Genomic DNA, 57671 nt, shown 5'->3' on the forward strand with positions numbered 1-57671 from the left:
TTTAATGAAAGTTAAGTAACATTACAATTAATTTGCACTTTTTTCAGTAAATTTGAAAACAGTTGATTTAATGCTGGTAATCCTTAGGTCCTTTGGGTAGGAATCAAAGGAATTTATAGATGAGGAAATATAATTGAAAGGGTTCATATCAAGCAAAGCTCAAGGCTAATACTTAAAAATTGTGGTGAGTAGATGAAATGTAAAGAACCGGCGAGCTGGATGGTGTGTGTTATGATAAAAGAAGTATAGGGGGGATGGCTTAGGATCCACATTAGGGGATAATTCCGGTGGATAAGCTTATGATATGTTTTTCAATAAGAAAAGAGGGTGGGACAAAACCCAGTCTCCTAAACGAAGAGTAGCCCGCCGAACAAAGTTTTTGTTCGGCGGGCTACTCTTTTATTTTAATCTAAATAAATTCTATTTTGAAAACAAAATAAGGACACACTCTGATAAAATTATAGTTACCACACAATAACCATCGGAGGTGTCCTTATGTTTAAACAGTATAACATGAATCAAGTGATTTTGCCCCTGGATTTAGAAATGAAACTCCAAGAAAATGATATCGCCTATGCCGTCCACGATCTAGTCGAACAGATTCCAAACGAAGCCTTCGCTGCTTTCTTACGGAAGACGGGCTGTCCGGCTTACCATCCCCGAATGATGATGAAAATCATTGTATGCGCCTACACGCAATCGGTTTTCTCCGGAAGGAAAATCGAAGCGCTTCTCCAAGATAGTGTCCGCATGATGTGGTTAGCTCAAGGTTATGAACCGAGCTATCGAACCATTAATCGATTCCGTGTCCACCCCGACGTGCAAGCCCTCCTCCGTGAGTGCTTTGTCCAGTTCCGTTGCCAACTTGTTCAGGAAGAGTTGATTGATGACGAAGCGATTTTCATCGATGGAACCAAGATTGAAGCCAATGCCAATAAGTTTACATTTGTCTGGCGTAAGGCTGTGGAAAATTACAACGCCAATCTGATCGAAAAGTCCAACCGCATGTATGATGAATTGGTTGAAAAGGAAATCATCCCAGAAATCGTACGGGAAAATCCGGAAGAATTATCGGTCAAAGAGCTTACAGATATAGCTGAAAGGTTGGAAGAAAAGGTCGAAGAATGGAGCCAGAAAATCGAAGAGAGCGAAGAAGTGAGCGAACGGAAACAACTTCGTTCCGAGCGCAAAGAGCCAAAGCAATCCCATAAACAGTTTCAGGATTTTGCGGCGCGCAAGCAGAAATACGAAAGCGACACGGAAATCTTTGGAGAACGAAACAGTTATTCCAAGACCGACCATGACGCCACGTTTATGCGAATGAAAGATGATTATATGAAGAACGGGCAACTGAAAGCCGGTTATAATATACAGGTGGCGACCGAAGGCCAATATGCGCTCGCTTATGATGTTTTTCCGAACCCAACGGATACGCGCACGTTCCTTCCTTTCCTGGATCACATCGAACAACACTTCTTTGAACTACCCGATCATCTTGTCGCCGATAGTGGGTATGGAAGCGAAGAAAATTATGAAGAAGTCCAGGAGAATCGCAAGCGCACGCCATTGATCACGTACAATACGTACCGCAAAGAGAAGAAGAAAAGTTTTAAAAAGAAGGCATTTCATTCAGCCAATTGGGAGTACAGCGAAGAAGATGATGCATTCATTTGTCCGAACGGAAAACAACTGACGTTCCGGTATTTTTCCCACAAGACTGATCGTTATGGCTTTGTCCGGAAGTTTAAGGTGTACGAGTGTGAAGACTGTTCCGGTTGCCCTCTCCGTAGTCAATGTACCAAGGCTAAAGAAGGCAACAATCGCAAGATCTATTACAATGAAAAATGGGAAGAACAAAAACATATGGTCAGAGAACTGCTTTCAGAAGAGAAAATGGGCGAACTTTATGGTAAACGTAAAGTCGATGTAGAACCATTTTTTGGATTTCTGAAGGCTAATTTGCGTTTCACTCGAATGTCCGTAAGGGGTCAGGAGAGTGTGAAGAATGAATTAGGATTTGCCTTCATGGCGGTGAACTTGAGAAAGTACACCGCTCAAAGGCAGCAGAGTAAGGCCAATAACTTTCCTCATTCAATAAAAAAAGGTTCCGATCATCAAAAACCGATGATCGGAACCTTTTTTATTATTTCAGGCTAGTTATGTCCCAGCCCCTGTGCGAATCCATCTTCGAGAATGAATGTTATGCATTGACAGCTTTATCTGTCTGGCTTGCATGTAATTTTTTCATGGCAAATCTGCAATAGGCTGGGCAATCAATGCTTCAACCCAGAATGCTAAAAAAATTACGCGGCCAATCATAGAAGAATGTTTGAAATGGCTCCAAACTAACTTCTCTCATTCCGATCCAGGGTCCAATAATGGTCAGTAAAATGGATAAGATCGATACACTGAACAGTATCGTGAATAATACTCGTGAATTAAATCCATCCGTCGGGTTAACAAACTTCGGCACCAATTTGTTAATGATCGGGGTTGCAACAAGAGTGACCAATAAAATTACACAAATCCATACAAACGGAATGACTTGTAATGTGTTCACATAAACCTCTTTATTGAATCCAAATTCAAGCGGCAGGCTTCGTCTCTTTATTATTTTTAATAAACATATAAAAGGACGCTCCGAAAATAATAAAGTAGCCGAGAAAGCTCATCCAGTCAGGCACCTGATTAAATAGAACAATACTAATCACGGCAGTGTAAACGACCGTCGAGTAGAAAAAGATTGAAATTTCTCGAGCTGGCGCATATTTATAGGCGATTGTTAAGCCAAACTGGCCGATTGTTGCAAATGCGCCTGCGCCTAGCAGGTAAATCCATTGCTTCGTTGGCATTGGCTCATAAAATGCAATCGTAAAAGGCAGCAGGGAGACCGTTGTAAAGAAAGCAAAGTAAAAGACAATCGTATAAAATTGTTCTTTACTTCCAAGTACGCGTAGCAGCGTGTACGCCCCAGCGGCAAATACTGCCGATAAAATACCAATGATATAAGGGACTACCTCCACAGAAAATTGCGGTTTAATTACAAATAATGTACCGACAAACGCGATTAGGATGGCGGCTATTTGATACGTTCTTGCTTTTTCTTTAAGAAATATCGCTGAAAAAATAATTAAAATAAACGGACTTAGTTTGTTCAGCATTTCTGCATCTGATAACACCATATGGTCAATGGCATAAAAGAACAGAACCATCCCCACGGTTCCAAGTGCGGACCGGGAAAGCAGCAGTCCCTGGTTTTCTTTTTTACCAAAAATCCTCTCTTTGTTATAGACGACTAAAATAAAGGCGATGACCGCAGACACGATGTTTCGCATAAATGTTTTTTGCACTGTAGGCACGTCTCCAGACAGCTTGACGAGTGCAGCCATCATGGAGAAACCAAAAGCTGATATTAAGAGTAGAATAATTCCTTTGTTACGATCGCTCATAAAAATTTTCCTCCATTACGTCCTATCATTGGCCAGATTTACCTTTCCTATCCTAATATAACTAGGTGAAGAAAGAAAGTATTGTGTTTGATCAGAATAAAGGAAGGGAACGTTAAGTGGATAATAAAGAGTATAGGACAGGGAAAGGAAGACGGCGATTGATTTGTTCTCAGCCTGTGTTTTTAACGAAAAGAGTTATTGATCACAATCAGCAGCATTTTATCGAGGAAGAAGCTTCTATCGAATTATACGAAAATGCAGTCATCACGCCAACGGCCCGGTTTAAGATAGAAGATGTTCATGATGTATCCTATCGTAATTTATCGGGTACGTATGGCTTTTTTTATTTGCATACGATTAAAGGGGTATATCCGTTCAGGGTAAAGGGATCTCCAGATGTGTGGATGGAAGAGTATAAGCGGGTTCAGGTTAAATAATATCGATTAACTACCAAAAACGGCCGCACAGGTTGAACTGTGCAGCCGTTTTGCATATAAGCTAAGATGCTTTTGCCTTATTTTGATAGGCAGTCAGTCGGTTGACGAGGTCTGAACTAGCTTCGTTAAGACCGATGATTTGGACAGATTTATCATTTTCTTTAAACTTCGTTATCAGTTTATCTATGGCTGCGACAGCTGAATCATCCCACACATGGGCCTTGGTGAAATCAATGTGGATTTCTTTCGCATCTGCTTGAAGATCAACTTGATTCATTAAACTTTCAATAGAAGCGAAGAAGACTTGGCCGCTAACGTAATAAGTCATGGTTTCAGCCTGTAGTTTCTCTTCCACATGCACTTTTGAAATTTTGGCCACGAAGAAGATGGCACTTAAGATAACACCAGCTAAGACACCGATGGATAAATTGTGGGTCAATACAACTGCGGTAACGGTCACGACCATAACCACAGAGTCAGAAATGGGGTTTCTATGAAATTTCGTTAAAGAACTCCAGTCAAATGTACCGATCGACACCATAAACATTACGCCGACTAGAACGGCCATTGGAATTTGGACAAGCAAGTCATTAAACGAAATAATCAAGAGCATCAGGAATACTCCGGCAACTAACGTTGATAAACGTCCGCGTCCGCCTGATGACACGTTAATCACGGATTGTCCAATCATAGCACAGCCTGCCATGCCTCCGAAAAAACCTGAAGTAATATTAGCAATTCCTTGACCGCGAGCCTCTTTGTTCTTGTCCCCCACAGTGTCCGTCATATCATCGACGATTTGCGATGTGAGTAGAGACTCAAGCAAGCCAACAAATGCTAAAGCGAGAGAGATCGGAAAAATAATTTGTAACGTTTCAAACGTCAGCGGAATATCGGGAATCAGAAAGATTGGCAGCGTACTCGAAAGCTCCCCCATGTCTCCTACCGTTTTCAAAGATAGCCCGCCGGCAACTGTGATGATCGTCATCAAGATAATCGCAATAAGTGGTGCAGGTACTGCTTTTGTAAACCTCGGGAGAATATAAATAATCGCAAGAGAACCAGCTACCATTGCATACATTACCCAGTTAGCCCCTTCAAAATGAGGAAGCTGAGCTGTGAAAATTAAAATCGCAAGGGCATTCACAAAACCAATCATAACGGACCTCGGGATAAACTTCATAAACTGCCCGATTCGCAATACCCCTAAGAGAAATTGAATGATCCCCGTTAAAATTGTTGCGGCCAGAAGATACTCCAGTCCATGATCTTTAACCAATGTGACCATCAGCAAAGCCATGGCCCCAGTAGCGGCAGAAATCATTCCAGGGCGGCCGCCCATAAAAGCAATAACGACAGCGATACAGAAGGAAGCGTACAAACCTACCATGGGGTCGACTCCAGCTATGATAGAGAAAGCAATTGCCTCAGGGATAAGTGCCATAGCGACAACCATGCCTGAGAGCACATCGTTTTTTACGTTTCCAAACCATTGTTGTTTAATTGTAGCAGTGTTCAATGCTACACCTCTTTCCATAAAAAATTGACACGATTGCATTCGTGCCTGAATCCGACAAGAACGAGACAGATTATATCATGTATGACAGCAGATGCCTAGCTGAATTTGAATAATTTTGTTAGAAATATGTCCCAAAAAACGAAACATTTGAGGTTTATGAAAGCTGTTCATGTGATATGAAGAAAAGTAAAGGAGGCTTCAAAAAATGAAAGCATTATTGTTAGGCGTTTTGACGTTATCCATTTTTCCTTTAGGCAGTTTCGACGATGCAGAAGGAAACTCAACAGAGGCAGAGCTAACGAAATCAGAAGCTATGCAAGTACTTGCAGGTTACGAAGAGGCGTTGAAGCATACCATTGAAGTCACATCCGATGAAACTCAAAACAATGATTACCATTCTATTGAGGAAATGGAAGAGTATCTTCACAACTATATGTCTGTTAGCATGGCTGAAGGGTTTACAGACAGATTTTTCAAAGAAACGAATGGAGAAGTAACCGTGATTCCCCAAGATGGACCTATGACATTTAATGATTCAGAACCTATCGACTTGATGCAAATGGAAGAAGGTAAGTACCAGGCGACTCAAGAGCAAAACAGCGAGCTCAGCGGACATGTGAATAAGACATTTACCCTGGAATTTGATGGAGAAGACTGGATCATCCAGGACATGAAAACGGAAAGGTTAGGAGAATAGCAGACAAAAGCTAGCCCCTCAAGACGAGGAGGCTAGCTTTTTTATGAAGAGAATAACGAATAGAAATGTTTCTCAATCATGGTCTTCAATATTCGATTGCTGATGAAGATAAGAAGAGATAAGGCGGCAAACAATATCATTGTCGTCATCCAGATTCCTCCAAATCCGTCTACCCTCCACAGAATCAAAATTAGAGGGGCGAAAATAATGACTTCTACAGCCAGGGCAAGAAGACCGATGAAACGCCCTTTGAAAACCTCCCGTTCGTCTGTCCAATGTAAATTTGGTGTATATAGGTCAAGAATTGTTCCGATTATGCTTGTAAGCCAACTGATCAAAAGCGAAAGTACGATCCAAATCACAGTAAGCATGATCGGGAGCTTAAGAAGACAGACCATAATAAACAGGACGAGAAGGCTTAGAAAGTTGATGAAAAAGGACGCCAGAATCTTGCTCAGCATGACCGACTCTGCACGGACCGGCATGTATAAGTGGTTAAACCAGCTCTTCCCATCTCGCGAAACAGAGGAAATAGCAGCAGGGTTAATTCCCAGCACCAACACTGTAAAGCCGACCATTGCTAATATAATGGTTTTTCCTTGCCACGAATTAACTACTGCACTGATGCCTTGAATGGAGCCGCTTGTATCCATCACAAGAATGATAACGAATAACACAGGAAGCAGCAGCGACTGCACGATAATCTGTGTGAAAAAGGTGGGGGTGCGAAGCATGATTTTCATTTCTCGTACCCAACTTGAATAAAGGAAGTTTTTCTTCTGTATTTTCTTGGACATCTTCGCTGGGCTGACCGTTTTCTTAGTTCCGCCGGAAAGGCCGAGAACTCCTTTAAAATATAACTTCTGTCCTGTTGTCATCATGAAGAGAATGGCGACAATAGCAAGAGCAAAAGTAAAGAGAAAATAACCCGCCCCTGCCATACTCATCGGATCGGTTAAACTGATGGAACTAAAATAAGCGGGTGGATAAAATTTCGTCGTCAGCTGCAGTAAACCGTTTTGTTCGGCTAACAGATGAGCCAGGTTGGAGCCTGGATTTGTCTCCGAAGAATTAAGGCGGATGACGATGTTAATTCCTATCGCAAAAACAAACGTTAACAAACCGGCGAACACTTTTATTCGGTCTTTATTTTTAGATAGGTTAAGAAAGCGCATGACAAACATAAGAAGGACCGCTGTTACCACAAATGGAATAACTGGAGTGAGCAGCCAGATTATGAAAGCGTACAGGTAATACACTATCCCGGCATGGCTATGCAACCCGCATATAACCAACGAAGGGGCTAAAATAACCAAGTTAGTCAAATATAATGTTAAAAAAGGCACCGCTGACTTGCCCAGTATAATTTGATAGGGCTGGAAGGGCAGTGCTACAAATGATTCTACATCTTCAGCAAAATAAAAAGAGCTTAAGATCGTCCCAACGCTAATGAATACGAAGAGAATCGATGTGATCACAAACAGCAGGCCCAGAATGACACTTTCGTTTCCGCTGGGCGCTAATACACCATACATTGAACTGATGAGGCCGTTTATTACATATAAGATAAATAATGAAGCAGGAATCGCGAAAATCCCCAGAAATACATATCCCAGTTTTTCATTAGTGCTTTTGCCAACTAGAGAAAGCTGCATTTTGACCATAATTCGAATCAGCTTCCACGTTTTAGCCATTTTGCGTCAACTCCAGGAACACCTTTTCTAAGTTGTCATCCTCTTTGAACTGCTGCTTCATGTCAGCCATGTTTCCTATGAAATCAAGCTGACCATTGTTGATAATAGCCACTTCATCACACAACTGCTCAACGACTTCTAGGACATGAGTTGAGAAAAACACTGTCTTTCCTTTGGTGGCATGTTCACGCATTATTTCTTTTAGGGTATAGGAAGATTTCGGATCAAGCCCTGTGAGCGGTTCATCGAGAATCCAAACATCGGGATCGTGAAGCAAAACGCCGCAGACTACAATTTTCTGCCTCATGCCATGGGAGTAAGTAAGGATATGATCGTTTAAAGCACCGTAGATACTGAACTGTTTTGTGTAATAGTCGATTTTTTCACGTCTGACATCAGTAGGAACTCCATAAACATCCGCCACAAAGTTTAAGTATTCGATTCCTTTTAACCGTAAAAAGATATCCGAACGGTCGGGCACATAGCCGATCGTTGTTTTGGCTTTCATAGGATCTTTGGTTATGTCAAAACCGTTAACGTTAATTCGGCCGGTCTCTACAGGGAGAATGCCTGTCATCATTTTAATGGTGGTGGACTTTCCTGCTCCATTAGGGCCAAGAAATCCGAAGATTTTCCCGTCTGGGACTGTAAGGGAAAGGTCGTTTACAGCCGTATGACCAGGGAATTGTTTCGTTACTCGTTCGATCTCAATCATAAAGAACGCTCCTTTTCATTTCCATCTATTAGAAATACGAGTGAAGGAGGGGGGATGTTTCAATCTTGAAGAAAATACTCCATTAGAATTTCATCTAAATAGCGGTCTTCGATTTTAATGGCTTTATGTTCTATCCCATATTCACGGAAACCAACCTTTTCGTAGAGCTTTTTCGCTGGCAAATTGTCTTTGACAACACTGAGCTGAAGTATTTCAAGTCCAATCCCTTTGGCAAATTGGATAGCTTTTTCAAGAAGCATTTCTCCGGCTCCCTGCCCTCTGCATTCTGGATGGACATACATCGCAAGAATGGACGCCTTATGAGAGAACTTTGGGTGAGGTTCCTTTTGCAGTGTGACATTCCCGACAAGCTTCTCCTCGATAAACACACCAAAAGTATGGGCTTCGTCCGAGTTAAGCCGTTGAACAGTCGTCTCAATCGCATCCGGCTTGTTTTTCTCTTGTTCGTAAGTAGTGATAAAGGCATCAGGATTCGTTTGAAGCGCTTCTAACCGTAAAGTTCGATATGTACTGGCGTCACTACCTGAAAGTGGTCGAATAATCATCTGCAGATTCCCCCTTTGATTTCAAATAAGAATAGCGAAGTTGTATGATAATGTAAAGAGGGAATAGAACTTTTATAAGAAAAAGGTGATCAAATGACAGAAAAGGAAAAGATGCTGAAAGGTGAACTTTATCAACCATGGGATGATGAGCTTGTTCTCGACCGAACACGAGCTAGACAAATTGTTTATTCCTTTAATCAATCAAAGCCAACAGAGAATCATCACAGGGAGCAAATGCTTGAGAGGTTGCTTGGACGTGCAGGGGAAGAAGTCTTTATCGAGCCATCATTCCATTGCGATTATGGCTATAATATTAACGTTGGAGATCAATTTTTCGCCAATTTCAACTGTGTCTTTCTGGATGTTTGTCCGATTACAATGGGTGACCGCGTGATGCTTGGGCCGAGTGTACAAATATACACAGCTACACACCCTATGGACCGGGAAACGAGAGCCGGCGGGCTTGAGTACGGCAAACCTGTTACGATTGGCAATGATGTATGGATTGGCGGCGGTGCCATCATTAACCCAGGTGTAACAATTGGTGATAATGTAGTGATTGGTTCAGGATCAGTCGTGACAAAAGATATCCCGTCAAATGTATTTGTCGGCGGGAACCCGGCTAAGATAATTCGCGAAGTAGAGTAAGAAGGAATACTGGTCGAAGCCAGGTTTTTTCGTTATCATATGATAGGATGAAAGCATATATTTATTGTGAAATATGAGGAAAGGGTTTGGAGCTATGATTAAACGAAAAAGTAAACGTGAAATAGAGCTGATGCATGAAGCAGGTAAGCTGCTTGCTAACGTACACAAGGATCTTCGTCAGTTTATTAAACCAGGTGTGACTACGATGGAAGTTGAAAACTTTGTAGAACGTTATTTAGCAAAGCATGGAGCAACTGGAGAGCAGAAGGGATATCAGGGTTATGAGTTTACAACCTGTGCCTCCATTAACGACGAGGTTTGTCATGGCTTTCCAAGAGAAGAAAAGCTTCAAGAGGGAGATATTGTAACCATCGATATGGTGGTCAATTTAAATGGTGCACTGGCAGATTCGGCCTGGACCCATCCGGTTGGTAAAATTAGTGAAGAAGCAGAACGGCTGCTGGAGGTTACGAAAACATCTCTTTATAAATCGATTGAGCAGGCGCAGGTCGGCAATCGGATCGGAGATTTAGGCCACGCGATTCAGTCGTATGCGGAAGGAGAAGGCTATTCAGTTGTCCGCGATTTTACGGGTCACGGCATAGGAGAGACGATTCATGAAGATCCATATATTCCACACTTCGGCCAGGCAGGCAAAGGGGCGCGACTTAAGGAAGGGATGGTCATTACGATCGAGCCGATGATTAACATTGGCGGCTATCAAAGCAAGATGGATCAAAATAATTGGACAGCACGCACGATTGATGGCTCTCTTTCGGCTCAATATGAACATACCATTGCGATAACGAAAGACGGACCGCTGATTTTAACCGATCAGGATCAATAAACTAATCAAAAAAAGCTCCCAGTTAAGGGAGCTTTTTTCATCGTCTGGAAAAATTATAAAATATTTGTCTGTGGATAAGCTTACATGAAGTTAGCCACATCCAGCTCTAGCGCCCAGACACTCGAGTCATAAGTCAATCGCCTCCGTGGAGGAAAACCACTCCACTGCGCCGCTTGTCTTATGCTTGTCGTGTCTACCGGGGCGCTTACGCTTTAGTTCCTATATTACTGCTTTTGCACGTTAGCAGCTTGTGGTCCGCGCTGACCTTCTTGGATTTCGAAGTTTACAACTTGACCTTCTTCAAGAGACTTGAAACCTTCTTCTTGAATAGCAGAGAAGTGAACGAATACATCGTCTTGACCTTCTACTTCGATGAAACCGAAACCTTTTTCTGCGTTAAACCATTTAACTGTACCTTCAACCATGAAAAATACCTCCTGAGTGGATCTTTAGCCACAATGTATTACTATTCTTGCTCTTCACAATCAAGACGAAAATTACTTTGAAGCAACTTCTGTTCTATGAATCGTTTCCGAACAACAATAACTGCTATTAGTATAACAAATGCACCAAATAAATGATACTCTTAACAACAATTAATTGAAAATATTTGTAAAAACAAAAAGACTCCCAAATAGGGAGTCTTTTAAAAGCTTACTTACGCTTTTTGAACGTTAGCAGCTTGTGGTCCGCGCTGACCTTCTTGGATTTCGAAGTTTACAACTTGACCTTCTTCAAGAGATTTGAAACCTTCTTCTTGAATAGCAGAGAAGTGAACGAATACGTCGTCTTGACCTTCTACCTCGATGAAACCGAAACCTTTTTCTGCATTAAACCATTTAACTGTACCTTCAACCATGAAGAATACCTCCTGCGTGGATTAGATCCACAATGTATTACTATTCTTGCTCTTCATATTCAATCAAGACGTATCGTTATGACGCATCTTCTCTGTTATGAATCATATCGAACAACAATAATTAATTTTTATTATATCAGATGGTTTTTAAAAAGGAAAGCCCTGCGAGTAATTTTTTTGAAGGGGTCTTTACGGCTGGACAAAATATGCGTTATCCAGCACATCGTAAAGGGTTTCTTCCATGAAACTTGTGACGCGCTCATCCGGAATAGCAGAAAGTTCACATAATGTGTTTCCTTGAGTTAGTAGATGCTTCACAGCTGTCCATCCTACAAATATAGCTTCATTGAAATATCCAGAGGCACCCCGCCCTTTCGTAAAGGAGTATAAAGCTTCATAATCATTTCGTTGAATATGAGGGAGCAGGTTAATCATAATTCGGTTTGGCTCTTGATTACATACTTCCAGCCAGGAATAAGACGGCGCTGGCAGAGCAAGGCTTGTGTGAACTTTTTCAGCCGTATGTAGAGCTATTCCCTCCTGAAGTGTAATATGCCCAATACTTGTTGCCAGCGGATAGGCCATCCCTGATTTCAGACAATGAATGACGCGTGCCAGTTCTTTTGCAAGATCCATTTGCTGCATCTCTTTCTCAATTGGATAATAAAGAGTTAATTGCTCATCCTCATCTGTTTCAAAAAAAGGATCCGATTCGAAATTCCCTACAAAGAAGACGATAGACATGTGAAGCGCAGAGTCGTAATCCAATTCTTCTTTAACGGCTTGTAAAAGAGAGAAGATTTCTTCATGACTCGGTTCGAAATGCTCAATATGGTCAACAGCTTGAGCATACTTGGGGAAGGCATAGTCTAACATATCACGCGCAAGCTGGTCATCTTGCACACCTGGCTGCGTTACCGAAAATCCGTAAAGCTCTTTCCATAGTTCAAACCTGGTATCAGGGGCTGCGTCTGATGTGACAGCTTGATGATAAAAAGCTAAGAATTCATCTCGTAAATGGGTAATCTTGATGATATCCAACGGTTCTCCTCCTTTGGTTTAGTGACTTAAAAAGTCTAATCGTTTTGCCCAGACATTTGGGGCTTTGGGGCCAATCCAAATCAAGTGGCTATCAGATGGTGCATCATAAATTTCACAGTTCTGTGTGTTTGACTTCAGTAGAATGGCTTGTGAATAAGGAACACTTTTGTCTTTGCGTGCGTACATGCCGAGTATGGGGGCCTTGATTTTACTCATATCAGCTAAGCCATGTTTGATATCAAGTGAAAAGCCATGACCTGATTGGGAATCAGCCAGCATGTTATAGATGAATCTGCGGTCGTTTAAAGAGAGACGTTTATAGAGATCATCTACTTCTTCTGTAGTTAGAGAAGCTAGTATATTCTTCATAACTATATCTGGACAAACCTTTAATAATAATTTAATGATTCCCCAGGTAGCTTTCTCACTTGGTCCAAACAATAGGTTAGCACGCATTTTTGTTCCCAATTCCCAGGGAGCTGTTACAGCGGCTTCCATAACCAATTTCTCCACCCGATCAGGGTAGTAAGCAGCTAACGCAATTCCCGTAGGTCCTGCTGAGGAGACGGCGATGACAGCAACCTTTTCTACGTTTAAATGATCTAAAACGCTTACAATTGTGTCGGCAAATTCGGCTGCAGTCCGTCCGGCAGAAACTTCGGTTGCATCATAGCCAGGCCGGGAAATGGTTAATAACGAAAACCCTTCATAAATTAAACTTCGATGGGATAAGTCAGTATCTCTAGAGCAGTGCCCACCTTTGAGGAGCAGGATGGTCGGGCCGGTTCCTTCAAATGAAAATTCTACGATCCCTTTTGCTGTATCGAATAATGTTGCGGCCACGTCATTCATCCTTTCTTAACTTTTTTCTTACCCTAAATATAAGCTATAATGGAATAAAATGAAACATCAGAGGATTCTGAAAAAGGAAGTGATTGTATTCGAATTGTGTCGATTTGCCCCAGTAACACTGAAATTGTCGCGTATTTAGAGCAAGAAGAGATGTTGGTTGGTGTCGACAATTATTCTGATTTTCCTGAACAGGTAAGGCAATTACCACGCCTTGGGCCAGACTTATCCATCGATATTGACGCAGTAGCTGAGTTAAAGCCAGACCTTGTGCTGAGTTCGCTTAGTGTGCCTGGAATGGAAAAAAATATTGAAGGATTACGGGAACGTAACATTCCACAATTGATTTTAAATCCGGGGTCTCTACAAGAAATTGCCATAGATATTAAAGAGGTAGGAAAGGCTATCGGATTGCCGGACCATGGGGAAAAGAAAGCGAATGAATTTTTACAGGAAATTGAAATGTATCGTGCTAAAAGCAATGCCAAAGAGAAAAAGCCGAGTCTTTACTGGGAATGGTGGCCTAAACCTATTTTTACGCCTGGACAAGGAAATTGGTTAACAGAAATCAGCGAATTAGCTGGCTGTGTTAATTTATTCGGTGAAGAAAAAGAAGCAAGTGTGCAGACTGATTGGGAGGATGTGAGAGAACGAGATCCAGATCACATTTGTATGGTGTGGGTTGGAGTGAAGGAAGAAAAAATGAATCCGGACCTTTTAAGAAAAAGGCCCGGATGGCTGGAGATGAAAGCAATCAAAGAGGACAATATCCATGTCCTCGAAGAGTCATTATATTGTCGTCCGAGTCCGCGATTGCTGGAAGGGTTAAGAAAATTACACACGATCCTTTATTCATAGTTAATGTGGTTTATTCTGGTGAGCAGGAATGGCATAATCTTTAAAGTTTTTCGCTAGTTGGGTAAGCTGTTCCTGCATCAGCTGTCCTTCCATAGGCAGGCCATGCCCGGAGAGAATTAATTTAGGGTTTAGGCTGGCTAATTTTTTAGCGGACTTCTCGGCATCAGGCCAGTCGTGAGTAAAGTAAGCTGGGGGACCGTGTATGTGCTGGCTTTGAATAAAAACGGCTAGACTCGACTCTTGTTTGACGGTAATAACAGCATCACCTGAAATCAACGTGCGGTCGCGATCCCTGAACAAAGAAACGTGACCGGGGGTATGACCTGGCGTGTGAACAATTCTCCAGTCGTCCATATGCGGAACCGTGCCATCCTCGGGAAGCGGATTAACCCATTTACCTAAATGGACTGGGTCCCTCGGAAAAAAAGGCGACAATAGAGAAAACAGTCCGCCCCCAATTGTTGAATTGGGGATAGGATAGGTTTTTTCGCCTGTAATATACGGCATTTCATCGGGATGGGCATAGATCGGAACATTCCATTGTTTAGCGATCTGTTTCGCGGAACCTGCATGATCAAAGTGACCATGTGTCAGGATGATCGCTTTAGGCGGGTGGGATCCGAATCGCTTTTCAGCCGCTTCGATAATGCGTTTGCCATAGTGAGCGACACCGCAATCGACTAACACCCAGTCTTTTGAATCTTTTTGACCTATAAAGACAACGTTTGAGATTAAGGTTCTGTAAAAAGCAAGGTCATCTAAAACTTGTTCGGCCTCTGCATGGGCCATATGCCAGCCGTCGTCCATGAGGGACTGTTGCTCTTTATCCATAACAAACCGCTCCTTTTTGATTAGTTTGCTGTTACAGGGGCGGTTCTATTCATAGAATGGGATGTCAGGTACGGGATTTAGCAGATTTGCTGACGCGTTTGAAGACAAACTAAAAGCAGACCGCTTTGTGGGCGGTCTGCTCTTTTAGTTGGCATTTTTAAATGATTTAGATGAAGTGAAGGCTGTATGAGTCAATGTTTTACCAGTTAGACCAAATAGCATCGTTAAAATAGGAGAGAGCAGGCAGAAAAATGCGAACGGAAGATAGTCTAATACCGGAACTCCCAGAACTCCGGATAGAAACACCCCGCATACGCTCCAAGGGACGAGCGGATTGATGACAGTTCCTGCATCCTCAAGAGTTCGTGATAAGTTTTTCTTAGCTAAATGAGCCTTTTCATAAATGGGCTGATAAGCTTCTCCTGTTAATAAGATCGATAAATATTGTTCCCCTACTGCTATATTTACACCGATTGCAGTAATTGCCGTTGAAATTGTAATGGATCGGGCGGATTTCAGGGCTCCCTTAATTTTTTCCAAAATGGCAGGAATTACACCTGTTGCAAAAAAGAGTCCGCCAAGGGCTAAGGCTAATAGGACGAGCGAAACAGTAAACAGCATGCTATTCATGCCGCCTCTCGTTAAAAGGTCGTTAACTGCTTGATGGTTCGTTTCGGCCGTGTACCCGTTGAACCAAGTTCCCCATAACTCACCCCATGGCAGCACGCCCCTGAGTCCGGCGATAATTGTGGCGGTAAGACTGGTAATCGTTAAGGAAATAAAGGCAGGCTGTTTGCTGATCGTTAACAGTATGAGTATGATTAGTGGAATCCATGAACTCCAATGCATCAAGTTAGAGTCGAGTAAGCCCTGTTGAAATGATGATAGTTCACTTCCTGTCGAGCTTCGTGCAGGGGAGAGCACCGCAAATAGAATAAAACTGATTACGAAAGCCGGAACTGTCGTCCAGGCCATATTTTTGATATGTTCAAACAAATCTACTTTTACAACGGTGGAAGCCAGGTTGGTTGTATCTGATAAAGGCGACATTTTGTCACCGAAAAACGCACCAGAAACGACTGCACCAGCTGTAATCGCCAGTGAAATATCTGTGGATTGTGCGACTCCCATCATGGCGACCCCCACTGTGGCAGCTGTCGTAAACGAACTCCCTAAGGCTATTCCTACCACAGCTGTAATGGAAAAAGTAATGGCATAAAACCATGGTCCGCCTGCGATAAGAAAGGATGCATTCATAAGGACAGGGATGGTCCCGCTGGCCATCCAGCTGGCGATTAGGACACCAATCAGGAAGAATAGCAGGACAGCAGCCATTCCCGATTGTGCGCCTTGAATCATGCCATTCTGGAGCTCACTGAAGGACATCTTCTTTAGAAATCCGTAAGCCAGCATCACGATAATTCCTAGCAGGATGGGAATGTGGGGCGCACTTTGTAATACAATAATAAAGAAACTGATAAGAGCAATAATCCCAAGGAGTACTAGCACGGATTCAAGAACTCCTGGCAACTTCTTTGGCTGTAGATGAAGCATCGATAAACCTCCTTTATAGTCAATGTAGGATTAGTATCTTTTTTACTTAAACGCTTTTAAGTGATGAAGCATATAGATACTATATGCTAGGAAACGTGTTTATGTCAACCATTTGAGCGGATCAGCTTACCTTTTTAGTATGGCGAGTGAATCCTGGATAATGTGGAAGGTCAGAATCTTTCTGTGTTTGGGTAGAGTCACTGAAGGTTTGGGCAGAATCCTGGAGCTCAAGGGTCGAATCATTCGATATTACGGCCGAATCAATGAGAGTGAGGGGAGAATCTAATGATAGTCGCTCGCCAAAAATTCCCTTCATAAGACGACTCACCGATAAATGAATGTGAATAACTTTATCGTGGTCTCAAAATTGTGTATAATAGTGGAAATTTTCAAGATAGGGGATAGAACAATGGGGACTCAAGTGATAGAAGCCGCCACAGGAACAACTCGTCTACATATGGCCAAACGCGGTACAATTGCAGGTCTTCCTATTATGTTAGGATATCTGCCGATTGCTTTAACATATGGTGTATTGGCTGGACAATCAGGTATGACAAATATGGAACTTACCCTCATGAGTGTGCTCGTTTTCGCAGGCGCCTCTCAGTTTCTTGCCGTGGGGATGGTAGCGGCGAGCACGGGGGCAATGGAAATTATTATAGCCACATTTGTTCTGAATTTCAGGCATTTTGTAATGAGTTTGTCATTTATGAATCGGTTGAGAGGAATTGCACTTAGAGCTAAGGTACCATTGTCACTAGGGATTACAGATGAAACGTTTGCGGTGTCGATGTTGTATCGAAAAGAAAGCAAAGAGGCTCATGCTTCGTGGTTTTACGCTGCCTTGATTTTGACAGCCTATGTATCTTGGGTGGGAGGTTCTTACCTTGGCGGTGTGCTGGGAGACATTATACCTAGCAGGCTGAGTCAAAGCATGGGAGTCGCTTTATATGCGATGTTCATAGGGCTGCTAGTCCCTTCAGTGCGCAAACAATATCGAATTGCACTTGTGGCCATTTTTGCGATGATGATTAACTTTCTTTGTCAGTGGTGGGGAATGGATCAAGGATGGGCAATCGTGCTTGGGACTCTAATTGGCGGTCTGAGTGGAATATGGATTTTACAAGATGGGGAGGAAGAAGAATCGTGATCATTTGGATGATTATCGGCATGGCGGTGGTTACCGCAATTCCAAGATTTATCCCGGCGTTCATCATTGATCAAGCTCATTTTCCCAAATGGGTGGACCGTTGGCTGAATGCGATTCCTTATGCTGCGTTAGGGGCCTTGATTTTTCCGGGAATTTTATCTGTCAAACCTGATGCCCCTCAAATAGGAGTCATCGCAGCTCTTGTTGCTATTTTATTAGCCTGGGTGAATGTTCATATCATTGGGGTCGTGCTCGGGGCGATTGCGGCCGTCTTTTTCATGACCTTGTAGCACGGTATGGGTGTTTGTGTCATAACGTATAGGGACACTTTTTTGAAAGGAATTGATGGCGTTATGTACAGACAACTAGGTTTCCCATGGGGACCTCCCGGAGGTGGGCAAGGTCAAGGTGGTCCAGGCGGTTTTCCAGGTTTTGGCCCCCCGCCAGGCCGTCCGCCACAGGGAGGAACGCAAGGTGCGCCGCAAAATTACCCCCCTGGGCCCCCGCCGGGTGATATAGAGTCATACCCTGATGCGCAAGGGTTTAGTGGTCCTGGGGTATTTGCTGTGGATCCAGGTTCCATGTATGGATGCTTGTTTCGTTTCACTAGAGTACGTTTAAACAACGGACGAAGATTTTGGTTTTATCCCATCTTTATTGGACGGACATCTGTAGCTGGTTATCGTTGGCGCCCGAACCGATATTCCTGGCAATACTTCGGGATTGATACGGATCGGATTTCAAGTTTCAGTTGTTAAAAAAAAGATGGTGCCACGAGCGTGGTGCCATTTTTTCTGCTACACTATGGATAAATAGATAGATGAAAAAGGGGAGAAAAGAAATGACCCATGTTAGAGTGGCTCGATTTGAGGATGCGAAAGATATTGCTAATATTCATATTCAAAGTTGGAAATCTACATATAGAGACTTGATCGATGAAAGGGATATGAGTAATATCACTCTTGAAAATCGAGTCGTTCTGTGGGAAACCATTTTACGGGCTCCAGTTAATGGACAGATTGCCTATGTGATTGAGAATGACCAACAAGAAGTCATAGGATTTGTGTCCGGTGGAAAAGAACGGACGAAGAATTATGGGTATGATGGAGAAATCTACGCCATTTATTTATTGGATGAGTATCAGCGTAAAGGCTATGGGAGGAAGATGATCGCAGCATTCGTTGCGGCTATGAAAGAAGAGGGATATCAATCTTTATTAGTCTGGGTGCTCACGCGTAACCCATCGAGCAATTTTTATCGTGTTTTAGGTGCTCAGCCCGTTGAAGCGGAAGAAGTGACAATTGGTCAAGGAACCTATGAAGAGACAGCCTATGGATGGGAGCATATTGACTCGTTGTTACAGCATTTTTCGTGAAAAAAGGATATTAAAAGCTAATCCTCTCTTAGTTCAAAACTAAGAGAGGATTTTTTTCTTATATTATAGGAGAAGATGTTATCCGCGATAAATTCAGTATTACCGCGATTATTAAGATATATCCGTTATTAGCCTTAGGAGGACAACTTCTAGGCCTACCAGACTGCAGAAGGCTTCTCACTGTTCTTCATAAGGTTCGATATGGATATGAGCATAATAAATCTTCATTTCCTGCTTAAGAAGGTCTTCCACCTCGTCCGTAATATCATGACCTTCCTGAATGGTCAGATTAGGATCAATGTTAATGGTAGCATCTACGAAAATCTGATTCCCTTGCAGACGAGCCTTCACATCATCAACGGTTAAAACGGATGGATGGCTGGCAATTACATGGCGAATATCATTAACTTCTACTTTGTTAAAGCCGTCACTGAGAGTGTGACTGGCCTCTCTGAAAATATCCCAAGCGGTTTTACAAATAATCAGCCCCACAATTAGGCCAGCTAATGGATCGAGCCAATACACTCCTAACTGGGCGCCAAATATACCTGCAGCAGCTCCGATGCTGACGAGTGCATCTGAGCGGTTATCCTGGGCAGCGGCATAAAGTGCTTGACTTTTCACCTGTGCAGAGAGATTCAAGTTGTAACGGTACACGCCAAACATAAACAGGGCTGCCAGAATAGCTGTCCACCCCGTTAACATAGAGGGTTCGCTGGTTTGACCCTGTATGATGCCCTCAATAGTGCCAATGATAACTTCGATTCCCACGGTCACCATAATGAAAGCAGCCACTAAGGAAGCAATGGTTTCGGCCCTGAAATGTCCATAATGATGATCCTCATCAGGAGGTTTGCGGGAAATTTTCAGTCCGATAAGCACGGCAATGGATGCAATAACATCTGTTGTATTATTAAGCCCGTCAGCTCTAAGAGCCTCAGAGTTCCCAATGGCTGCCACAATAAGCTTAACGGCAGCAAGGACCAAATAAGCAATAATACTTACCCATGCCCCTTTTTCACCACGTTTTATATTTTCGTATTCTCCCATAACATGATCCCCCGATTTGTGTCTTACAGCATGTTATAGCTTACCAAAGCTAGTTACATTGGGTCTAGAGAAAAAAATCTACCCGTCTACACATAGCTTGCGGACGGTAAGAATCTTTGTACAAGGTAAACTTTTGAACAGTTCCAGTGTAGCCATGACTACGCTGCATTATTTAAATTTTTTAAGAAAAATTTGTTTAAAATAAGGTTTATAATTTAAATTAAAGGGAATTATATAACTAAATATTCAGAAAAATCATTGCGAAATACACTTAAATCCTTCATAATGGAAAAAAGCAATAAGGGGGTATTCTCATGAGAAAGCAAAAGGTTATATACGTATTGCGTCGAAACCCTGGATTCAGGAATCGTGAAATCACTGCCAAAAGAGAATTGTCCTTCGGGATTCGTTTAGCCTCAAGACTGCTTCTGGATGAATTAAGCTTTCAATTTAATAAAGAACAGATAGACAAACAAATTAACTTAGCCATTGATAACGATGATAGACAAGAATTTCACCGTTTGAGTGAAAAATATCAACCCTATACTTGGGAATAGATGATAAAGTGCCACTTATTCAGTGGCGCTTTTTTTTGCCCCACACGACGTGGGGTAGTTCGGTGTTGGCACAGGCCCTACACGACGTAGGGTCGTTCGACGTTGGCACAGGACATGCCGAACTTAGTCGAACTTCCTTTAACTCCGTTCTTAGCCGAACTTCCTCTGTTCCCAGTCTTAACTTCCTTGAATTTCGATTTTAACCGAACTCCTTTCATGTCGACTTTAATGAACTTCTTCTTTTATAACTAAACTACCTGCATACTCGCCATCATAAATTTGCGTGTACAGGAACTTCCTGAAAGTGTTATAGTGAATAAAGATTAAAGGGTTAGGAAGGTATGACAATGATGAAATGGAAGTATATTGTACTAGGTGTGGGCTTAAGCGTGATGCTGTCAGGGTGCTCCCTCGATCAATTCACTAGTGCGGATAATGAGGGCGAGCAACCGACGTCTACCGAGCCGGCCCCATCAAGTGAAGAAGATTCCGCTGATGAACAGAAGCAATCAAATGAAAAGCAAAGCGAGAATTCTGAACCATCCAAAGAACAACAAAAGGAAGAGTCTGAAGATCCTAATGTTCCAGTTGCTGGGGATAAAGCTGAGGAAAAGAAAGATAGTGATGGATTGACTGTCGTTAACGAACCTAAAAGTATGCATGTTGTGGTTAATAAGCATCGAAAACTGCCTGACGGGTACACACCACCTGACCTGGTGGTTCCGGAAGTCCCTTTTTATTTCACTGAGTTTCATCCTAAAAAGCAGATGCGTAAAGAAGCGGCTAGAGCTCTCGAAGAATTATTTGCGGCTGCCAGCCAAGACGGAATTGATTTAGTTGCTGCTTCAGGGTACCGCTCATATGAGAGACAAAAGAGTATTTATCAGCAAAACGTGGCTGAGCGAGGAGAGAAGGAAGCGAATCAATTCTCTGCAAAACCTGGAACAAGTGAGCATCAAACAGGGTTAGCTATGGATGTAACTTCGGCACAAATGGCGTTTAAATTAAAGCAATCCTTCCGGCAGACCGATGAAGGAGAATGGCTTGCGGAACATGCCCATGAGTACGGATTTATTATTAGATATCCAAAGGGAAAATCTGATATCACGGGGTATTCGTATGAACCGTGGCATTTAAGATATGTAGGAACGGATATATCTACTGAGATACACAAACAGGAGGAGACACTGGAAGAATTTTTTGGATTCTATCCTGCTTCCTGATTATACATGAACAAAAAGGAGCCAGACATGAACGGCACGTTAAACAAGGTTTAACGCATAGTTCAGAACGAGGGCTCCTTTTTTCATTCACTCACTTAATCCGACACGTACTTTAGGAAATCGTGCTTTTATTATTTCGTCAAAGGCAAACTGGGCTGTATCGCCAACGGTAATTTTTTTACCGTCAACAGGCAGGTAATTGACTTCATGGCGGATACTCCCTGCAGCTTCACCATCAGGAAGGTATGTTGGACATAGAATTGTCCAGGACAGGCTGGATTGGGCTAGAGCCTTATAAGCAAATAAATGTTCTTCAGCAGCGAATGTTTGACGCCGCTTCGATTCACTGGTTTGAAACCGATAGCTTCCTTCCTCAATCCGACTGTTTAAAATACCTGCTGTGCCGATCGTGATGATTCGTTCTATATCGTATTTGTCCATGCTCTGAATAATTACAGGCATCGCTTGCGATAGTGTCGTTGTTTTATCCGTACCAAGTCCACTGAAGACAATATCGCAGCCTTGAATGGTGGCTTCCACATCCTCAGCGTTGAGCACATCACCTTCAATAAGATGGGCACTAGGGATCATTTCCTGAGCCTTGGTGCGATCTCGTACTAAAGCGTTGACTTCAATATTCTCTTCGGCAGCTTGATTGACCACACGGCTTCCTACTCTTCCGGTGGCTCCAAAAACGGCAATTTTCATCAGTAACACCTCATTATTATGAATTTTGTAAAAATTGAACTATAATCCAGACTGATTTGATAAACTTAATCAAGGGGAGGTGGCATGGAATGAAAAAGAAACCGGTCTTAAGCTGGATGTTATATGATTTTGGGAACTCAGCCTTTGCTACAACCATTATGGCTGCCGTATTGCCTATTTTCTATTATGATGTAGCAGCAAAAGGGGTTGAGAATTCCCTGGCCACCAGCTACTGGGGGTATTCCCAGTCTATAGCTGTCTTAATCATCGCGATACTCGCTCCGATTCTTGGTGCTATTAGTGATTTTTCAGCAGCCAAGAAAAAGTTCTTAATGTTTTTTGCCTTCATGGGGATGACGGCAAGTGTGCTGTTAGCCTTTGTAGGGGAAGGGGATTATCTCTTGGCTTCCCTGCTTCTGATTGTAGGTACGATCGGGTTCTCCGGCGGCAATGCGTTCTATGATGCCTTCTTGCCAGAGGTTAGTGATGAGAAGTCCATCGATAAAGTATCCTCCTGGGGCTACGCTTTTGGCTATCTTGGAGGAGGAGTGCTGTTAGCCATTAACTTAATGATGATCTTAAATTATCAATGGTTTGGCTTGCCTGACACACTGACAGCTACCCAGCTTTCGTTCGTATCTGTCGGCGTATGGTGGCTGATTTTTGCCATTCCGTTATTTAAAAATGTGAAGGAAGAGAAAAAGCAGAGGTCCCGGCGTACTTCATCCTACGCCAAAATCGGCTTCAAACGAGTGGGCAGAACGATTAGAGAACTGCCACAATTTAAGCACCTGCTCATTTTCTTACTGGCTTTCTGGCTGTACAATGATGGGATATCCACGATTATTAAGATGGCTACCATCTATGGCAGAGATATAGGAATCAACAGTAATTCGCTGATTCTGGCCTTATTAATTACTCAATTCGTCGGGATTCCATTTGCCTTTTTGTTTGGCTATCTCGCTGATAAAATCTCCGCAAAGCGTGCCCTTATACTGGCATTATACATTTATTTGGCGATTGTGGCATTAGGGTATTTTATGACATCTGCCTTGCACTTTTACCTGTTAGCCATCTGTGTAGGGATGGTACAGGGCGGAGCGCAGTCACTAAGCCGATCTATTTTTGGCAAAATGGTTCCGGCTGACCGCCACGCTGAATTTTACGGATTCTATGGAATCTCCTCCAAATTCGCGGCTATTTTTGGTCCGTTCGTTTTTGCACTAGTCGGCCAATTGACGGGATCAAGCCGACTAGGAATTATGTCCTTAATCGTCTTTTTTATCGGTGGGATTGTGTTATTGAAATTTGTTGATATTGAAAAAGGAATGGCTCAAGCTCAAGAACATACGAAAAAACAACAAAAGACGATTGTTAAAACTTAATTAAACAAATTAACCACTATTACGTGCAGTTCCTTTAAATGGGTACGCCTCGACTCCCACTTTAAAAGCACATAAAGTTCTATATAAAAAAGAAGCATTGGTTAACTCAGCCAATGCTCTGTCTTTTCTGCTTTGGAGGTTCTTTTAAAAAGAACAGGGAAGGAGTAACACCGTGTCAATTTCGATATATCCACAAATTTCCTCATACAATCGGATCACTATAGGCATTATCCAGTCCAAGCGTCAATGGTTTTCCCGTATCATAAGAAATATCTCCAATCAAATCCACGATCTTCTCCAGCTGGTGCTCATTTGTACTGCCCCAATACTGCAGAATTCTTTCCATGATCACACAAGCGTCCGCAAAGGCCTTTTCATACAAATCAATAAAAGAAGAAGTGGAAATTTCACCGGTGGCTGAATGCTTCCATTCTAAGTTTGTTTCATTTAAGTAATCAATTTTTTTATCGATCGGTCTATGTGAAAAGGGAGAAACCAGTGTACCTAACAACTGATGCTTCCATCCAGTCGGATCAAATAACAAACGCTGAGCGAGAGCGATGTCCATGAAGGACTGGACTACATAATTCGAAGGGACAATCTGTACTGCATGGGGGAATTGAATATAGATTTCCTGCTCGATCCATTGTGCCAGCTTTTTTGCTTCGTGGTTGCTCAACTGAATGTGCTTGTAAGCGGGTGTTTTCCACGTTTTCAGGTTCCGGTAGCGGTCCAGTATGATGGTGTCAATGATGACTTCAAATATTTGATGTTTATGGCCCTCATAGCCAGAACGATAGTGAATATAAGGATGTGTAATGCGGTCAAGAATATGATGGGTAACGAAACCTAGAATATAGGCTTGTGACTGATTTTTTTCATGTTTGCCACGCTTAATGATGTTGTGTAAGAAGGAACCGCATTTTTCTGTATGCAGCTTCATTCCAATATCGGGCACCCCGCGGTCGTTGAGTTTAGGCCAGAAATTGTAGTAGAAGAACGGATCGGGTCCCTGAGCACCGAGAGCTAAAAAACGCCCAGATGTTTCGATAAGATCGTGGCGCTCAAGCTGGTCACAAACGTCTTCCGCAAACAAAATATGCGTCCAAATATTCGGCATGTCCACACCTCGTTTTTCCTTAATTATAAACTAACATAGAAAAAGAGCCCCGAGGACTCTTTTTCACCCATTTATTTACCCATTGGAAAAGACCAAGCTAAAAAACTGCACCTCTTCGTGAGAGATCAGCCCGCTTTTCGGCTGGTAACCTTATTTTATAGTATGATCAGAAAAATGTAAATAATCAGATAAATGTGTTGTGGCATTTTTCAACAAATTCCCCCTGTTGATTAATGAATGTTTAAAAGAAAATTGATACAATTAATAAGGGATGTTTACACAAGATATAAAGGAGGAGCATTATGGATTATCGAATTGAAAAAGATACATTAGGTGAAATAAAAGTTCCGAGTGATAAATATTGGGCAGCTCAAACACAACGAAGTAAGGAGAATTTCCCGATCGGCAATGAGAAAATGCCGAAAGAAATTATTGAAGGTTTTGCCATTCTCAAGAAAAGCGCTGCCAAAGCCAATCATGAACTCGGTTTACTTGAAAAAGATAAAGCAGAGGCGATCGGCCATGCAGCTGATCAAATTCTTGAAGGGGTCTTAGAGGAACACTTTCCGCTTGTTGTCTGGCAAACGGGCAGTGGTACACAATCTAATATGAACGTGAATGAAGTGATCGCTCATGTCGGAAATAAGTGGCTTGAGGAGCAGGGAAAAGAAACTCGTTTGCATCCTAATGACGATGTAAACAAATCTCAAAGCTCTAATGATACATACCCTACAGCACTGCACATCGCGTCAGTCAGAAAGCTTGAGGATGTATTACTACCGGGTTTAACACAATTAAAGGATACATTAGAAGAAAAGATGGAAGCGTTTAACGACATTGTTAAAATTGGCCGTACTCATTTGCAAGATGCGACACCGCTAACGCTAGGGCAGGAAATAAGCGGATGGCACCGTATGCTTGAAAAAACCGAAAAGATGCTGATTGATAGTACAAACTATGTAAAAGAGCTTGCTATTGGCGGAACTGCTGTCGGTACTGGTCTTAATGCGCATGTAGATTTTGCGGATCAAGTCGTTTCCAAAATTAATGATGAAACACAAAAGCATTTTATTTCTGCCCCGAATAAATTTCATGCGTTAACATCCCATGATGAACTAGTGCATGCCCACGGAGCTATTAAGGCTTTAGCAGCTGACGTTATGAAAATTGCCAATGATGTCAGATGGCTGGCCAGTGGACCGCGCTGTGGAATTGGTGAAATTACAATTCCGGCTAATGAGCCTGGCAGCTCGATTATGCCTGGTAAAGTAAACCCGACCCAGAGTGAAGCGATCACGATGGTTGCTGCACAGGTGATGGGGAATGATGCAACAATTGGTTTTGCGGCCAGTCAGGGTAATTTTGAATTGAATGTATTTAAACCTGTCATTGCTTATAACTTCTTGCAGTCCGCGCAATTACTTGCTGACAGCATGGTTTCCTTTAATGAACGTTGTGTTGTTGGATTAGAACCAAATCATGAGCAAATTGAAAAGTATCTACGTGATTCATTGATGCTTGTGACAGCGTTGAATCCACACATTGGTTATGAAAATGCAGCTAAAATCGCTAAAACAGCTTTTGAAAAAGATCAAACATTGAAGGAAACAGCTGTGGAACTTGGTTTGCTTACAGAAGAGCAATTCGAGGAATATGTGGATCCAAAGGCGATGACAAAGCCTAGCGCCAAGTAACTATATAAACGGTCTAGCCATGCCGTTCACCTCTAAGTAAATTACCGTATATTGGAATGAAATTTCTGTGATAAAAATAGCAGTACCCGATCATACTACTATTACACAGGACAGGAGGTGAGACAACATGGCTAACAACAGTTCTAACGAGTTAGTAGTACCTGGCGTACAACAAGCTCTAGACCAAATGAAAACTGAGATTGCACAAGAATTCGGAGTACAACTTGGTGCTGATTCTACTTCCCGTGCTAACGGTTCTGTAGGTGGAGAAATCACTAAGCGTCTTGTGTCAATGGCTGAGCAACAGTTCGGCGGACAAAAATAATTAAATAATTTGAAGGAGGAGAAAGGGTGCGCCCTTTCTCCTCTTTATTTTTATGAAAAGCTTTAAAATTGATTCCGGATTTGTTGAGAGCTGCATAAATAAGCTAAAAAAGACACAGCAGAAAAGATCAGCTGTGTCTTTAAATTGAGTTTAGATTTAGTGGATTCGCTGTTCCGTTTCTTTATCGAAAAAGTGGACTTTGTTCATATCAATTGCAAGTACGATTTCATCTCCACCGTTAATATCAGAGCGAGAATCGACCCTTGCGATGAACTCTTGATCATCCAGTTTAGAATAAAGATAAGATTCAGAGCCCATTAGCTCAGCCACTTCGATGTAGGCTTTAATTTTCTTATCTGGGTTCGCATCGATAAATAACGGTTCATCATGCATATCTTCCGGGCGTACACCGAGAATGATTTCTTTACCGATATAATCCTGGTCACGCAATGTCTTTAACTTTCCTTCCGGCACAGCAAGGTTCACATCGCCTATTTGAATATGATCCTCACGAAGGGTTCCGGCAAAGAAGTTCATGGCAGGAGATCCGATGAAACCACCGACAAAAACATTTTCCGGCTTATCATATACTTCTTTAGGTGCCCCAACCTGCTGGATGATACCATCCTTCATAACAACAAGACGTGTAGCCATCGTCATGGCCTCTGTCTGGTCATGCGTTACATAGATCGTTGTCGTTTGCAGACGCTGGTGAAGCTTTTGAATTTCGGCTCTCATCTGGACACGTAATTTGGCATCAAGGTTGGACAAGGGTTCATCCATCAGGAACACTTTCGCATCCCGTACAATAGCCCGTCCAAGTGCCACACGCTGACGCTGTCCACCGGAAAGTGCTTTCGGTTTACGATCTAATAAAGCTTCAAGTCCCAGGATATTGGCTGCGTTGTTGACACGCTGCTCGATTTCTTTTTTATCCATTTTCCGTAATTTAAGGCCAAACGCCATATTATCATAAACGTTCATATGCGGATAGAGGGCATAGTTCTGGAACACCATCGCAATGTCGCGGTCCTTAGGTGCTACATCATTCATACGCTTCTCATCAATCATGAAATCGCCGCCCGTTATTTCCTCGAGCCCGGCAATCATTCGTAAGGTAGTTGATTTACCACAGCCAGATGGACCTACAAAAACGATGAATTCTTTGTCATTAATATGTAAGTTGAAGTCATCAACGGCTTTTACTTTTTTGTCATACACTTTTTCAATATTATTTAACTTTAACTCTGCCATGAAAGGAGCCTCCCTGTTTTTTTGAAATCGCTTTCTTTAGTTAATATAAGTCTACCGCAGTGAACAGGAAGGGTAAATGGACAACGTGCACAAAGAATGCTTTCGTAATTTGTGCACGTTGTTTATCGGTCCGACTCAAGTAAAGAAAGGTACGTAATAATAGCACCCTGAAACTGTTTAATATCAACACCGGTTTTTTCAATAAATTTATCGACGCGATATTGTAAACTGTTTCGGTGCATATAAAGCCGTTTAGCTGCCAAAGTAGCATTTGAGCCAGACTCGAGAAAGACTTGAATCGTTTGAAGCAGGTCTTGATCATTGCGAACAGTGGAAAATAATGAGTCAGAAATCATGGTTCGTTCCGCTTTGGGCATCGATTCAATGTATAGAGATGGAATCACTTCTTGAAAAGTTGCCACAGGTCCGATGCTGTTTCGCATGGAGATATGAAAACATTTCTTTGCCCACTGAAAAAATGAGGGACCCTCAAGTGGTGATTCACTAAATTCACTAAGATAAAAATGGATTTTTGTATAAAAGTCACTCATTAATACATCAATCAGTGGCTGAAACGTAATCGGTTCCTGATTGTTTTCCATGATTTCTTCAATGATGACACCTTGTTGATGGTTCTCCCATAGCAGCGGCATCACGCGTGGAAAAAAGGATTGCAATGCTTCCTGAAACGTTTGACGGTCAACAGTTGGATCAGATAAAGAGAAAAATACAAACCTGAACTTTTGAGGCAGCGGTTCAGCCATCAATTCATCTGAATGACCCTCAAGAAAGCTGAACCAGAACTGCTCTCGAGCTGTCTTCTGATCATCCTGTTTAGAAATCGGAGTTAAAAACAGGTGAAGAAGCTGAACTTCTTTTTGATGGAGCTCTGTTTTTAAAATGGCAATTACCTGCTTTTCGTCCGTACGAAAAAGTTGGTACTTATGGGATGGTTCTATACTTAGCTCTTCGACAACGATTAGCGAGGGGTAGATCTGTTTAAGTTGCTCGATTTTAGTCATAGCGTCCTTCCTTTTTGAAGAAATCTCTACTATTATAGTAATACAAACAATTATTTCAGCAAACAAAGGATTTTTATAAAAATACAGGGAGAGAATTGAAGGAGGTTATGGATATGAATCAAGTACAGGAAAGAAGTCAATATGGACCAGAGTCTAAAAATCGATTAAAACGGATTGAAGGGCAGGTTCGTGGTGTAATCAGAATGATGGAAGAAGAAAAGGAATGTAAAGAAGTTGTGACCCAGCTGGCAGCTGCCCGATCAGCTATGGACCGTGCTATCGGTTATATTGTAGCAAGAAATTTAGAAACCAGCATAAAACAGGCTCAGGAAAAAGACGATGATTCTCAGGAATATATAGAAGAAGCCGTTAAAATGATTGTCAAAAGCCGATAAAGGATAAGCGCTGTGCCTGGTGCAGGCTTTCAGCGCTTATCCCGCCCACTCTACGATTCTGACTCCGACTGATGGTTCTCTTCAGGGATCGGATGAGTCTCTCCAATCTGCTCTCTACCATAAACTGGCCAAGTAGGTTTTCCTCCAGCCATCCCTTCATTAATCATACGATCCACGTCCAGTTCCAAGCGTTTTTTCCCTTCCGGATCATAATTTTTCTTGTTATGCATGTGATCACCTCGTTTTTATTTTGTCCTAAAATCTTTTCCCTCACTAAGGCAATAATTGGACGTTACCAAGGAGCTTGTACTTTAGTTGTATTGGCATCGCTTGTTTAAGTCATATATAATTGGAGCAGTTCTATGACTGAAAAGAGGGAATGCCAATGAATGTAGTTGTTTTAATAGTAGGTATGATGCTAATAGGAGCTGCAATCGGAGGGGTGACGAACCACCTCGCCATTAAAATGCTTTTTCGTCCATATAAACCGATTAAGATCGGAAAGTTCCAAGTTCCCTTTACGCCTGGGTTAATACCGAAGCGACGTGATGAACTGTCTCGTCAGCTTGGTGAGATGGTCGTAAATCATCTTCTAACGGCAGACGGGCTGCGAAGGAAAATCGAGGGACCTGCCTTTGAAAACCAGCTCACCACATTTGTTCAAGAAGAAGTAGAGAAGGTGCTGAACAATAATAATTCGATGCAGGCAATCCTATCTTCTCTTGATATCCATCTGGACCAGGAACGTCTGGAAGACTCGATTTCCACCTGGGTGGAAGAACGATACGATTCGATGATGAATGGAGTAAGAGAACAATCAGCCAGTGAATTGCTGCCTGAGGAATGGAAATACAAACTAGAGAATAGTGCTGATGAATTCGCTGTTTACATTCAGGAGCGAGTCAGGATGTACCTTGATAGTTATGAAGGAAAAGAGCGAATAGGTGACCTTATTGATGATTACTTAGACAATCAGGGATTTCTCGGGAATATGATCTCATCTTTTATGGGATCAGAGCGGCTTATTGATCGCATTCATCCTGTGCTCATAAAATATGTCTCAGCCCGAGAAGCTACAGATTGGCTGCAAACCATGATTCAAGCTGAGTTAAGCAAAGCATTGAATCGTCCTGTGGAAGAACTGGAAGATAAGATTGGAAAAACAACCATTGCCGAGACTCTTGGTAAAGTGGTAAGCCGAGGATTGCCGATGGAGCAATGGCTTAACCGATCCTTATCCGATTGGTCAAAACCCATCCAATCTAACATCATTCTCGATGTGATTCCAGCAGTCACCCCTAAGGTGACAGAGCTCCTGGCTTCACGGATGGAGCGAATGATGAACTCAATGAATTTATCCGGGATTGTTGAAGAGCAAGTATCGTCATTTCCTGTTGAACGTTTAGAAGATATCGTTCTCGGTATTTCCAAGCGAGAGTTTAAGATGATTACGTACCTAGGTGCATTGCTTGGGGGCTTGATTGGATTCGTTCAAGGAATCATCGCAGTTCTACTGGGATAGAAAGCTTGTCCTATACATGATTAAACGAGTTTGTTATAGTGGGAAGGAGTTACTCACTCAATATCTAGGAGGTACGTGAATTTATGGCTAATATTTATGACAATGCTTACGATCTTGAAAAAGCAATTCGTAATAGTGAAGAATTTCAAGGACTGAAGGAAGCTTATGATGCAGTCATGAGCGAAGAGTCTGCGAAGAAAATGTTCGAAGATTTCCGCCAAACTCAAATCACTTTGCAGCAAAAGCAGATGCAAGGCGAAGAAATTAGTGAAGAAGAAGTGGAACAAGCTCGTCAGGTTGTTGAACTGGTACAGCAGCATCCACAAATTTCAACATTGATGGAGCAAGAGCAGCGACTAAACACGGTGATTAACGATGTCAGCCGTATTATTACGAAGCCTCTTGAAGAGCTATACGGTAATCCTGAAGAACCACAACAATAATTATTTTTGCTTAAAAAGTCGTCCTGAGGGGCGGCTTTTTCTTATGTTTATTTAGCGGTTTTTGCAGGAATTTTCAAGATATAGACGAATTTTATAGAGTAAGCAAAAAAACTAAGGAGGATATCATGCGCTTTATAGAAATAGAGCAGAACGATAATGTCATCCATTTACGCCTTAATCGAGGAGAAAAATATAATGCTTTACATGTTGAAATGCTGCAGGAGCTAGCTGAAGCCGTTCAACATGTAAAAGAACAGCGTGGACAAGTTGTCGTTCTTTCTGGTACCGGAGCTGGCTTTTGTGCCGGCGGTGATATTACAATGATGAAAGAAATTCATGTTCGCGACGTTTACGAGCAAGTGATGAATGATATCGAGACCATTGTAACAACGATTTATAACATGCCTAAACTTGTGATTGCAGCCGTACATGGTCCGGTGGTCGGGCTGGGACTGAGCATAGCTTTGGCTGCGGACTACTTGATTGCTGAAGCTGATGCGGACATCTCGATGAATTTCATCGGTATCGGCCTCGTCCCTGACGGTGGTGGCCATTTCTTCTTAGAGCAGCGCCTTGGAACTCATCGTGCCAAACATTTCGCCTGGGAAGGGCGAAAACTGCGGGCAAAAGAAGCGTATGACTTTAATATGGTAGATGTTGTCGTCAACGGAGAACTCCATCAGGAAGCGGCTGATTTGGCGTTAAGATGGAGTCAGAGTCCCTTAAAGTCGATGGTGACGACGAAGCAAATTTACCATCAATATCGTCTCGATCTACTCTTGCAGTATTTGGCAAAAGAAAGACAAGCCCAGTGGGAACTTCGGCAATCCGAAGACCATAGAGAAGGGGTAGAAGCATTTTTAGAAAAGCGTAAACCACACTTTAAAGGAAAATAAAAAGTCGCGTGAGAACGCGACTTTTTGTAACATTACCTATGGAATAAAACGAGGTGCCCTTCAGGGGCTACGCAACGGTGGGTATAATCACTGAATCCATGTTCTTCAAGTTTGTTTCCACCGATTTCCTTGGCCTCTGCATCATTTTCAGCTTCAAATGCTTCATCTAATACATTAGTTCCGTCTTTTTCGAATACAGTTAAAAAGTATTTCTTCATTATTGACCCTCCATGAACATGTCTTTACTATTTATTAATTTGTCATGAACGGTCGAATTTCCTGCCTGATTCTGCATTTTCAAAAAAAGTTCATGAATTCTTGAAACTACACTAAAGGTAATTCGTATGTTAAATGGGAAGAGAGGAGAATGATCGTGACGTTAAGATTAAATCATGTTACAAAGAAATTTGGTTCGCATACCGCGGTGAACCAGTTATCGCTGGAGATTCCAGAGAAACAAATCTTTGGGTTTCTTGGGGCTAATGGGGCAGGTAAAACTACGACATTTCGAATGATTCTCGGATTATTGCAGGAGACGGAAGGGTCGATTTCCTGGAATAACGGAGAGATCGGTTATGATCAAAGTCATTTGATTGGCTATTTACCTGAGGAGCGAGGCCTTTATCCAAAAATGAAGGTGCGTGACCAGCTTGTTTATTTAGCAAAACTTCGCGGGATGAATAAATCGGACTCGCTAAAGGAACTCGATTATTGGCTGGATCGTTTTAAAGTGCCAGACTATAAAACAAAGAAAGTAGAAGAACTTTCTAAAGGGAATCAGCAAAAGATTCAATTCATATCAGCCGTTTTACATAAACCAAAGCTGTTGATCTTAGATGAACCGTTCTCAGGACTCGACCCTGTGAATGTGGAAATGCTCAAGGAAGCGGTTGTTGACTTAAAGGAGTCCGGGATGTCGATTGTATTTTCATCCCACCGCATGGAGCATGTCGAGGAGTTGTGTGAGAACCTTTGTATTCTTCACCATGGGACACCAGTTGTCCATGGTCGCTTGAAAGATATCAAGCGTTCCTTTGGCAAGAAAAATGTTCGGGTGAAGGCTGATTTTGACACGGAATTCTTAAAGCGAATACCAGGAGTCACCAAATATAAAGCTTTTGGGGAAGGCTGCAATTTGCAAGTAGAGAGTGAAGACATTTCACAAAAAATTTTCACGGAGTTAAATGGAAAGGGATTTGTCAGATCATTTATCCTTGAGGAGCCGTCTCTAAATGATATTTTTATCGAGAAAGTAGGTGCCTCTTATGAATAAATTCTTCATTATGGTCGGTCATACGTTTATGAATCGGGTGAAAACAAAATCTTTTCTGATCACAACGCTCGTTACGCTCATTTTAATTACCGCCCTATCGAATATTCAAACGATTATTGAAACCTTTAGCGGGGAAGATGAGGCTAAGAAAGTTGCTTTAATTAGCGACAATGACGAGTGGAGCAGCACTCTTGTCGAGATGGTTGCTGCAAATGATGCGTTCACATTAGAACGAGTTGACCAATCCTTAGAGGAAGCAAAACAAGCGGTGAAAGAAGGAACGTATGAATCTGTCGTGAAAATTACATCAGGAGAAGATGGACTTCCAAAAGCTGACTATTACGCGGAGCAAATTGCTTCTACAGAAAACAGTGAACCAATCAAACAAGCACTTCAACAAATTAAAGTAGAAATGGCTACCGAGGAAGCAGGGGTAGATCAAGCGACCTTACAGCAAATTTCCTCCCCAGTAACGTTTAATACCATAGCTTTAGAAGAAAGTGCAAAATCAGAAGCAGAACTGGCCCAAACACGTGGGTTGGTGTACGTTATGTTGTTCCTGTTATATATGTCTGTCATTATGTATGGAAGTATGATTGCCACAGAAGTAGCCACTGAAAAATCAAGCAGGGTTATGGAGATTTTGATTTCAAGTGTTTCGCCAGTATCACAAATGTTCGCTAAAATCATTGGAATAGCTCTGGTTGGAATTCTACAGTTTTCATTAATTCTGTTAGTAGGGTACCTCGGAATCCAGCAAGGCGGCGGAGGTTCCATCATGGAAGGGTTTGGTTTATCTAATATCCAGGGCTCAGTCATCGCATACGCCGTGCTCTTCTTTATTTTAGGCTATATGCTTTATGCTACTTTAGCAGCAACACTTGGCTCGCTAGTCAGCCGTTTAGAAGATGCCCAACAGATGATTTCACCAATGATATATCTCATTTTAGCGGCGTTCTTTATTTCTATTTTCGGTCTGAATGCACCAGATTCTACATTTATAACCGTAACTTCATACATCCCATTTTTCTCGCCATTGATCATGTTCTTGCGCGTGGGGATGCTGGATATTCCGGTTTGGGAAGTCATCCTTTCGGTGGGAGTCCTCGTCGGGTCGATTGCGTTGCTCGCCTGGTTCGGAGCGCGTGTTTATAGTGGTGGCGTACTGCTTTACGGAAAGTCGTCTTCATTCAAGGATATTAAGAAGGCTATGCAGTTGTCGAAGAAAGAAGGATAAGGTAATGAAAGCCTCCATCTTTAAAGGGTGGAGGTTTCTATTTTTTATTTTGGATAAAGTGACAGAGGTTAACTGGTGCTTTTTAACATATAAATAATAACAGGGTGGGAGACAGAAATGAAGAAATTAATCCTAGGACTAGCTACGATTATAGTGGTTGGCTTAATCACTGGTACTTTCATTTACCAAAATCAAAACCAGAATTCATTGCTACAATTAAATAAGAAAAATGATAGGCTGGAAAAAACTAAATCCCTAAATCAAGTAGAAAAGCCTCAACCTAAGACATTAGAACCAGTAAACAATGACAGAGTCAGCTATACTTTGCAAAACAACGAGTTAAATATTACTTATGACAAAGGAAATAATTGGGTGAAAGTCCCGATTGAGAAAGATTTATTATTTAATGGGGAATACAATGGGAATGAACGAGAATTGATAAATGGGAGTTACATACTGACGGAAGAACGTGCAGCATTTTTATATAAGCAGGAAAAGGTGTTATTAAAATACTCTCTTGATCAAGGAACAACGTGGGAAGAAAGTGTGGTTACAGAAGCATTACCTGCCCTGCGCTTTAGAAAAGTAGACTTTTTAAATGATCGATTTGGATATGCTGTTCTTTCTGGTAATCGAACGATGTCACAAGAGCTTTCTACAGTCTTTTTAACTCACGATGGTGGGAAGACTTGGAAAGAGACAGCATCTCCAGAAACAACGAGATTAATTGCGGATGGTGGTTTTGTAGATGAAAGTACAGGATTTATGTCCTATGGAACGATTAATCCCCAGGAGCCAAGTCTTTATGTTACACAAGATGAAGGAAGGACGTGGAATAAAGCAGTCATCCATATTCCTGAGAAATATGATAAGGTTTTTGTCCAAGCCGAGTTTCCGGTAAAAGAATACAATCATTTATCTGTTTTACTTAATCAAGGGCCTAATGGTGATTATGCAGGTGGTAAAGTGAAAGGAAAATTTATTTCAAAGGATAATGGGTTAACGTGGGATTTTTCGATGGAGGTACAGCCGAATGGAACAAAACAAGGATAAACTGATTAAAATAAGTGGATGGACTCTATTTATTTTTGCGATTGGGTTTTTCTGTTTACAAGCAGGATATTTACTCGCACATGAAAGATTTCAAGTAGAATATATTGACAACCGACTATTTTACATCTTCAATATTTTATGTGTGATTTGTTTATTTCTTGCCATATTACTATTACTTAGACTAATGAAAAGACTACTATTAATAGTAGCTAGTGTTTTGGGCCTATTTGTAATAGTTCAGGCCGTACTGCTTGTTGACAGTAACCAAGTAATTAAAAATATAACAAGCATATCACCTGACTTCGAACATGTTTTTTCGATTAAAGAGAATGTGGAGAGTGGAGAGGCGATTTATTATAGATCGTATTATGGTATATTAGCTCGCCCCAAAGAAACTTTGCCAAATGAAATAGGCGGAGAATATAAAGTGGAATGGTTAGCAGATGATATTGCAGCCTTTACGTATAAAGCAGATGATAATACGGTTCAGCAATTCATTGGAACTTACGGCGACCGGGGTAGTGGCAGGTCTTACTATTATGTGGGGCCGGAGATTCATGGAATATGGGAAGGTAATAACATCGAAGTGATAAGCAATACGGATGGAATTTTCGTTACTGAAAATGGTAAAACGGAGTCTTTTGGTTGGGATAACATCGTTCAGTTCGGTACGCTTGCTGTTGTCCTAAAGAAGAATAATGAAGCTGTTTGGACCATCTCCTTAGATGAAAACTTTGAAGTTCATTCCGATGCTTCCGAACAAACTGTAGGAAACATTAGTTTATATAAAGCAACAATGGAAATGAATCAGTCAACAACTCTGTATTATAAAACTTCTAAAAGATAGGACAAGCTATTTCTCTAACAAGGCTTGTCCATTTTTGTTACAGTATCTATTTTGTAAATCAAATATCATACAGGAGAAGTATGGAAAGACTGAAGAAGCCATGAATTATTACCATGGAACGATATTATGGGGAGCTCGCGGGACATGGATTATGTCTGTGTTACCTGAAAGAGTCTGGGACATATCTAAACCTCTTAAGTGAAAAACACTTTTGTCTCAGACTCTTCCACTCCATTATTCAATAGGGCCCATGGGTGATGTTGGTTAACGGTTCATTTACTTCGAAAATTTTCCCGCGGGCGTCTGTAATCCCAAAGCTTGATAAGCGTTCCGTGTGCATGGTCAAATAGTTTTCGGCAGCTTGTTTTGTTTCAAATAAATAGATTCCGCCGGCTTCTTGCTCTGCCTTATTTTCAGTCCAAATTTTCCATATGAAACCCGGTTCGTCATTGATACTGTTCGCTAAGTCAGTGAATGCCTTTGACATTTCCTCGCAAAACGGCCCATCCATTTTAAAGTCGATTTGTAGTACATAACTCATCACTGCACCTTCTTCCTGATAAAATCATCTTATTTATTGTTTCACATAATATTTCTCGTCAAGGACTTCCCGCGCTTCATAGGTTCTTGGTGTTAATTCTTTTTCAACAAATGCTTGAAGGTCAGATGGATCCACATCATACATCACTTCGATTTCTTTTGCGAAAAGAAGACCTTCTTTATTAAGCAGGTATGATAGGGAAGCTGGTTGACTTGGCTTTGGATCTTCTCCATTTATGATTTGGGATAGTCCGGAAACGTAGAAATCCAACGGACGATTCCCAACCATCTTTACACCTTTCTGTTCTTCATTGACGATGATAAGGGTTGGAAAACCTCTGACGCCCAGTTTTGCTGCAAGCGCAAAGTCTTCTTCTAATAATTGCTGTCCCATTTGTTCTTCTGCCTCTTTTACAATGGTCTCTCCATCGAGACCAAGATTATTAACAAGTTCAATCATAATGGTTTTCTCGGCAATATTTTGATTGAATGCAAACAGCGCTTCTCTCGCCCGGCGTAAATATTCATAGGCCTTTTCATCATCGTGATTTTTTTGAATGACTTTATAGACGCGTGATGGAGGGAAGGATGATTGCACTGGATTGTCAATCATGAGCGATCCATCAATAGGCATGCGCGAATGTTCTCCAACCTCTCTCCAATGGCCTGCAACGTCTGCGGGTACTGAGATTCCGTTTGCAGGGTCGATTGGTCCGTCATGCCATTTCTCCAACAAACCGCCCATGACGGTATGGAAGTTGAAGTAATGACCATACTGCTCTCTAAAGCGGTGCAGGATAGGCTCAAGTGCCCAGCAATGAGAGCAGATAGGGTCTGTCACATAATAGAGATCAATGGTTTTCTTTGGTTGGTTCAAATCAATAGCCTCCATTGTTTCTTCTCCAGCTGGACCACACACACCAGTCTCTAAATCACAAATGATATTATTGTTTTTCGTCATTTCATGTTCCTCACTTTCCTAGCTTAAGCGAAACCTGTTAGTAAGCCTTCTGTTTGCTTCGTAATTATAGTTTAGTACATAATGAAAAGCATCCATACCAATAGTTCAGTGAATATGTTGTCTATACAACACATTGAAGAAATTGTTGAAAAAGCAGGAGGGATTTCCAATATGAGCGGTTCAAAAACAGATCCCCGAATTTTAAGGACACGTAAATTAATCATGGATGCTTTTATAGGCTTATCGAGTAAAAAGGAGTTCAAAGATATAACGGTTAAGGATATTACAACGGAAGCTATGATTAATCGTGCTACGTTTTATTATCATTTTGAAGATATTTATGACTTGCTGGAAAAGGTATTATCAGAAGAATTGTTAATTAATTTGGATGGTGATATCTATGAGAAAAGCGAATTGAACGAAGAAGTGTTTGTTAGTATTTTTAAAGCCATTACTAATTTTCAAAAGTCTTTATCGTATCGCTGTCATCGAGGTTACGAAGACACTATAGCTCGTATCATTAGAGATCAGCTGGAAATCATCTTCTATAAAATGTTGCTAAAACAACATGTAACGGATGAGGATCATGCCCTCAAAGTTACGGCAGTCATGTTAAGTTGGGGGATCTATGGAGCTTCGGTAGAATGGAGGAGAAGCAGCCATACCATTTCCCCGGAGGAATTCGTCAAAACTGCCGTCCCTTACTTGAAGAATGGGATTGGGTGAGCATAGCTGTTGAAAAAGACAATGCTGTTGTCGAAAAACGCAGGAGAGAGAAATGGAAGTCTCTATCTTATAAAGGTGGAGGCTTTTGTTATGGTTCGGTCTTTTTTCGTAATTTTTGTGATAAAATTTATGTAATAAAAGGTGGGGGAGTGTGAGGGATAATGACAATCCTATTATTCCTTTTAGCCGGTTTGGCTGAAATTGGCGGCGGTTACCTAATTTGGCTTTGGTTAAGAGAAGGAAAACCATATTATTGGGGGCTGTTGGGCGGAGTATCCTTAGCCTTATATGGTGTTATTGCCACGTTTCAAACTTTTCCTTCATTCGGAAGGGTTTATGCTGCTTACGGAGGAGTTTTTATTCTCTTGTCCCTTCTTTGGGGATGGGGGATCGATAAGAAAACCCCAGATTTCTATGATTGGCTGGGAGCAGGTCTATGCCTAGTCGGAGTGTCTGTGATGCTGTGGGGACCCCGTAATTAAGAGCTGAGGAACACTGAAGCTTGTCAAAACAAATTAGGAGGTTTTGCTCATATGCCTTACGCTCCATTCAAACTTCGTATATACGCCTTTTTGTTAGATTACATCCTTATCGCGGGATATGGTATTCTCGTTCTAGGCAGCCTTTCCTTCCTATTCGGATCGTATTTTCCTTCTTTATTTTCGAATTCACCAATTACAGCTCAATTGACAGGTTTCTTAATCATGACGCTCCCCGTCTCCCTTTACTTTATTCTAAGCGAACAATCTAAATGGCAAGGGACATGGGGAAAGAGAAAAATGGTCGTCCGTGTTGTGGATGACAGTGGACAGCGTATTGACAAGGGTCGTTCTTTTATTCGAACGGCTGTCAAATTTCTGCCTTGGGAGGTGGCCCATTTTTGTATATGGCGATTAATGCTTCCTGCAGACTTTTCCGAAATGACGCTTCTGATTATGTTGAGTGCTGTAAATGTCTCCATCCTTATTTACTTTCTTACACCTTTTACAAATAAAAAAAGGAAAAGTGTCTATGATTGGGTCTCAGGGACAGCTGTCGTTAAGTAGAACCTCTCCACTATTTCGTTCGTTATTTTTCATACAATGAGTCAATACGTCGAAGGAGGAAATGAAATGAGCAATCGTACAAAAGAAACTTATAACAAACTAGCTCATACTTATCAAAACGATATTGATGAAGCGAGTCCATATAACGCTTTGTATGAACGCCCCGCTGTGATGGCGGCCTTGCCATCATCACTACAAGGAAAGAAAGTGCTTGATGCAGGATGCTCAGCTGGGTGGTATTCTTCTCAATTCATGCAGCGTGGAGCGGAGGTTACCGGAATTGATGTGAGTTCTGAAATGGTGAAGGCAGCGAGTGAACGTGCAGGGGGAAAGGCGACATTTCTCTGCCACGATCTTCTAGAGCCACTGCCATTTGAGAATAATTCCTTTGATGTGATTGTAAGCTCACTTACACTTCATTATTTACAAGATTGGACATCCACTTTTCAAGAATTCAATCGTGTGTTAAAGGCAGGCGGAACGTTTATATTTTCGGTTCATCACCCATTCATGGACTACACCCGACACGATTGTGAGGATTACTTTAAAACTCAATACTTATCCGAAACCTGGAACAAACCTGCTATTACAATTGACGTCAGTTTTTACAGAAGACCTATGCAAAGCATCGTGAACGAAACCACTCACTGTTTCCATCTTGATCAACTGATTGAACCCCAACCGCAAGAAAAGATGAAGCACGTGAAAGCAGAAGCTTACCACTACCTTATGACCAGCCCGCATTTCCTCATCGTAAAAGCTGTGTCAAAAAAAGCTATGGAAGCATAAAAAAATTCCTGGCCACTGTGCGCGTGGTCAGGAATTACACTAACTAAATTCCATCTTGTATGATGAAACGTCAGGTACTTCATTGTTTTTTATTAAAAAAATCAGTAAAAGCATGGAAAATCTCTGTACCTTGGTAAGTAAACAAAGAAATAGCTGTTAATGAAAACGCTGCAATCATAATCAGTCTAAACCATATCATAGTTGTATCCTCCTTTGAAATATATAATGTCTATACTTCAAAGGGAATGGATTAAGAAGTTTGATTGATAAAAAACTGGGTTAAGAAAAAGAAGTCTTCTAACGAATGGTACTAGCGTAATTAGAAAGTTCGTTAGTAGAATGATTACAAGAGTAAATGGCATGATCACACTAATCGAATAATCATTCCCAGTATTATCAACTGACGGGAATGTGCTATCCAATGTAATGCTCTCTTGAACATCACCTGGAACAAACTGCTGTATATTGTCCTGCATGCATAAGAAGGAATAGCTGAGTATGAATAAAAGAAGTGAGAAAGTAAGATATCTTTTCATACACACACTCCCCTCTATAGGTAATATTCCAATTATACATCATTCGCGTTACGATTAAAAGATGTAACTTTATAACACCAAAGGCTGGCAGAATATAATACTCTCTTAGAAAGGTTCAGAATGGGTTTTTTAGGTTCTGGTCTTTTGAATAATTGTATTAATAAACAACAAGTGGAAAGGTCATTTCGAGATGACTACGAAAAAACATATGGCAAGGGGAATCTCCTGTGGGCATGTGCCAACACTGAACGGGGATAGGACAAAACTAAACTTCGATGTGCTGTTTTAGCGGAGGAAATATGCGTAGACTCCTGCGAGAGGAAAGGCCTAGGTGAGACCTCGCAGTGCGTCAGCGCAAGAAGGCAGTAAAAACAAGGAAGTTCGGTTAAAACCGGCACGTCCTGTGCCAACACCGAACGACCCCACTACGCGCGAGGGCCGCGGAAAGCGAAGTAGATTTTCGTAGCGGGTTATAGGCACCAATTATAGTTTTTTTCTTAGTCCGGATTTTCATTTGATAAAACACTTTTGTCTCAACCTCACGGAAAGCGGATTATTCTTCCCCACCTTCCCTTCTCAACCCAGACATTCAGAATCGAGACGTTTTGAATTCCCGGGGTACAAGAGGCTTAAAATATGAAATTGATTCAGGCATTAATGATAATCAACAGTCAGGTTTAAAAGGAGTGATCCATCATAGGTAACATAAATGGAGAAGACAGAGATCTAACTATAAGATGTGCGGAAGACTGTGGAAACTCGCCTAAAAGGCAGCAACTAAAGGAATTACATATCGCTGCTGCTGACAATAATACAGGTTTTATTATGGAAAGTATGGCGGAGCAAGTGACTTGGACTATCGTCGGTCATAAACCGATCAAGGGAAAGGGTAGAGTAGAAGAAGCGATGAAGCAAGTGAGCAAAGACAACGTGACAGAGATCGAACTTAAGAACATCATCACCCACGGAAAGACTGGCGCTGTGGACGGCACTTTATTATACGAGAATGGAAAAGTCCTGTCATTCTGTAATATATTCAACTTCACGGGTGCAGGGAAAAACTCAAAAATTAACGAAATAGCTTCCTATGTTATTTCGCTTAGTTAGTAACAAGTTGAACATGTAAAGTTGGGAAACGATTTGGCCTATCAACATTCATGAGGTTAGATAATGTTCGATTATAGAAGCGGTCCACCTTTTCTAGGGGGCCTATTTTTATGCCAAAAATACTAGAACTTCAGTGCTATAATCCGTATAAGTTTTTAAAACACCCTTGCATTATTAAGTAATATACTGTATGTTTGCGTTTAGTACTTAATAACATTAAGTAATTAGCTGGAGGTCATTACTTTGAACAAAGAAATGCTTAAAGGAACCATTGACCTTCTGATTCTTTCCTTACTGAATGAAAAGGATGGCTATGGATACGAGATCTCAAAGGCGATCAAGGAAAAGACAGAAGGGAAGTTTGAAATGCAGGAGGCAACGCTTTATTTGTCGTTGAAACGATTGGAGAAAAACGGTGCTATTTATTCCTATTGGGGAAAAGAGAGTCAAGGAGGGAGAAGGAAGTATTATGCGATTACAGGCACAGGAAAACAACAGCTGCAACAATATATTAAAGACTGGGTCCAAATGGCTGAAGTGGTTAAACACTTCATTTGAGGAGCATTCCTGTAAGGAAGAAATTTGAGGGGAAACCGAGGTAGGATCCAGATGCATAAAAAAAGTCCCCTTGGTACGATAGAGAGTGTCATGCATGACCTCGAATTAAGTACCAAAAGGAGACTTCTATTATGGATTTTACACAAAATGAGCGCCTTGCGCAAATCAATGAACAGACGTTAATTATCGGTGTCGATGTGGCTAAGCATAAACATGTTGCCCGTGCAATTGATGATCGAGGTAGAGACTTATCCAAACGACTCATCTTTTCCAATTCGATGCAAGGATTCAGTGATTTACTGGAGTGGACGGCAGGTTTAGCTGCAGAAAACGGACGACCTAAACTTCTGATAGGAATGGAACCTACAGGTCATTATTGGCTTAACTTAGCCTACTACTTAAAAACTAAGGGTGAAAAGCCTGTGGTTGTTAATCCGATGAAGGTGAAGCGCTCCAAGGAGCTTGATGATGATTCCCCCACCAAGAATGATACAAAGGATGCGAAAGTCATCGCTCAGGTAGTGCGTAATGGTCGGTATCACGAACCAATTTTACCGGAGGATGTGTACGCCGAGTTACGGGAAGGAATCAAACTTTATGACATGATCCAAGAGGATCTCTCTTCGATCAAAGCTCAGATGCATAATACGCTGGATCGATATTTTCCGGAATTCTTGACGGTATTTAAGGATTGGACCGGGAAGGCTGCGTTACATTTCTTGGAAAATGGCTATCTTCCTGAGGATATTGATCAAAAAACGGAAGAAGAGCTTCTTAGGGAAGTCAAGAAATCGGCTAAACGAGCGATTGGATTAAAACGTATGCGTCAGCTAAAGCAAGCTGCTTCAGTCAGTGTAGGTTTGACTGTGGGATTACGTATGGCCCGTCAAGAGTTTCGTTTTCTCGTCGATCAATTTCGAGCGTTACAAGAACGCCTCGAAGCTCTTGAAACTCAACTTGAAGACCTAGTTCTTCACGTGCCTGGATCCGATCGTATGATCGCGATGAAAGGCATTGGTACCATGACAGTAGCTGGTTTCTTCGCTGAAGTTGGTGATCTATCTAACTACAGAGATCCACGCCAAATTATTAAATTAGCGGGACTCAATTTGAAAATGAATCAATCCGGTCTGTTTAAAGGGAAAACCACCATCACGAAACGGGGACGTAGAAGGTTACGGTCCATTTTGTATCAAGTCGCTCGATCGTTGTCTTTTCATAACGAAGGATTCAAAACCTTACATGCGTATTATAAGAATCGCGCAAAGAACCCACTGACAGGAAAACAGTCGTTTATTGCCCTAAGTCGCAAGCTCATCAAGATATTCTTTGTGATTGGAACACGGAAGTGTTCGTTTAGTGAAAAACGTATGGTTCGAGATATTCCTCAGTTACCAAATGTGCAGGAAGTCGCTTAAGTCGAAAGAACTTTGATTTTTGTCTTTTTCTTATTGATTTCACAATTGAAGCACGGAGAAGCCGGTCGTTATTTTCACCATAAGGGCTTAGACCCACTTGAGGAGCATTTCCGGCATCCACACATGGTCAGGTCGAACGAAGGAATTTGCGCGCGATGACGCCGAGAGAAATGGGAGGGTCCACCACCATGTCTAACGTGGAGATCCAGAGGTGCGATTATAAACAGAAACCCATTACCTGGAAAATAACCATCCCAGTCTATTCAACCGCAATCCTCAGTACCAAATTTAATAAAAATTGGGCAAACTTGGCACATAACTTGGCTATAGCTTCAATTGATGATTAAGAAAGTGGAAGGAAAACAGAGTAATTCTAAGAAAACTTTAATTTATAGAGGGAGGGAAATCATGTGAAACATCTTTATAGAAAGGTTGTCAGTCTTAAGGATATAAAATATGGCTGGCTGCTCGTGATTTCGATTTTACTTTTTATGGTAACGTTATACTTTGATCTTTACTATGATCCCTCTCATGTCCCTATCCAGGCTGCATTTGGTTATGGAATAGCCTTTATAGTGGGTGTCATTTGGGGCGCTATTAATTATATTAGCCACATAAAAGTCAATATTTTGTACAGAAAAAACAATGATATTATTACATTTGTGGATAATTTGGCAATGGTGCAGGAAGAAAAGATGGAGTTGCAAACGTATTTGGAGGACTATACTGAAGATTTAATGACGCAAGGAATGGAACGAGAGAAAGCTGTTAAATTGGCCATTGACCATTTTAAAATTAGAGAGTTTTCTTCTTTATCTAAAGATACCCAAATCTTTAACTTGCCTGCTCATTATTACTTGTGGGGCTACACGGGAATCGCGGGGATTTTGTGCTTAAGTTCATTATATGTGACAAATGCTTTGATCACATCTTCGCTGACACTGATTGTGATCGAAGCGGCATTATTTGCCTATGGGTTTGGTTTTGCTGCTTTATTTTTTGTGTATAAGCTAATCGATACTATGTTATATAGAAAACTATAAAATCCCGTATGTAGGTAACCTTTTGCTGCTGACAGAAATTATAAAATTGAGGAGAATAGAATATGAGTTTATGGGAATTTTTTGTTTCACTAATCCTAGGGTTTGTTGAAGGGATGACAGAGTTTGCACCTGTTTCCTCCACAGGCCACATGATTATTGTAGATGAGTTATGGTTGAATTCAACAGAACTGTTAGGAGAATCTGTAGCCAATACCTTTAAGGTTGTCATCCAATTGGGTTCCATTTTAGCTGTTGTTGTGATATTTAAGGACCGATTTATTCAAATGCTTCATCTGGGTAAACGAACAGAACAGGCTGAAAACAAATTAAAATTGTCACAGGTAATTGTGGGTATTATTCCTGCTGGGGTTCTGGGGTTTGCTTTTGAAGATTATATTGATACGTATCTCTTTTCTGTCAGAACAGTAATCATTGGACTGTTCCTTGGAGCCATATTAATGATTATCGCTGATGTTTATCAAAAGAAAAGAAGCGTTTCGACAACGACTGTTGATAAAATCACGTATAAACAAGCTCTAGGCATGGGGCTGTTTCAATGCATGGGATTATGGCCAGGGTTTTCCCGGTCAGGGTCAACGATGTCTGGAGGAGTCATTCTCGGCATGAGTCACCGCGCTTCGGCTGATTTTACCTTTATTATGGCAGTACCCGTTATGATGGGCGCCAGCGGTTTATCGCTCATCAAGAATTGGCAGTATTTTACCGTAGATGCTATACCATTCTTCATTGTGGGATTTGTCAGTGCTTTTGTTTTTGCACTGATTGCCATACGCTTCTTTTTAAAGCTTATCAACCGGGTTAAACTCGTTCCTTTTGCGATTTATCGGATTATTTTAGCAGGCGCCATTTTTGTGCTTTATTTTTAATAGTGTATACCAATAAAGTATAGATTTCTATTTACATTTATTGTGTATTCATGGATACTATATAGAAATACATAAGGGCGATGAAGAGAAGAGTAGGTAAATGGAATGCTTTAAAGAGAGCTCCAGCCGGTGAAAAGGAGTAAGAATTGTTTGCTGAACCAAGTCTCTGAGCTTCACATTGGAACCTGATGGGGGATAGTGTGACGGGCGCTCCCGTTACAGAGCTATGGTATAAGCAGACAAATACTGTTTGTCGTACCTGATAAGTTTAATATGGCGACATGTTAAAAAACTAGGGTGGCACCACGATATCAATCTCGTCCCTGAGACTACAGTCTTGGGGGTGAGATTTTTTTGTTTTAGCCAAGTAGTTTTAACATGTCTTTCTAATCAATTTGTCATAACTTATCGGGGAGGATCGCCATGTATTTAAAACGTAAATGGATGTCGTGGAAATATCCGTTTCTTCTATTGTTTGGAGTTGGTTTATCTAATGTAGGAGATTGGATTTATTTAATTGCGTTAAATCTTATTATCCTGGATATAACGGGGTCTCCGCTTGCAGTGGCCATGCTTTATATTTTGAAACCAGCAGCAGTATTGTGTACGAACTTCTGGGCGGGGAGTATGATAGATCGGTTACATCAGCGAAATCTCATGGTCGGACTGGATATGTTGCGGGCGATGTTAACAGCTTTATTACCCCTGTTTTCATCTATTTGGGTTATTTATGGTCTAGTATTATTGATAAACATGGCGAGTTCGGTGTTTGCTCCTACCTCTATGGCGTATATAACAAAATTAGTGCCATCTGGAGGCAGAAAGCAGTTTAATTCACTGAGAAGTTTAGTAGATTCTGGAGGATTTCTGATCGGACCGGCTATAGCAGGTGTATTATTTATGATCGGGTCCCCCTGGATCGCGATCTACGTGAACGCTGTGACCTTTTTGGCATCTGGTCTAATTATGTTCTGCTTGCCTGAGTTGAAGAAAGCACCGAAAGCACAATCCGATCGAAAACTACTATCGTTTGACCTTGTTAAAAGCGATTGGAAAGTTGTTTTTAAGTTTAGCAGGAACTATTTCTATGTTACAGCTGTTTATGTATTATTTGGTCTTATGATGGTGATGGCTGCAGCAATAGATTCCTTAGAAGCAGCCTTCTCCAAAGAAGTCTTATCTCTGACTGACGCAACATACGGTTTCCTAGTAAGTATAGCAGGTGCCGGCATTGCCTTCGGGGCGTTCGTAAACACGCTAACGGCAAGGAAGTTGAGCACGCAAGTTATGATGGGGGCAGGTCCAGTAATGGTGTCAGGAGGGTATATTATTTATGCCTTTTCAAGTACCTTTACTATGGCTGCGGTAGGGTTCTTTGTTTTGTCATTTTCGCTGGCCTTTGCGAATACGGGCTTTCATACTTTCTATCAAAATAATATCCCGATTGATATGATGGGCAGGATTGGCAGCGTGTATGGTTTATTGGAAGCTGTATGTATCATTGTTGTGACGACAGCATTTGGTATGGCAGCTCAATTGATTTCGATCCAAATTGTTGTGATCGTGGGTTCATTTCTGATGTTAGGCACGACGGTTATTTTGTGGCTCGTAAGCTTTCATTACGCTAAAAGAATATCTGGTGAAATGATAGAGAATGGGCCTATTAACATCCGTTGAATGATTCAACAGATTTGATCATTTGGAAAAGGATAAACCGATGAATGAGTCGAATTAGATAAAGGGATGGAAGGGTGTGTCCATTTTTAGTTTCTTATTTACTGAATAAGCAGAAAACATACATGTTCCATTTTTTCAATTTGTGTCATTCTAAGTGTAATTGATTATACGAACGTGCATTCGTTTATTTCTTCTGATAAAATAAAGGAAAATAGTGACGGTGGAGGATAAACATGAGTACAGTTCGATTTATACATAGTGCCGATTTGCATTTAGACAGCCCTTTTAAAGGAAGGAACCAGCTTCCAGAATTGTTGCAGGAGCAAATGCGTAAGGCGACATTTGAAGCGTTTGACCGATTGATCCAGCAGGCGATTCAACACAAGGTTGACTTTGTGTTGCTTGTTGGTGATTTGTTTGATGAAGAGACGAGGAGTTTAAAAGCGCAAGTCCGGCTCCGTGAAGGATTTAAGCGATTAGCACAGCATGATATTGCGGTGTTTATTAGTTATGGTAATCATGATTATATGCAAGGGATGCGCTATCCGGTCACGTTCCCGGACAATGTTCACAGTTTTGAGCAAGAGACGGTTCAAGCTCTTCCTTACTACAAGCAGGGAGAGCAAGTGGCTGCGATTTATGGCTTCAGCTATGTGAACCGTGCGGTAGAAGACAGGAAGGCTGAAGAGTTCGTCAAGCAGGGAACTTGTCCTTTTCATATCGCCATGCTTCATGGAAGTCTTGAAACAAATAGTGAACATGACGTGTATGCCCCTTTTAAACTTGATGAGCTGCGTAACCGGCACATGGATTACTGGGCGCTTGGACATATTCATAAACGTCAGCAGCTGGCTGGTCAACCGCCGATTGTGTATCCAGGCAACATTCAAGGACGTTCGAGAAAAGAAAATGGGGCAAAGGGTTGCTCATTGGTCGAATTAAACAAAACAGAAGCGAGCCAGACGTTTATTCCGCTTCACAGCTTTACATTTGAGGAAGTAACCTGTTCTGCCGCAGACGTGGACCAGGTGAAAGAATTAGAAGGTTTGCTTGCGCGAGCTAAACATGAAGCCAGTGCCGACACTCCCATAATGTTAAGCATTGTTTTAAAGGGAAATAAAGGACTTTTACAAAAATGGGAACGGGAAGGGATCGTGAAGGAATGGGTTGAGCTTCTTAATGACTCAGAAGACCTTGAGGGAAAGTCATGGGTCTGGATCGATCAAGTTACGATCGTTGACCGACCTTCTTTTGATATGGAAGAACTTAAATCTGGACAGCATTTTGCTGGGGAATACTTGCGACATGCTGACGCTCTGACGACAGATGAATTATCCCGACAGTTGTCCCCGTTATATGAGCATCGGCTAGCCTCGAAATATTTAGACTCTTTAACAGAAGAGGAACTAGACGACATCTTATCCCGGGCAAAACAGCTAGTTGTGGAACAGCTCCTGTCTAAGGAGGAGCCAAAATTATGAAAATACTGGACTTACATATTTATGGATTTGGAAAATGGCGTGATTACTCGATGACATTGCCAGACAGTAACCTTGTGGTGATTGCCGGTGATAATGAAGCTGGAAAGTCTACCATACGAACATTTATCTTATTTGTTTTATTCGGCCTGCCCCCGAAGAAGCGAGTTCTTTATCAGCCGAAAATGGGAGGACCCGTGGGAGGGAAGCTCACGTTACAAACGGAAGAGTACGGAGCAGTAACAATCGAACGTGTTCATGACCGTAATCAAGGTGCTGCAATCTGCCGTCTTGCTAATGGTGAAGAGAGGGGGGAAGGTTTTCTAAGAAGCCTCACCTCGCATATGTCTCAGGCAGCTTATCAGTCTATTTACAGCTTCGATGCAGAAGATCTAACAGAATTGCATGGCGTAAATGGAGAGGAATTAGGCGAGGTACTGATTAGTGTTGGATTGACAGGTTCTGATTTGATCTATCAAACCGACAAACTGCTTGAAAAGGAACTCGACAGCCGCTTCAAGCCAAAGGGCAAGAAGCCGCTTCTTAATCAGCAGCTTGATTCTTTGGATGCAGCTGATAAACAATGGCTTACTTCTGAACGTGAAGTGGGGCAGTATCAGCAGCTGTTAGATGAACAGCGCGAGTTAATGATGGAACGAGAGGCATTAGAAGAACGGATTCATCAGCTTCGTTTAAAACGATCAAGTTTTCAACAGTTGAAAAAAGTACTTCCTGTTGTTCAGGAGTACCATCAGCTCGTTTGGAAACTGAAAGAGAGTCAGCGCAGCTCTTTTCCTGAAAACGGTACAGAACGAATGCACCAAATTCAGGAAAAACTGCTGCCGTTAGAGAGCGAACAGCAATTTGTTCAAGCGAAACTTTCGGAGGCCAGGCAGAGCCAGGAGGATCTGCAAACTGTTTCTTCAACCTTCCTAAACGAAGCGAGAACAATAGCAGAAACGAAAACTGTCTATTATCAAGTTGAACAGGATATTGAGCGGCTGCAAGTTAGTATCGAGAGATGGGAGCAACGAATCCAGGCAGAACTTAATGAATTAAACCTAGGCATGGATAGATCAGCTTTTCGTGAATTTGATTTTCCTTTTTATATAGAAGAAACGTGGCGAAGTATCAAACATGAGGCCGATCATATGAATGAAGAAGCGGCTGCGATTGACAAAGAATTGAACGCTTTGGATGCTCAACAACGGTGGCTGGAAGATCAAATGGAGAAACTCGAGCGAGAACAGCCTGATACAGAACAAGTAACGGACTGCCAGCAGGTTGTCCATTCCTATGTGCCATCAGCGTCTGAAGCGGCGGGGGATTGGTCCTCCTCCGTGCAGCAAAAACAGAGCGCGAGCCGTCGCTCGTTCATTGCTTCCATCGTAGTTCTTGCAGCGGGAGCAGCAGCTGCTTTCATCGCCTCGAGCTTGTTGCTGTTGTTAGTTGGGTTAATCATGAGCGGGATTTGTGCGGGGACGGGTCTGTTCTTCAGACAAGCAGCTCGCGATTACGAACAGATGCTTGCCAGAATTGATCGGCAGCCTACGTACCGTATAAGTGAGTCGGATTTCTTACATGCTAAAGAGGTGGTTGAGCGTTATGAGCGGACGAAAGCGGAGTATGCTCATAGTAACGAGCGCTGGAAGCAGGTAAATCATGAGTCGCTGCTAGTCCATGAGAAACAGCATAACGTATCTGAGCGGAGAAAACGTTTAACGACACGAATCAACGAACAGACGACGCTCTATCCTTTTTTATCCTCATTGAAACCCACTCATTGGGAGCAGCTCTTTCAGTTGTTGAAACAAACGAAAGAAAAGCAAAAAGACATGGATAGTTTAAAGGAAGAACTTACAGCTGCCCAACTGCGAAAACAAGAGATTGAGCAGGATGTAAAAGCTTTTTTTACGGCGATAAACTGGAAGGACGTACACACGGACATGTCCGAGAATTTTCGCCAACTTGAGAAGTGGATCAACACACAGCAAGCCACCATTTCAGAAAGCAAACGTCTTCAGGAAGAGATCGACCGTTTAGAACAAGATCTTGACTATCTCGACCATCAAATTACACCGTTCTCTGCAGAAAAATCAGGATTGCTTGCAAAGGCCGATGCACATGACCTTGACGATTTTTATGAAAAAATGCAAGTGGCAGAACAGTATCGGGAAAGAATGCAGCGTAAGGAACAATTAGTTGTTCAAATAGAAGGGGTGTTGAATAGACACGACCAGGAGGCATTTAAGGTCTGGAAAGCTACGAAAGACCCTTCAGAGCTCGAAGTGGAGCTGGAGGAAACGGATCGAGAACTCCAATCGGCTGTTGAAGAGCAGAACACTCTCATGGAGGACATCGCAGCAAGAAAACATCGTCTGGATTTACTTGAAAGTTCAGAGCAGCATTCCAAGCATTTGCATCAGCTGGCTAATCAGCGTGATGCCTTTCAGGAACAGGCAAAGGAATGGGCAGTTTATCAAATGGCCTCTAGAATCTTAAAGACCACCAAAACGCGTTATCAAGAAAATCACTTACCAACTGTTATCAAGCGGGCAGGGGACTTTTTTAGACGGCTGACGTTTGACAAGTATACGCGATTATTTATCGATCCTGAGATTGGCGGACTCAACGTCGAAGATCAACTGGGTCATGTGTATGAGACCAGTGAATTGTCGAGAGGTACCGCTGATCAATTGTACGTAGCTCTCAGGCTGGCTTTAGGAGCTTCCATGTCTGAAACGATACAGGTGCCATTTATTGTCGATGATGCGTTTGTGCACTTTGATGAAGGAAGACGTGAGGTAATGATGGATCTTCTGGCATCGTTATCTCATAGCAATCAAATTATTCTGTTTACTTATCAAAAGGAGCTTGCAGAGAAGTGGAATGGATCCTTTTTGCCCTATAAACGATATATATGAAGGATAAGGTCGCAAATTGCTAATATTAATGATAAAATGTGTTCAGATTAAAAAGATGATATAGCAAATGGAGGGTTTCCATTGCCAGAAAAGCATACACAAGACTGGACAAATTATGAAGAAACCATTGAAAAATTTATTCAGGTGATAGCAAAAAACATGAGCCTTTACGGTGTGACTCCATCTATTGGACGCTTGTACGGGGTGCTTTATTTTGAAGAAGACCCGATGACACTTGATGACATGCGTGCGGCTCTCGAAATGAGTAAGACGAGTATGTCTACAGGCGTGAGAGCTTTATCTGATATGAAAATGGTGGAGCCAGCCTTTAAAAAAGGGGTGCGGAAAGATTTATACAAATCGGAGGAAGATTGGTATAAGTCGTTCACTTCCTTGTTTGGAAGCCGCTGGAGACACCATACAGAAACGAATATTGAAGAAGCGGATGAAGCGATTCAAGAGTTACTGCAAATTAAAGAGCAGACAGAAGATGTATCTTTAAAGGAGAAGATAGATTCAGACATTGACCGTCTTCATTATGCCCAGAACTATTATCGCTGGCTTATGCGGTTTATTCATGTTGTAGAGTCCGGGGAAATTTTTCAGTATGTTCCTAAGATTGATCAAAAACATAGCGAGTAAAAGAGCTGTCTAACTCTAAGGCAGCTCTTCTGAGTACATGACATACAAGACTGTTCCAACTTCTAATCCAAGAAATAAACGTGAGCGGATAGAAGCCTTCTTTGGAATGGTCTTTTTATTTAGGGAGGAGAGTTCGTATGAAGAAAGGAATCGCACAGCACAAGTTAGGGGAGATGTTTGATTATTTTCTATTAATTAAATCCGCTGTCAAAGGGGTAGCGAGCAACAATAAGCCATTTCTTACATTAATATTAGCTGATACATCAGGAGAAATCGATGCAAAGCTTTGGGAGGCAACTCCAGAGGATGAAGCGCTCTTTCAACAAGGAGAGCTAGTCAAAGTCCAAGGAGATGTAGGCCAATTTCGTAATAAACCGCAGCTGAAGATTCAAAGTATCAGACCGGTACAGTCGACGGATGGTGTACAGGCCACTGATTTTATGGCGAAAGCTCCGGTGAATAAGGAAGATTTGATGGAACGATTAACGGAAGCCATTTTTGAGATGAAAAATCCTTCCATTCAACGCATTACGAGACATTTTCTAAAAACCTATCAAGATGATTTGTTAAGCTATCCCGCAGCGGTAAGAAACCACCATGAGTACGTATCTGGGCTGGCGCATCATATTGTCTCGATGTTGAATATAGGAAAGCAATTGTCGATCCTTTACCCGGATATTAATCAGGACTTGTTGTATGCGGGAATCATTTTGCACGATCTTGGGAAACTCAAGGAGCTTTCCGGACCAACGTCCCCGAGCTACACGCTTGAGGGAAAGCTGATTGGACATATTCCAATGATGGTAGAGGAAATTCGTGTGGCTGCAGATGAATTGCAAATCGAAGGAGAAGAGGTCACCATTTTGCAGCACATGATTCTAAGTCATCACGGTAAATCTGAATGGGGCAGTCCAAAGCCTCCTTTAGTGCGAGAGGCTGAATTGCTGCACCAAATTGATATGCTTGATGCAGGTATGAATATGTTAAATAGGTCGCTTAAAAAAGTAGGTCCAGGAGAATTTACGGAGAAGATTTATGCTATGGATCAGCGTTCCTTTTATAAACCAACGTTTGAGGAATAAAGAAAGAGGATAGAAAGGTGAAATGGCGGGATCAAAACTTGAAGATTCGTCTATTTGGCGAGGGAACGATTTTTGTGAAAATAGAAAAACAAGCCTTGTCTAATTTCTGATCATATCAGATCACGTTGATTCATAGAATAGTGATAAATGGGACAGGGAGGATATCATGATGATCTTTGGTATTCCAATTTGGGTATATTTCTGTATTGTATTTATTTTTGTGAGTGGTTTTATGGCTTTTCGGGCGATGAGGGCTGAGCAAAGGGTGGAACAGCAATTTATAGAGCGTGAGGGACGAGTCTATTTGAAAAGAATGTATGAAGAGAAAGAAAAACGTAACAAAGGAGCAAGGGACGTTGGGTAAGCGTTACTTGAGCAGTTGAATAGAAATAAGAAAAGCCAGGTGAGATTCCACCTGGCTTTTTCATGCTTATTCACTTGATTTGTTTTCTTCAGAGGAACTTTGTTCTCCTTCAGCGTTGCCTTCTTTAGAAGATTCGTCAGATTTACTTTCTTCTTTATTGCCTTCAGAGCTATTTCCTTGTTCAGATCCTTCAGAAGAGTCTCCGCCGCCTTCGCTCTTAGGAGGCTCTGGCTGCTTAAATAAATCTTTGAATTGATCAAGCTTCACGTCGATTTCTGCTTCTTTCATAAGTTTATCCATTTTCGCTTGCAGTTGCTGCTGGCTTACTTTTTGACTAACGAGTGTACGCTTAATTTCTTTCTTCGCTTCTTCGTACGATTTTACATCTTCAACTTTACGCTTGTCCGTTACTTTAATAATATGATATCCAAACTGTGTCTTAACAGGATCACTTATTTCGCCAACTTCTAAACCGTAAGCAGCGTCTTCAAACTTAGGAGCCATTTTACCAGGTCCGAAGTAACCTAACTTACCGCCTTTTTTGGCAGACCCATCTTTTGAATATTCACTAGCCAGTGTTCCGAAATCCTCACCGTCTTCAAGCTTTTGTTTCACTTCTTTAGCAGTCTTTTCATCAGACACTAAAATGTGACTCGCTTGTACTTCGGTCTTCATACGCTCATAGTATTGCTTCATTTCTTCTTCTGATATATCTACTTCTTCAGCCGCAGCTTGTTCCTGTAGAAGACTTAAACGAATAACTTCCTTAAAGGCTTCTTCATCTGAGAAACCGGCTTGCTGAAGTACCGTCTGAAACTTATCACCGTATTGTTCTTTAAGGTTTTCTAACTCCGCATTGACGGCCTCATCAGAAACCTCATAATTAGCTGCTAATACTTCTTCCATTACTAGCTGTTGTAAAACTTGGTCGCCATGCTTATTCTTAAGCTCTTGATAAAATTCTTCCTTCGTTACTTCTCCTCCGCTTGTTTCTACCACTGTTTTTGAATCTCCAGAGGAACAAGCAGATAATGTAAATACACTTGCTGCAAGGGCAGCCGTTATAGCCAATTTCTTCATGATACGTACACTCCTCGAACAATTTGGTAGTCTTTCTTCACGTAGAGGTTTAACAGCCCATGAGTTAATATAACATATTTTACCTCAGCTATTCCACAAGAAGTGTAAAAAATCAGAAGAAGTCTAGGTGCGGGCCCATTCACATCTGATTTTTATCGCATAGGATGTCATATGTCTCAAGGTTGGGGGTGAGTTTATGAGTTACGGATATGGTGGTGGATTTGCGTTAATCGTAGTTTTATTTATCTTGCTCATCATCGTAGGTGCAGCATGGATGTAATTTGATATGAAAAACAGGCTATGTTTATTTTTGGAACATAGCCTGTTTGATTACATATGGTTGAGTACATCTACATAGGAAGTGATCAGCAGAATGGTGATCAATACGTTGATTGTTCGAAATACTCGTGATTGCTTTTCAGTGGACATCTTAGTTTTTAAACACAAGGAATGAGTGAGAGAATTGAATACAAATAAGACGATTAGTCCGTAAATAATAAATACGAATGCCACGATGAAGAACCTCCTTTATTCCTATTAACCTACTCTATCAAAATTTTGTCACCTTGAACAGAAGAAACCTTTAAAGAGCTCGTTCCAAAAATTTAACGAATGAATATACGGTGAATCACTTAACGGATGATATGCTGTTCATTATGTATAATGGACAAGTATTTTTAAAAAAAAGCGCCTGCTCTTATCATTATAAGAGCGGCGCTTATGATTTATTACAATTCTGGTCTTTGAATCAGAATATCGTAGCCGTTTTTAGAATTGGCAATCACACAGCGGCGCGGTGCTCGCGCAAACTGGTTTAAATAAAGAAAGTCGGGAAGTGAAAGTCCAATATTAACAGCGGCGAATATGACCAGGTAGGCAAAGTAGCCTGGAAAAATTACGCTCATCATCAAAGCCGGCACAGTAATTAGCAATGTAGGTGCCATGGCCATAATGATTGAAGTTTGTTTAGAAAGCTTTGACGTACACTGATACGTGAAAGTTGGTGTAATTCTGTTTCTGAATTTGAACGTTACGCGAACACGTTTATATAGTAATACCAATGGTAAAATATGCATAAGCCGGTGTATCGCAGGTAAGAGAAATAACCCTATCAATAAGGGAATAAATCCAAGATCAATCATCTGAGTCGTTTCATGGATGATGGATAATGGAAGGTAGATTACTAGAAAAGACATTAGTCCAGTTAATAGTGATAGTAAGCAGACACGATTGAAACCGAACTCTTTGTTAATATTTACTGATTTCCAGCAATTCATGATAGAATCCTCCTTTGCGAAACAAAAAATACTGTGATTTGTTTTAAAATATCGGTATGATGAACTCGTAAGTGCTGTAGAGCTTTATAAGCACAAGACGTATGTTAGTATGTTTCGTATGAAAAATCAATAGGTTTTTTACTAAAAAAATATTAATTTTTTCATCCATTTAAAAAGGCTTATACATACAGTAAAATATCATTGCTGTTGTGGGGAAAAGGAGGCAAGAAAAAGTGGAGAGAGAGGATTCTTATAAAGACCTTCATTTTCAAGTTCATCTCCTTTTGAATGTAAAAGAAATGAAGCATTATCCTTTTACTCAAATGGTCATCAAGCACGGTTTAACCGAAGCGGAATATTTGGAAACGATCAGGTTATTTGAGGAACTTGAACATACATATGAGCAGGACCAGGAGGACGGGTTAATCGATCATTCTCCTCTA

At 41.5% G+C, this 57671-nt stretch carries 64 protein-coding genes and 1 other annotated feature (1 of these 65 cut by a window edge); of the genes, 40 read left to right on the top strand and 24 right to left on the bottom strand.

The window, feature by feature from the left end:
• Positions 1-495: 495 nt before the first annotated feature.
• Positions 496-2157, top strand: coding sequence for an IS1182 family transposase (locus B5354_RS13120; protein WP_245029576.1), 1662 nt, complete (start codon positions 496-498; stop codon positions 2155-2157).
• 124 nt (positions 2158-2281) lie between these two features.
• On the opposite strand, the gene B5354_RS13125 is transcribed toward B5354_RS13120, so the two are convergent.
• Entirely contained in the window at positions 2282-2560 is a 279-nt protein-coding gene (locus B5354_RS13125) for a hypothetical protein (protein ID WP_245804791.1), read from the bottom strand.
• Positions 2561-2585: 25 nt separating this feature from the next.
• Positions 2586-3449 (bottom strand): DMT family transporter, encoded by an 864-nt coding sequence (locus B5354_RS13130; protein WP_079529271.1) that lies wholly within the window; start codon positions 3447-3449, stop codon positions 2586-2588.
• 116 nt (positions 3450-3565) lie between these two features.
• Between B5354_RS13130 and B5354_RS13135 the strand changes: the two genes are divergently transcribed.
• On the top strand, positions 3566-3886 hold the full coding sequence (locus B5354_RS13135) for a hypothetical protein (protein ID WP_079529272.1): 321 nt from the start codon (positions 3566-3568) through the stop codon (positions 3884-3886).
• A 61-nt stretch (positions 3887-3947) separates the two neighbouring features.
• Here the strand turns inward: B5354_RS13135 and B5354_RS13140 are convergent, their stop codons facing one another.
• On the bottom strand, positions 3948-5405 hold the full coding sequence (locus B5354_RS13140; RefSeq protein WP_425432130.1) for a SulP family inorganic anion transporter: 1458 nt from the start codon (positions 5403-5405) through the stop codon (positions 3948-3950).
• Between the two features lie 205 nt (positions 5406-5610).
• Here B5354_RS13140 and B5354_RS13145 point away from each other — a divergent pair, with 205 nt between their 5' ends.
• Positions 5611-6102 carry a hypothetical protein gene (locus B5354_RS13145; RefSeq protein ID WP_079529273.1) on the top strand — a complete coding sequence of 164 codons (492 nt, stop codon included), beginning with the start codon at positions 5611-5613 and terminating at the stop codon, positions 6100-6102.
• 41 nt (positions 6103-6143) lie between these two features.
• Here B5354_RS13145 and B5354_RS13150 read toward each other — a convergent pair whose 3' ends face one another.
• Genes B5354_RS13150 through B5354_RS13160 form a run of 3 tightly spaced genes read right to left on the bottom strand, consistent with a single transcriptional unit; the run spans position 6144 to position 9077 of the window.
• Positions 6144-7796, bottom strand: coding sequence for a putative ABC transporter permease subunit (locus tag B5354_RS13150; protein WP_079529274.1), 1653 nt, complete (start codon positions 7794-7796; stop codon positions 6144-6146).
• On the bottom strand, positions 7789-8511 hold the full coding sequence (locus B5354_RS13155; protein WP_079529275.1) for an ABC transporter ATP-binding protein: 723 nt from the start codon (positions 8509-8511) through the stop codon (positions 7789-7791). The genes B5354_RS13150 and B5354_RS13155 overlap by 8 nt, the downstream gene beginning before the upstream one ends.
• A 59-nt stretch (positions 8512-8570) precedes the next feature.
• Positions 8571-9077, bottom strand: coding sequence for a GNAT family N-acetyltransferase (locus B5354_RS13160; protein ID WP_079529276.1), 507 nt, complete (start codon positions 9075-9077; stop codon positions 8571-8573).
• 93 nt (positions 9078-9170) lie between these two features.
• Between B5354_RS13160 and B5354_RS13165 the strand changes: the two genes are divergently transcribed.
• Both B5354_RS13165 and map read left to right on the top strand, forming a co-directional pair.
• Entirely contained in the window at positions 9171-9725 is a 555-nt protein-coding gene (locus B5354_RS13165) for a sugar O-acetyltransferase (protein ID WP_079529277.1), read from the top strand.
• 94 nt (positions 9726-9819) lie between these two features.
• Entirely contained in the window at positions 9820-10572 is a 753-nt protein-coding gene (gene map / locus B5354_RS13170) for a type I methionyl aminopeptidase (RefSeq protein WP_079530581.1), read from the top strand.
• Between the two features lie 224 nt (positions 10573-10796).
• Here map and B5354_RS13175 read toward each other — a convergent pair whose 3' ends face one another.
• The 4 genes from B5354_RS13175 to B5354_RS13190 form a co-directional block, all read right to left on the bottom strand.
• Positions 10797-10997, bottom strand: a complete 201-nt coding sequence (locus tag B5354_RS13175; protein WP_079529278.1) for a cold-shock protein — start codon at positions 10995-10997, stop codon at positions 10797-10799.
• Positions 10998-11230: 233 nt separating this feature from the next.
• Positions 11231-11431: a cold-shock protein gene (locus tag B5354_RS13180; protein ID WP_079529279.1), complete on the bottom strand. Its 201-nt coding sequence runs from the start codon at positions 11429-11431 to the stop codon at positions 11231-11233.
• 189 nt (positions 11432-11620) lie between these two features.
• A complete protein-coding gene (locus B5354_RS13185; RefSeq protein WP_079529280.1) occupies positions 11621-12472 on the bottom strand; it encodes a hypothetical protein in 852 nt (283 codons plus the stop codon).
• A gap of 18 nt (positions 12473-12490) precedes the next feature.
• Entirely contained in the window at positions 12491-13315 is an 825-nt protein-coding gene (locus tag B5354_RS13190) for an alpha/beta fold hydrolase (protein ID WP_079529281.1), read from the bottom strand.
• Between the two features lie 96 nt (positions 13316-13411).
• On the opposite strand from B5354_RS13190, the gene B5354_RS13195 reads away from it, so the two are divergent.
• The gene (locus B5354_RS13195; RefSeq protein WP_079529282.1) at positions 13412-14179 is read left to right on the top strand and encodes a cobalamin-binding protein; all 768 of its coding nucleotides are present in this window, start codon (positions 13412-13414) and stop codon (positions 14177-14179) included.
• On the opposite strand, the gene B5354_RS13200 is transcribed toward B5354_RS13195, so the two are convergent.
• Together B5354_RS13200 and nhaC are read right to left on the bottom strand one after the other, a co-directional pair.
• The gene (locus B5354_RS13200) at positions 14180-15010 is read right to left on the bottom strand and encodes an MBL fold metallo-hydrolase (RefSeq protein ID WP_079529283.1); all 831 of its coding nucleotides are present in this window, start codon (positions 15008-15010) and stop codon (positions 14180-14182) included.
• A gap of 144 nt (positions 15011-15154) precedes the next feature.
• Positions 15155-16564, bottom strand: coding sequence for a Na+/H+ antiporter NhaC (gene nhaC, locus B5354_RS13205; protein WP_079529284.1), 1410 nt, complete (start codon positions 16562-16564; stop codon positions 15155-15157).
• A 409-nt stretch (positions 16565-16973) separates the two neighbouring features.
• Here nhaC and B5354_RS13210 point away from each other — a divergent pair, with 409 nt between their 5' ends.
• From B5354_RS13210 to B5354_RS13225, 4 genes are all read left to right on the top strand, one after another.
• The gene (locus tag B5354_RS13210; RefSeq protein WP_079529285.1) at positions 16974-17714 is read left to right on the top strand and encodes an AzlC family ABC transporter permease; all 741 of its coding nucleotides are present in this window, start codon (positions 16974-16976) and stop codon (positions 17712-17714) included.
• Positions 17711-18004, top strand: coding sequence for an AzlD domain-containing protein (locus B5354_RS13215; RefSeq protein WP_079529286.1), 294 nt, complete (start codon positions 17711-17713; stop codon positions 18002-18004). The genes B5354_RS13210 and B5354_RS13215 overlap by 4 nt, the downstream gene beginning before the upstream one ends.
• A gap of 63 nt (positions 18005-18067) precedes the next feature.
• Positions 18068-18472 carry a hypothetical protein gene (locus B5354_RS13220; protein ID WP_139377139.1) on the top strand — a complete coding sequence of 135 codons (405 nt, stop codon included), beginning with the start codon at positions 18068-18070 and terminating at the stop codon, positions 18470-18472.
• Positions 18473-18555: 83 nt separating this feature from the next.
• Positions 18556-19089, top strand: a complete 534-nt coding sequence (locus tag B5354_RS13225; RefSeq protein ID WP_079529288.1) for a GNAT family N-acetyltransferase — start codon at positions 18556-18558, stop codon at positions 19087-19089.
• 177 nt (positions 19090-19266) lie between these two features.
• Here the strand turns inward: B5354_RS13225 and B5354_RS13230 are convergent, their stop codons facing one another.
• Positions 19267-20139, bottom strand: coding sequence for a cation diffusion facilitator family transporter (locus B5354_RS13230; RefSeq protein ID WP_079529289.1), 873 nt, complete (start codon positions 20137-20139; stop codon positions 19267-19269).
• 314 nt (positions 20140-20453) lie between these two features.
• Here B5354_RS13230 and B5354_RS13235 point away from each other — a divergent pair, with 314 nt between their 5' ends.
• Complete coding sequence (locus tag B5354_RS13235; protein WP_079529290.1) at positions 20454-20696, top strand: IDEAL domain-containing protein; 243 nt, start codon at positions 20454-20456, stop codon at positions 20694-20696.
• A 347-nt stretch (positions 20697-21043) separates the two neighbouring features.
• Positions 21044-21919 carry a M15 family metallopeptidase gene (locus tag B5354_RS13240; RefSeq protein WP_342743012.1) on the top strand — a complete coding sequence of 292 codons (876 nt, stop codon included), beginning with the start codon at positions 21044-21046 and terminating at the stop codon, positions 21917-21919.
• Positions 21920-22006: 87 nt separating this feature from the next.
• Here the strand turns inward: B5354_RS13240 and B5354_RS13245 are convergent, their stop codons facing one another.
• Positions 22007-22627: an NAD(P)-dependent oxidoreductase gene (locus tag B5354_RS13245; RefSeq protein ID WP_079529292.1), complete on the bottom strand. Its 621-nt coding sequence runs from the start codon at positions 22625-22627 to the stop codon at positions 22007-22009.
• Positions 22628-22716: 89 nt separating this feature from the next.
• On the opposite strand from B5354_RS13245, the gene B5354_RS13250 reads away from it, so the two are divergent.
• A complete protein-coding gene (locus tag B5354_RS13250; protein WP_079529293.1) occupies positions 22717-24012 on the top strand; it encodes an MFS transporter in 1296 nt (431 codons plus the stop codon).
• A 202-nt stretch (positions 24013-24214) separates the two neighbouring features.
• Here the strand turns inward: B5354_RS13250 and B5354_RS13255 are convergent, their stop codons facing one another.
• On the bottom strand, positions 24215-25132 hold the full coding sequence (locus B5354_RS13255; protein ID WP_079530582.1) for a zinc dependent phospholipase C family protein: 918 nt from the start codon (positions 25130-25132) through the stop codon (positions 24215-24217).
• 302 nt (positions 25133-25434) lie between these two features.
• On the opposite strand from B5354_RS13255, the gene fumC reads away from it, so the two are divergent.
• Complete coding sequence (gene fumC, locus B5354_RS13260; protein ID WP_079529294.1) at positions 25435-26826, top strand: class II fumarate hydratase; 1392 nt, start codon at positions 25435-25437, stop codon at positions 26824-26826.
• Between the two features lie 127 nt (positions 26827-26953).
• Entirely contained in the window at positions 26954-27151 is a 198-nt protein-coding gene (locus tag B5354_RS13265) for an alpha/beta-type small acid-soluble spore protein (RefSeq protein WP_079529295.1), read from the top strand.
• 156 nt (positions 27152-27307) lie between these two features.
• Here the strand turns inward: B5354_RS13265 and B5354_RS13270 are convergent, their stop codons facing one another.
• Positions 27308-28405, bottom strand: coding sequence for an ABC transporter ATP-binding protein (locus B5354_RS13270; RefSeq protein ID WP_079529296.1), 1098 nt, complete (start codon positions 28403-28405; stop codon positions 27308-27310).
• A gap of 122 nt (positions 28406-28527) precedes the next feature.
• Positions 28528-29427 carry a PucR family transcriptional regulator gene (locus B5354_RS13275; protein WP_079529297.1) on the bottom strand — a complete coding sequence of 300 codons (900 nt, stop codon included), beginning with the start codon at positions 29425-29427 and terminating at the stop codon, positions 28528-28530.
• A 113-nt stretch (positions 29428-29540) separates the two neighbouring features.
• Between B5354_RS13275 and B5354_RS13280 the strand changes: the two genes are divergently transcribed.
• Positions 29541-29822, top strand: coding sequence for a metal-sensing transcriptional repressor (locus B5354_RS13280; RefSeq protein WP_079529298.1), 282 nt, complete (start codon positions 29541-29543; stop codon positions 29820-29822).
• 50 nt (positions 29823-29872) lie between these two features.
• Here the strand turns inward: B5354_RS13280 and B5354_RS13285 are convergent, their stop codons facing one another.
• Positions 29873-30052, bottom strand: coding sequence for a hypothetical protein (locus B5354_RS13285; RefSeq protein ID WP_079529299.1), 180 nt, complete (start codon positions 30050-30052; stop codon positions 29873-29875).
• A gap of 155 nt (positions 30053-30207) precedes the next feature.
• On the opposite strand from B5354_RS13285, the gene B5354_RS13290 reads away from it, so the two are divergent.
• The 3 genes from B5354_RS13290 to B5354_RS13300 all read left to right on the top strand — a co-directional run bounded on the left by B5354_RS13290 (position 30208) and on the right by B5354_RS13300 (position 32683).
• Complete coding sequence (locus B5354_RS13290; protein WP_079529300.1) at positions 30208-31344, top strand: DUF445 domain-containing protein; 1137 nt, start codon at positions 30208-30210, stop codon at positions 31342-31344.
• An 83-nt stretch (positions 31345-31427) separates the two neighbouring features.
• The gene (locus B5354_RS13295) at positions 31428-31787 is read left to right on the top strand and encodes a YlbF/YmcA family competence regulator (RefSeq protein ID WP_079529301.1); all 360 of its coding nucleotides are present in this window, start codon (positions 31428-31430) and stop codon (positions 31785-31787) included.
• 125 nt (positions 31788-31912) lie between these two features.
• Positions 31913-32683: an enoyl-CoA hydratase gene (locus B5354_RS13300; RefSeq protein WP_079529302.1), complete on the top strand. Its 771-nt coding sequence runs from the start codon at positions 31913-31915 to the stop codon at positions 32681-32683.
• 32 nt (positions 32684-32715) lie between these two features.
• On the opposite strand, the gene B5354_RS13305 is transcribed toward B5354_RS13300, so the two are convergent.
• A complete protein-coding gene (locus B5354_RS13305) occupies positions 32716-32901 on the bottom strand; it encodes a YhzD family protein (RefSeq protein ID WP_079529303.1) in 186 nt (61 codons plus the stop codon).
• Positions 32902-33056: 155 nt separating this feature from the next.
• On the opposite strand from B5354_RS13305, the gene B5354_RS13310 reads away from it, so the two are divergent.
• The 4 genes from B5354_RS13310 (at position 33057) to B5354_RS13325 (ending at position 37093) form a co-directional block, all read left to right on the top strand.
• Positions 33057-33956, top strand: coding sequence for an ABC transporter ATP-binding protein (locus B5354_RS13310; protein ID WP_079529304.1), 900 nt, complete (start codon positions 33057-33059; stop codon positions 33954-33956).
• The gene (locus B5354_RS13315; protein WP_079529305.1) at positions 33949-35193 is read left to right on the top strand and encodes an ABC transporter permease; all 1245 of its coding nucleotides are present in this window, start codon (positions 33949-33951) and stop codon (positions 35191-35193) included. Before B5354_RS13310 ends, B5354_RS13315 begins: the two co-directional genes overlap by 8 nt.
• Before the next feature lie 117 nt (positions 35194-35310).
• The gene (locus B5354_RS13320) at positions 35311-36246 is read left to right on the top strand and encodes a WD40/YVTN/BNR-like repeat-containing protein (protein ID WP_079529306.1); all 936 of its coding nucleotides are present in this window, start codon (positions 35311-35313) and stop codon (positions 36244-36246) included.
• Positions 36227-37093 carry a hypothetical protein gene (locus B5354_RS13325; protein ID WP_079529307.1) on the top strand — a complete coding sequence of 289 codons (867 nt, stop codon included), beginning with the start codon at positions 36227-36229 and terminating at the stop codon, positions 37091-37093. The genes B5354_RS13320 and B5354_RS13325 overlap by 20 nt, the downstream gene beginning before the upstream one ends.
• 238 nt (positions 37094-37331) lie before the next feature.
• On the opposite strand, the gene B5354_RS13330 is transcribed toward B5354_RS13325, so the two are convergent.
• The gene (locus tag B5354_RS13330) at positions 37332-37634 is read right to left on the bottom strand and encodes a monooxygenase (RefSeq protein ID WP_079529308.1); all 303 of its coding nucleotides are present in this window, start codon (positions 37632-37634) and stop codon (positions 37332-37334) included.
• 33 nt (positions 37635-37667) lie between these two features.
• A complete protein-coding gene (locus B5354_RS13335; protein ID WP_079529309.1) occupies positions 37668-38594 on the bottom strand; it encodes a DsbA family protein in 927 nt (308 codons plus the stop codon).
• Positions 38595-38765: 171 nt separating this feature from the next.
• On the opposite strand from B5354_RS13335, the gene B5354_RS13340 reads away from it, so the two are divergent.
• From B5354_RS13340 to B5354_RS13415, 15 genes are all read left to right on the top strand, one after another.
• A complete protein-coding gene (locus tag B5354_RS13340; RefSeq protein ID WP_079529310.1) occupies positions 38766-39320 on the top strand; it encodes a TetR/AcrR family transcriptional regulator in 555 nt (184 codons plus the stop codon).
• 161 nt (positions 39321-39481) lie between these two features.
• Positions 39482-39802, top strand: a complete 321-nt coding sequence (locus B5354_RS13345) for a YnfA family protein (RefSeq protein WP_079529311.1) — start codon at positions 39482-39484, stop codon at positions 39800-39802.
• Positions 39803-39853: 51 nt separating this feature from the next.
• Entirely contained in the window at positions 39854-40366 is a 513-nt protein-coding gene (locus tag B5354_RS13350) for an RDD family protein (RefSeq protein WP_079529312.1), read from the top strand.
• Positions 40367-40432: 66 nt separating this feature from the next.
• Complete coding sequence (locus B5354_RS13355) at positions 40433-41155, top strand: class I SAM-dependent methyltransferase (protein WP_079529313.1); 723 nt, start codon at positions 40433-40435, stop codon at positions 41153-41155.
• Positions 41156-42537: 1382 nt separating this feature from the next.
• Positions 42538-42798 carry a hypothetical protein gene (locus B5354_RS13365; protein WP_176142492.1) on the top strand — a complete coding sequence of 87 codons (261 nt, stop codon included), beginning with the start codon at positions 42538-42540 and terminating at the stop codon, positions 42796-42798.
• 243 nt (positions 42799-43041) lie between these two features.
• On the top strand, positions 43042-43356 hold the full coding sequence (locus tag B5354_RS13370; protein ID WP_079529316.1) for a PadR family transcriptional regulator: 315 nt from the start codon (positions 43042-43044) through the stop codon (positions 43354-43356).
• 131 nt (positions 43357-43487) lie between these two features.
• Positions 43488-44774: an IS110 family RNA-guided transposase gene (locus B5354_RS13375; protein WP_079527766.1), complete on the top strand. Its 1287-nt coding sequence runs from the start codon at positions 43488-43490 to the stop codon at positions 44772-44774.
• A gap of 410 nt (positions 44775-45184) precedes the next feature.
• Entirely contained in the window at positions 45185-45817 is a 633-nt protein-coding gene (locus B5354_RS13380) for a hypothetical protein (protein ID WP_079529317.1), read from the top strand.
• Positions 45818-45879: 62 nt separating this feature from the next.
• Positions 45880-46704: an undecaprenyl-diphosphate phosphatase gene (locus B5354_RS13385; protein WP_079529318.1), complete on the top strand. Its 825-nt coding sequence runs from the start codon at positions 45880-45882 to the stop codon at positions 46702-46704.
• Between the two features lie 71 nt (positions 46705-46775).
• Positions 46776-47032, top strand: a binding site (T-box leader).
• Between the two features lie 95 nt (positions 47033-47127).
• On the top strand, positions 47128-48381 hold the full coding sequence (locus B5354_RS13390) for an MFS transporter (RefSeq protein ID WP_079529319.1): 1254 nt from the start codon (positions 47128-47130) through the stop codon (positions 48379-48381).
• A gap of 233 nt (positions 48382-48614) precedes the next feature.
• The gene (locus B5354_RS13395) at positions 48615-49862 is read left to right on the top strand and encodes a metallophosphoesterase family protein (protein WP_079529320.1); all 1248 of its coding nucleotides are present in this window, start codon (positions 48615-48617) and stop codon (positions 49860-49862) included.
• The gene (locus B5354_RS13400) at positions 49859-52783 is read left to right on the top strand and encodes an ATP-binding protein (protein ID WP_079529321.1); all 2925 of its coding nucleotides are present in this window, start codon (positions 49859-49861) and stop codon (positions 52781-52783) included. The genes B5354_RS13395 and B5354_RS13400 overlap by 4 nt, the downstream gene beginning before the upstream one ends.
• A gap of 81 nt (positions 52784-52864) precedes the next feature.
• Entirely contained in the window at positions 52865-53425 is a 561-nt protein-coding gene (locus B5354_RS13405; RefSeq protein WP_079529322.1) for a GbsR/MarR family transcriptional regulator, read from the top strand.
• A 137-nt stretch (positions 53426-53562) separates the two neighbouring features.
• Positions 53563-54507, top strand: a complete 945-nt coding sequence (yhaM, locus tag B5354_RS13410) for a 3'-5' exoribonuclease YhaM (protein WP_079529323.1) — start codon at positions 53563-53565, stop codon at positions 54505-54507.
• 166 nt (positions 54508-54673) lie between these two features.
• A complete protein-coding gene (locus tag B5354_RS13415) occupies positions 54674-54871 on the top strand; it encodes a sporulation YhaL family protein (RefSeq protein WP_425432132.1) in 198 nt (65 codons plus the stop codon).
• 66 nt (positions 54872-54937) lie between these two features.
• On the opposite strand, the gene B5354_RS13420 is transcribed toward B5354_RS13415, so the two are convergent.
• Positions 54938-55951 carry a peptidylprolyl isomerase gene (locus tag B5354_RS13420; protein WP_079529325.1) on the bottom strand — a complete coding sequence of 338 codons (1014 nt, stop codon included), beginning with the start codon at positions 55949-55951 and terminating at the stop codon, positions 54938-54940.
• Positions 55952-56147: 196 nt separating this feature from the next.
• On the opposite strand from B5354_RS13420, the gene B5354_RS13425 reads away from it, so the two are divergent.
• Positions 56148-56231 carry a YjcZ family sporulation protein gene (locus tag B5354_RS13425; RefSeq protein ID WP_079529326.1) on the top strand — a complete coding sequence of 28 codons (84 nt, stop codon included), beginning with the start codon at positions 56148-56150 and terminating at the stop codon, positions 56229-56231.
• A 50-nt stretch (positions 56232-56281) separates the two neighbouring features.
• On the opposite strand, the gene B5354_RS13430 is transcribed toward B5354_RS13425, so the two are convergent.
• Both B5354_RS13430 and B5354_RS13435 read right to left on the bottom strand, forming a co-directional pair.
• Positions 56282-56464 carry a hypothetical protein gene (locus B5354_RS13430; protein ID WP_079529327.1) on the bottom strand — a complete coding sequence of 61 codons (183 nt, stop codon included), beginning with the start codon at positions 56462-56464 and terminating at the stop codon, positions 56282-56284.
• A 215-nt stretch (positions 56465-56679) separates the two neighbouring features.
• A complete protein-coding gene (locus B5354_RS13435; protein WP_245804792.1) occupies positions 56680-57228 on the bottom strand; it encodes a DUF3267 domain-containing protein in 549 nt (182 codons plus the stop codon).
• A gap of 233 nt (positions 57229-57461) precedes the next feature.
• On the opposite strand from B5354_RS13435, the gene B5354_RS13440 reads away from it, so the two are divergent.
• Positions 57462-57671, top strand: the 5' portion of a protein-coding gene (locus B5354_RS13440; protein ID WP_079529329.1) for a DUF1878 family protein. 123 nt of this gene lie beyond the right edge of the window; 210 of the gene's 333 nt are visible here — the first part of the coding sequence; it begins with the start codon at positions 57462-57464; the stop codon falls past the right edge of the window.

The sequence above is a fragment of the Halobacillus hunanensis genome (assembly GCF_900166655.1).
Lineage (GTDB): Bacteria > Bacillota > Bacilli > Bacillales > Halobacillaceae > Halobacillus_A > Halobacillus_A hunanensis.

Excerpts from the sequence above, each read along its gene's own strand:
- B5354_RS13130 (WP_079529271.1), bottom strand. The coding sequence starts at position 3,449 with ATGAGCGATCGTAACAAAGGAATTATTCTACTCTTAATATCAGCTTTT.
- B5354_RS13230 (WP_079529289.1), bottom strand. The coding sequence starts at position 20,139 with ATGGGAGAATACGAAAATATAAAACGTGGTGAAAAAGGGGCATGGGTA.
- B5354_RS13335 (WP_079529309.1), bottom strand. The coding sequence starts at position 38,594 with ATGACGAAAAACAATAATATCATTTGTGATTTAGAGACTGGTGTGTGT.
- B5354_RS13330 (WP_079529308.1), bottom strand. The coding sequence starts at position 37,634 with ATGAGTTATGTACTACAAATCGACTTTAAAATGGATGGGCCGTTTTGC.
- map (WP_079530581.1), top strand. The coding sequence starts at position 9,820 with ATGATTAAACGAAAAAGTAAACGTGAAATAGAGCTGATGCATGAAGCA.
- B5354_RS13210 (WP_079529285.1), top strand. The coding sequence starts at position 16,974 with ATGGGGACTCAAGTGATAGAAGCCGCCACAGGAACAACTCGTCTACAT.
- B5354_RS13255 (WP_079530582.1), bottom strand. The coding sequence starts at position 25,132 with ATGCCGAATATTTGGACGCATATTTTGTTTGCGGAAGACGTTTGTGAC.
- B5354_RS13180 (WP_079529279.1), bottom strand. The coding sequence starts at position 11,431 with ATGGTTGAAGGTACAGTTAAATGGTTTAATGCAGAAAAAGGTTTCGGT.
- B5354_RS13280 (WP_079529298.1), top strand. The coding sequence starts at position 29,541 with ATGAATCAAGTACAGGAAAGAAGTCAATATGGACCAGAGTCTAAAAAT.
- B5354_RS13425 (WP_079529326.1), top strand. The coding sequence starts at position 56,148 with ATGAGTTACGGATATGGTGGTGGATTTGCGTTAATCGTAGTTTTATTT.
- B5354_RS13225 (WP_079529288.1), top strand. The coding sequence starts at position 18,556 with ATGACCCATGTTAGAGTGGCTCGATTTGAGGATGCGAAAGATATTGCT.
- B5354_RS13200 (WP_079529283.1), bottom strand. The coding sequence starts at position 15,010 with ATGGATAAAGAGCAACAGTCCCTCATGGACGACGGCTGGCATATGGCC.
- B5354_RS13435 (WP_245804792.1), bottom strand. The coding sequence starts at position 57,228 with ATGAATTGCTGGAAATCAGTAAATATTAACAAAGAGTTCGGTTTCAAT.
- B5354_RS13350 (WP_079529312.1), top strand. The coding sequence starts at position 39,854 with ATGCCTTACGCTCCATTCAAACTTCGTATATACGCCTTTTTGTTAGAT.
- B5354_RS13155 (WP_079529275.1), bottom strand. The coding sequence starts at position 8,511 with ATGATTGAGATCGAACGAGTAACGAAACAATTCCCTGGTCATACGGCT.
- B5354_RS13385 (WP_079529318.1), top strand. The coding sequence starts at position 45,880 with ATGAGTTTATGGGAATTTTTTGTTTCACTAATCCTAGGGTTTGTTGAA.
- B5354_RS13300 (WP_079529302.1), top strand. The coding sequence starts at position 31,913 with ATGCGCTTTATAGAAATAGAGCAGAACGATAATGTCATCCATTTACGC.
- B5354_RS13395 (WP_079529320.1), top strand. The coding sequence starts at position 48,615 with ATGAGTACAGTTCGATTTATACATAGTGCCGATTTGCATTTAGACAGC.
- nhaC (WP_079529284.1), bottom strand. The coding sequence starts at position 16,564 with ATGCTTCATCTACAGCCAAAGAAGTTGCCAGGAGTTCTTGAATCCGTG.
- B5354_RS13420 (WP_079529325.1), bottom strand. The coding sequence starts at position 55,951 with ATGAAGAAATTGGCTATAACGGCTGCCCTTGCAGCAAGTGTATTTACA.
- B5354_RS13320 (WP_079529306.1), top strand. The coding sequence starts at position 35,311 with ATGAAGAAATTAATCCTAGGACTAGCTACGATTATAGTGGTTGGCTTA.
- B5354_RS13345 (WP_079529311.1), top strand. The coding sequence starts at position 39,482 with ATGACAATCCTATTATTCCTTTTAGCCGGTTTGGCTGAAATTGGCGGC.
- B5354_RS13250 (WP_079529293.1), top strand. The coding sequence starts at position 22,717 with ATGAAAAAGAAACCGGTCTTAAGCTGGATGTTATATGATTTTGGGAAC.
- yhaM (WP_079529323.1), top strand. The coding sequence starts at position 53,563 with ATGAAGAAAGGAATCGCACAGCACAAGTTAGGGGAGATGTTTGATTAT.
- B5354_RS13315 (WP_079529305.1), top strand. The coding sequence starts at position 33,949 with ATGAATAAATTCTTCATTATGGTCGGTCATACGTTTATGAATCGGGTG.
- B5354_RS13390 (WP_079529319.1), top strand. The coding sequence starts at position 47,128 with ATGTATTTAAAACGTAAATGGATGTCGTGGAAATATCCGTTTCTTCTA.
- B5354_RS13120 (WP_245029576.1), top strand. The coding sequence starts at position 496 with ATGTTTAAACAGTATAACATGAATCAAGTGATTTTGCCCCTGGATTTA.
- B5354_RS13270 (WP_079529296.1), bottom strand. The coding sequence starts at position 28,405 with ATGGCAGAGTTAAAGTTAAATAATATTGAAAAAGTGTATGACAAAAAA.
- B5354_RS13235 (WP_079529290.1), top strand. The coding sequence starts at position 20,454 with ATGAGAAAGCAAAAGGTTATATACGTATTGCGTCGAAACCCTGGATTC.
- B5354_RS13375 (WP_079527766.1), top strand. The coding sequence starts at position 43,488 with ATGGATTTTACACAAAATGAGCGCCTTGCGCAAATCAATGAACAGACG.
- B5354_RS13150 (WP_079529274.1), bottom strand. The coding sequence starts at position 7,796 with ATGGCTAAAACGTGGAAGCTGATTCGAATTATGGTCAAAATGCAGCTT.
- B5354_RS13305 (WP_079529303.1), bottom strand. The coding sequence starts at position 32,901 with ATGAAGAAATACTTTTTAACTGTATTCGAAAAAGACGGAACTAATGTA.
- B5354_RS13175 (WP_079529278.1), bottom strand. The coding sequence starts at position 10,997 with ATGGTTGAAGGTACAGTTAAATGGTTTAACGCAGAAAAAGGTTTCGGT.
- B5354_RS13340 (WP_079529310.1), top strand. The coding sequence starts at position 38,766 with ATGAGCGGTTCAAAAACAGATCCCCGAATTTTAAGGACACGTAAATTA.
- B5354_RS13160 (WP_079529276.1), bottom strand. The coding sequence starts at position 9,077 with ATGATTATTCGACCACTTTCAGGTAGTGACGCCAGTACATATCGAACT.
- B5354_RS13220 (WP_139377139.1), top strand. The coding sequence starts at position 18,068 with ATGTACAGACAACTAGGTTTCCCATGGGGACCTCCCGGAGGTGGGCAA.
- B5354_RS13285 (WP_079529299.1), bottom strand. The coding sequence starts at position 30,052 with ATGCATAACAAGAAAAATTATGATCCGGAAGGGAAAAAACGCTTGGAA.
- B5354_RS13325 (WP_079529307.1), top strand. The coding sequence starts at position 36,227 with ATGGAACAAAACAAGGATAAACTGATTAAAATAAGTGGATGGACTCTA.
- B5354_RS13290 (WP_079529300.1), top strand. The coding sequence starts at position 30,208 with ATGAATGTAGTTGTTTTAATAGTAGGTATGATGCTAATAGGAGCTGCA.
- B5354_RS13165 (WP_079529277.1), top strand. The coding sequence starts at position 9,171 with ATGACAGAAAAGGAAAAGATGCTGAAAGGTGAACTTTATCAACCATGG.
- B5354_RS13265 (WP_079529295.1), top strand. The coding sequence starts at position 26,954 with ATGGCTAACAACAGTTCTAACGAGTTAGTAGTACCTGGCGTACAACAA.
- B5354_RS13400 (WP_079529321.1), top strand. The coding sequence starts at position 49,859 with ATGAAAATACTGGACTTACATATTTATGGATTTGGAAAATGGCGTGAT.
- B5354_RS13295 (WP_079529301.1), top strand. The coding sequence starts at position 31,428 with ATGGCTAATATTTATGACAATGCTTACGATCTTGAAAAAGCAATTCGT.
- B5354_RS13240 (WP_342743012.1), top strand. The coding sequence starts at position 21,044 with ATGATGAAATGGAAGTATATTGTACTAGGTGTGGGCTTAAGCGTGATG.
- B5354_RS13145 (WP_079529273.1), top strand. The coding sequence starts at position 5,611 with ATGAAAGCATTATTGTTAGGCGTTTTGACGTTATCCATTTTTCCTTTA.
- B5354_RS13275 (WP_079529297.1), bottom strand. The coding sequence starts at position 29,427 with ATGACTAAAATCGAGCAACTTAAACAGATCTACCCCTCGCTAATCGTT.
- B5354_RS13415 (WP_425432132.1), top strand. The coding sequence starts at position 54,674 with ATGATGATCTTTGGTATTCCAATTTGGGTATATTTCTGTATTGTATTT.
- fumC (WP_079529294.1), top strand. The coding sequence starts at position 25,435 with ATGGATTATCGAATTGAAAAAGATACATTAGGTGAAATAAAAGTTCCG.
- B5354_RS13355 (WP_079529313.1), top strand. The coding sequence starts at position 40,433 with ATGAGCAATCGTACAAAAGAAACTTATAACAAACTAGCTCATACTTAT.
- B5354_RS13245 (WP_079529292.1), bottom strand. The coding sequence starts at position 22,627 with ATGAAAATTGCCGTTTTTGGAGCCACCGGAAGAGTAGGAAGCCGTGTG.